At 65.5% G+C, this 44884-nt stretch carries 49 protein-coding genes; 24 read left to right on the top strand and 25 right to left on the bottom strand.

Features of this window, described 5'->3' with window-relative positions; translation table 11 throughout:
* Both BKY26_RS09605 and gatC read right to left on the bottom strand, forming a co-directional pair.
* The coding region (locus tag BKY26_RS09605; RefSeq protein ID WP_245764443.1) for an amidase family protein at positions 1-545 on the bottom strand (545 nt) is incomplete at its 3' end.
* Complete coding sequence (gatC, locus tag BKY26_RS09600; protein WP_071690174.1) at positions 545-832, bottom strand: Asp-tRNA(Asn)/Glu-tRNA(Gln) amidotransferase subunit GatC; 288 nt, start codon at positions 830-832, stop codon at positions 545-547. The genes gatC and BKY26_RS09605, both read right to left, overlap by 1 nt.
* A 171-nt stretch (positions 833-1003) precedes the next feature.
* Here gatC and BKY26_RS09595 point away from each other — a divergent pair, with 171 nt between their 5' ends.
* Complete coding sequence (locus BKY26_RS09595; protein ID WP_071690173.1) at positions 1004-1696, top strand: metal-dependent hydrolase; 693 nt, start codon at positions 1004-1006, stop codon at positions 1694-1696.
* Between the two features lie 87 nt (positions 1697-1783).
* Here the strand turns inward: BKY26_RS09595 and BKY26_RS09590 are convergent, their stop codons facing one another.
* Positions 1784-2236 (bottom strand): nucleoside deaminase, encoded by a 453-nt coding sequence (locus BKY26_RS09590; protein ID WP_071690172.1) that lies wholly within the window; start codon positions 2234-2236, stop codon positions 1784-1786.
* A 51-nt stretch (positions 2237-2287) separates the two neighbouring features.
* On the opposite strand from BKY26_RS09590, the gene BKY26_RS09585 reads away from it, so the two are divergent.
* Positions 2288-3103: a pseudouridine synthase gene (locus BKY26_RS09585; protein ID WP_083431392.1), complete on the top strand. Its 816-nt coding sequence runs from the start codon at positions 2288-2290 to the stop codon at positions 3101-3103.
* A 20-nt stretch (positions 3104-3123) separates the two neighbouring features.
* On the opposite strand, the gene BKY26_RS09580 is transcribed toward BKY26_RS09585, so the two are convergent.
* Positions 3124-3540 carry a universal stress protein gene (locus BKY26_RS09580; RefSeq protein ID WP_071690171.1) on the bottom strand — a complete coding sequence of 139 codons (417 nt, stop codon included), beginning with the start codon at positions 3538-3540 and terminating at the stop codon, positions 3124-3126.
* 214 nt (positions 3541-3754) lie between these two features.
* Here BKY26_RS09580 and BKY26_RS09575 point away from each other — a divergent pair, with 214 nt between their 5' ends.
* Entirely contained in the window at positions 3755-4474 is a 720-nt protein-coding gene (locus tag BKY26_RS09575) for an SDR family NAD(P)-dependent oxidoreductase (RefSeq protein WP_245764442.1), read from the top strand.
* A gap of 3 nt (positions 4475-4477) precedes the next feature.
* On the opposite strand, the gene BKY26_RS09570 is transcribed toward BKY26_RS09575, so the two are convergent.
* From BKY26_RS09570 to ftsY, 4 genes are all read right to left on the bottom strand, one after another.
* Complete coding sequence (locus BKY26_RS09570; protein WP_071690169.1) at positions 4478-5080, bottom strand: inner membrane-spanning protein YciB; 603 nt, start codon at positions 5078-5080, stop codon at positions 4478-4480.
* Positions 5081-5095: 15 nt separating this feature from the next.
* Complete coding sequence (locus BKY26_RS09565) at positions 5096-5998, bottom strand: EamA family transporter (protein WP_071690168.1); 903 nt, start codon at positions 5996-5998, stop codon at positions 5096-5098.
* Positions 5995-6891 (bottom strand): hypothetical protein, encoded by an 897-nt coding sequence (locus BKY26_RS09560; RefSeq protein WP_071690167.1) that lies wholly within the window; start codon positions 6889-6891, stop codon positions 5995-5997. The genes BKY26_RS09565 and BKY26_RS09560 overlap by 4 nt, the downstream gene beginning before the upstream one ends.
* Before the next feature lie 65 nt (positions 6892-6956).
* Entirely contained in the window at positions 6957-8108 is a 1152-nt protein-coding gene (gene ftsY, locus BKY26_RS09555) for a signal recognition particle-docking protein FtsY (protein ID WP_071690166.1), read from the bottom strand.
* Positions 8109-8213: 105 nt separating this feature from the next.
* On the opposite strand from ftsY, the gene BKY26_RS09550 reads away from it, so the two are divergent.
* Positions 8214-8447, top strand: a complete 234-nt coding sequence (locus tag BKY26_RS09550; RefSeq protein ID WP_071690179.1) for a YdeI/OmpD-associated family protein — start codon at positions 8214-8216, stop codon at positions 8445-8447.
* Here BKY26_RS09550 and BKY26_RS09545 read toward each other — a convergent pair.
* Entirely contained in the window at positions 8444-9094 is a 651-nt protein-coding gene (locus BKY26_RS09545) for a lysoplasmalogenase family protein (RefSeq protein ID WP_071690178.1), read from the bottom strand. The genes BKY26_RS09550 and BKY26_RS09545 overlap by 4 nt on opposite strands.
* Positions 9095-9219: 125 nt before the next feature.
* On the opposite strand from BKY26_RS09545, the gene BKY26_RS09540 reads away from it, so the two are divergent.
* The gene (locus BKY26_RS09540; RefSeq protein ID WP_071690165.1) at positions 9220-10266 is read left to right on the top strand and encodes an alkane 1-monooxygenase; all 1047 of its coding nucleotides are present in this window, start codon (positions 9220-9222) and stop codon (positions 10264-10266) included.
* A gap of 98 nt (positions 10267-10364) precedes the next feature.
* Here BKY26_RS09540 and xseA read toward each other — a convergent pair whose 3' ends face one another.
* Both xseA and BKY26_RS09530 read right to left on the bottom strand, forming a co-directional pair.
* The gene (gene xseA / locus BKY26_RS09535; protein ID WP_071690164.1) at positions 10365-11915 is read right to left on the bottom strand and encodes an exodeoxyribonuclease VII large subunit; all 1551 of its coding nucleotides are present in this window, start codon (positions 11913-11915) and stop codon (positions 10365-10367) included.
* Positions 11916-11952: 37 nt separating this feature from the next.
* The gene (locus BKY26_RS09530) at positions 11953-12570 is read right to left on the bottom strand and encodes a glycine-rich domain-containing protein (RefSeq protein WP_071690163.1); all 618 of its coding nucleotides are present in this window, start codon (positions 12568-12570) and stop codon (positions 11953-11955) included.
* Positions 12571-12649: 79 nt separating this feature from the next.
* Between BKY26_RS09530 and purD the strand changes: the two genes are divergently transcribed.
* Entirely contained in the window at positions 12650-13918 is a 1269-nt protein-coding gene (gene purD, locus BKY26_RS09525; protein ID WP_071690162.1) for a phosphoribosylamine--glycine ligase, read from the top strand.
* A 313-nt stretch (positions 13919-14231) separates the two neighbouring features.
* Here the strand turns inward: purD and BKY26_RS09520 are convergent, their stop codons facing one another.
* The gene (locus tag BKY26_RS09520) at positions 14232-15017 is read right to left on the bottom strand and encodes an FG-GAP repeat domain-containing protein (protein WP_083431390.1); all 786 of its coding nucleotides are present in this window, start codon (positions 15015-15017) and stop codon (positions 14232-14234) included.
* Positions 15017-15337, bottom strand: coding sequence for a 2Fe-2S iron-sulfur cluster-binding protein (locus BKY26_RS09515; RefSeq protein WP_071690161.1), 321 nt, complete (start codon positions 15335-15337; stop codon positions 15017-15019). Before BKY26_RS09515 ends, BKY26_RS09520 begins: the two co-directional genes overlap by 1 nt.
* Before the next feature lie 135 nt (positions 15338-15472).
* Between BKY26_RS09515 and BKY26_RS09510 the strand changes: the two genes are divergently transcribed.
* From BKY26_RS09510 to BKY26_RS09490, 5 genes are all read left to right on the top strand, one after another.
* On the top strand, positions 15473-15841 hold the full coding sequence (locus tag BKY26_RS09510) for an OB-fold nucleic acid binding domain-containing protein (RefSeq protein ID WP_245764441.1): 369 nt from the start codon (positions 15473-15475) through the stop codon (positions 15839-15841).
* Between the two features lie 78 nt (positions 15842-15919).
* A complete protein-coding gene (locus BKY26_RS09505) occupies positions 15920-16468 on the top strand; it encodes a peptidoglycan-binding domain-containing protein (RefSeq protein WP_071690159.1) in 549 nt (182 codons plus the stop codon).
* Between the two features lie 59 nt (positions 16469-16527).
* Positions 16528-17193, top strand: a complete 666-nt coding sequence (locus tag BKY26_RS09500; RefSeq protein WP_158514322.1) for a TetR/AcrR family transcriptional regulator — start codon at positions 16528-16530, stop codon at positions 17191-17193.
* Entirely contained in the window at positions 17190-18485 is a 1296-nt protein-coding gene (locus tag BKY26_RS09495) for a phenylacetate--CoA ligase family protein (RefSeq protein WP_071690157.1), read from the top strand. Before BKY26_RS09500 ends, BKY26_RS09495 begins: the two co-directional genes overlap by 4 nt.
* A 1-nt stretch (position 18486) precedes the next feature.
* Positions 18487-19248 (top strand): enoyl-CoA hydratase/isomerase family protein, encoded by a 762-nt coding sequence (locus tag BKY26_RS09490; protein ID WP_071690156.1) that lies wholly within the window; start codon positions 18487-18489, stop codon positions 19246-19248.
* Here BKY26_RS09490 and BKY26_RS09485 read toward each other — a convergent pair.
* Positions 19245-19721, bottom strand: a complete 477-nt coding sequence (locus BKY26_RS09485; protein WP_071690155.1) for an MAPEG family protein — start codon at positions 19719-19721, stop codon at positions 19245-19247. The genes BKY26_RS09490 and BKY26_RS09485 overlap by 4 nt on opposite strands.
* An 87-nt stretch (positions 19722-19808) precedes the next feature.
* On the opposite strand from BKY26_RS09485, the gene BKY26_RS09480 reads away from it, so the two are divergent.
* Positions 19809-20390, top strand: a complete 582-nt coding sequence (locus tag BKY26_RS09480; RefSeq protein WP_071690154.1) for a TetR/AcrR family transcriptional regulator — start codon at positions 19809-19811, stop codon at positions 20388-20390.
* 21 nt (positions 20391-20411) lie between these two features.
* Here BKY26_RS09480 and BKY26_RS09475 read toward each other — a convergent pair whose 3' ends face one another.
* From BKY26_RS09475 to dksA, 4 genes are all read right to left on the bottom strand, one after another.
* The gene (locus BKY26_RS09475) at positions 20412-20801 is read right to left on the bottom strand and encodes a nuclear transport factor 2 family protein (RefSeq protein WP_071690153.1); all 390 of its coding nucleotides are present in this window, start codon (positions 20799-20801) and stop codon (positions 20412-20414) included.
* Positions 20802-20942: 141 nt separating this feature from the next.
* Positions 20943-22370: a Do family serine endopeptidase gene (locus BKY26_RS09470; protein ID WP_227434975.1), complete on the bottom strand. Its 1428-nt coding sequence runs from the start codon at positions 22368-22370 to the stop codon at positions 20943-20945.
* Positions 22371-22747: 377 nt separating this feature from the next.
* Positions 22748-23920, bottom strand: a complete 1173-nt coding sequence (locus BKY26_RS09465) for an FAD-dependent monooxygenase (RefSeq protein ID WP_071690151.1) — start codon at positions 23918-23920, stop codon at positions 22748-22750.
* Between the two features lie 103 nt (positions 23921-24023).
* A complete protein-coding gene (dksA, locus tag BKY26_RS09460) occupies positions 24024-24446 on the bottom strand; it encodes an RNA polymerase-binding protein DksA (protein ID WP_071690150.1) in 423 nt (140 codons plus the stop codon).
* Between the two features lie 183 nt (positions 24447-24629).
* Between dksA and BKY26_RS09455 the strand changes: the two genes are divergently transcribed.
* The 5 genes from BKY26_RS09455 (at position 24630) to BKY26_RS09440 (ending at position 28806) form a co-directional block, all read left to right on the top strand.
* Positions 24630-25472: an AAA family ATPase gene (locus BKY26_RS09455; RefSeq protein WP_071690149.1), complete on the top strand. Its 843-nt coding sequence runs from the start codon at positions 24630-24632 to the stop codon at positions 25470-25472.
* A gap of 119 nt (positions 25473-25591) precedes the next feature.
* Positions 25592-26047, top strand: coding sequence for a GNAT family N-acetyltransferase (locus tag BKY26_RS09450; protein WP_071690148.1), 456 nt, complete (start codon positions 25592-25594; stop codon positions 26045-26047).
* Positions 26048-26051: 4 nt separating this feature from the next.
* A complete protein-coding gene (locus BKY26_RS09445; RefSeq protein WP_071690176.1) occupies positions 26052-27431 on the top strand; it encodes a DUF2927 domain-containing protein in 1380 nt (459 codons plus the stop codon).
* Positions 27432-27441: 10 nt separating this feature from the next.
* A complete protein-coding gene (locus BKY26_RS20230; RefSeq protein WP_158514321.1) occupies positions 27442-27609 on the top strand; it encodes a hypothetical protein in 168 nt (55 codons plus the stop codon).
* Positions 27610-27621: 12 nt separating this feature from the next.
* A complete protein-coding gene (locus BKY26_RS09440; RefSeq protein WP_071690147.1) occupies positions 27622-28806 on the top strand; it encodes a vWA domain-containing protein in 1185 nt (394 codons plus the stop codon).
* Here the strand turns inward: BKY26_RS09440 and BKY26_RS09435 are convergent.
* Complete coding sequence (locus BKY26_RS09435; protein ID WP_321184866.1) at positions 28803-29672, bottom strand: LysR substrate-binding domain-containing protein; 870 nt, start codon at positions 29670-29672, stop codon at positions 28803-28805. The genes BKY26_RS09440 and BKY26_RS09435 overlap by 4 nt on opposite strands.
* 137 nt (positions 29673-29809) lie before the next feature.
* Between BKY26_RS09435 and BKY26_RS09430 the strand changes: the two genes are divergently transcribed.
* The 7 genes from BKY26_RS09430 (at position 29810) to BKY26_RS09400 (ending at position 39179) form a co-directional block, all read left to right on the top strand.
* Positions 29810-31330, top strand: coding sequence for a trimethylamine methyltransferase family protein (locus BKY26_RS09430; protein ID WP_071690145.1), 1521 nt, complete (start codon positions 29810-29812; stop codon positions 31328-31330).
* Between the two features lie 117 nt (positions 31331-31447).
* Positions 31448-33424 carry an oxidoreductase gene (locus BKY26_RS09425; RefSeq protein ID WP_071690144.1) on the top strand — a complete coding sequence of 659 codons (1977 nt, stop codon included), beginning with the start codon at positions 31448-31450 and terminating at the stop codon, positions 33422-33424.
* A gap of 15 nt (positions 33425-33439) precedes the next feature.
* Positions 33440-35905, top strand: a complete 2466-nt coding sequence (locus tag BKY26_RS09420; protein WP_071690143.1) for a GcvT family protein — start codon at positions 33440-33442, stop codon at positions 35903-35905.
* A gap of 110 nt (positions 35906-36015) precedes the next feature.
* Positions 36016-36378 (top strand): hypothetical protein, encoded by a 363-nt coding sequence (locus BKY26_RS09415; RefSeq protein WP_071690142.1) that lies wholly within the window; start codon positions 36016-36018, stop codon positions 36376-36378.
* Positions 36375-36989, top strand: a complete 615-nt coding sequence (locus BKY26_RS09410; protein WP_071690141.1) for a DedA family protein — start codon at positions 36375-36377, stop codon at positions 36987-36989. Before BKY26_RS09415 ends, BKY26_RS09410 begins: the two co-directional genes overlap by 4 nt.
* 24 nt (positions 36990-37013) lie before the next feature.
* Positions 37014-38444 (top strand): alkaline phosphatase D family protein, encoded by a 1431-nt coding sequence (locus tag BKY26_RS09405; RefSeq protein WP_071690140.1) that lies wholly within the window; start codon positions 37014-37016, stop codon positions 38442-38444.
* 42 nt (positions 38445-38486) lie between these two features.
* Positions 38487-39179 (top strand): M48 family metalloprotease, encoded by a 693-nt coding sequence (locus BKY26_RS09400; RefSeq protein ID WP_071690175.1) that lies wholly within the window; start codon positions 38487-38489, stop codon positions 39177-39179.
* A gap of 161 nt (positions 39180-39340) precedes the next feature.
* Here the strand turns inward: BKY26_RS09400 and BKY26_RS09395 are convergent, their stop codons facing one another.
* The 6 genes from BKY26_RS09395 to BKY26_RS09370 form a co-directional block, all read right to left on the bottom strand.
* Positions 39341-39889 carry an RSP_2648 family PIN domain-containing protein gene (locus BKY26_RS09395; RefSeq protein ID WP_071690139.1) on the bottom strand — a complete coding sequence of 183 codons (549 nt, stop codon included), beginning with the start codon at positions 39887-39889 and terminating at the stop codon, positions 39341-39343.
* The gene (locus tag BKY26_RS09390; RefSeq protein ID WP_071690138.1) at positions 39886-41088 is read right to left on the bottom strand and encodes an RSP_2647 family RNA methyltransferase; all 1203 of its coding nucleotides are present in this window, start codon (positions 41086-41088) and stop codon (positions 39886-39888) included. The genes BKY26_RS09395 and BKY26_RS09390 overlap by 4 nt, the downstream gene beginning before the upstream one ends.
* A gap of 38 nt (positions 41089-41126) precedes the next feature.
* The gene (locus BKY26_RS09385) at positions 41127-41750 is read right to left on the bottom strand and encodes a DUF6778 family protein (protein ID WP_071690137.1); all 624 of its coding nucleotides are present in this window, start codon (positions 41748-41750) and stop codon (positions 41127-41129) included.
* A 173-nt stretch (positions 41751-41923) separates the two neighbouring features.
* Positions 41924-42748 (bottom strand): fumarylacetoacetate hydrolase family protein, encoded by an 825-nt coding sequence (locus BKY26_RS09380; RefSeq protein WP_071690136.1) that lies wholly within the window; start codon positions 42746-42748, stop codon positions 41924-41926.
* A 56-nt stretch (positions 42749-42804) separates the two neighbouring features.
* Complete coding sequence (locus BKY26_RS09375) at positions 42805-43794, bottom strand: FliM/FliN family flagellar motor switch protein (protein ID WP_071690135.1); 990 nt, start codon at positions 43792-43794, stop codon at positions 42805-42807.
* Between the two features lie 63 nt (positions 43795-43857).
* On the bottom strand, positions 43858-44884 hold a 1027-nt coding region (locus BKY26_RS09370; protein WP_071690134.1), incomplete at its 5' end, for a sensor histidine kinase.

The following is a 44884-nucleotide window of genomic DNA, read 5'->3' as shown; positions in this document are numbered from 1 at the left end:
GAGCCGCCGGTATCGGTGCCCGTCGCGGCCAGGCAAAGGTCTGCGGCCACGGCGGAGGCCGACCCACCCGACGAGCCGCCGGGCGTCAGCAGGTCGTCGCCATTGCCGGCTTTCCAGGGGTTCACGGCGTTGCCGTAAACCGAGGTCTCGTTCGAGGACCCCATGGCGAACTCGTCCATGTTGAGCTTGCCCAGCATCACCGCGCCTGCGTCTTTCAGCTGGCCCGAAACGGTCGATTCATATTCCGGCTTGAACCCTTCGAGTATGCGTGAGGCGGCCTGCGACGGCACGCCCTCGGTGCAGAAGAGATCCTTGATGCCCACGGGGATGCCGCACATATCGGGCGCATCGCCCGCCGCGATCCGCGCGTCGGCGGCCTTGGCCCGCTCCAGCGCCAGATCCGGCGTTTTATGGGCGAAGGCACCGAGCGCGTCGGCGCTGTCAATGGCGGCAAGACAGGCCTCGGTCAGTGCGACGGAGGTGGTTTCGCCCTTGCGCAACGCGTCGCGCGCCTCGGCGATGGTCAGTTTGTTGAGATCGGACATTATTCCACCACCTTCGGAACCGCGAAAAACCCTTCCCGTGCATCGGGCGCATTGGCCAGAACCTTGGCCTGCTGATCGCCGTCGGTCACCACATCCTCACGCCGTTTCAGGCGCATCGGCGTGACCGATGTCATCGGCTCCACGTCGTCGACATTCAGTTCCTGCAACTGCTCGATGAAGCCGAGGATCGCGTTGAACTCACCTGCCAGCGCGGGCAGGTCCTCCTCTTCCACCTTGATCCGCGCGAGCTTGGCGACGCGGGCGGCGGTTTCGATGTCGATGGACATGGGGCGTTGCACCTTCGGACTTGAGCAATCTGGATCGGGCACGGGTTTACCGGGCATGGCGCAGGGCCGCAAGCGCCTGCATGAGTGAATTCCGGCGAAACCCGTTTGACGCAGGCCCGGCAGCGGCTAACCTTGCCCCCTGAATGATCCAAGAAATCGGGGAGAGGACAAATGAACATCATCTGGCTCGGGCATGGCAGTTTCCGGATCGAGATCGCAGGGCAGGTCCTGTTGGTCGATCCATGGTTCACCGGCAACCCGGTCTTTCCCGAGGAGCGCAAGGCGGACGCGATTGCCGGGGCCACCCATATCCTGCTGACCCACTGTCACTTCGACCATGTGGCCGATGTGCTGGATCTGGCAAAGGATCTGGGGGTGCCGGTCGTGGGCCAGTATGACCTGATGGGGCATTGGGCCGAAAACGAAGGCATCGAGACCGTCGGCTTCAACAAGGGCGGCACGGTTGCCCTGGGCGATGTGGCGGTGACGATGGTCAACGCGGTGCATTCGTCGAGCTTTGGCACGCCCGATGGCCCGAAATGGGGTGGCACCGAATGCGGCTTCATGATCGCGGGCGAAGGCCGGACCATCTATTTTTCCGGCGATACAGATGTGATGGCGGATATGGGTGTCTTCGCCGACCTGCATGCGCCCGACATAGGCATCCTGGCGGCTGGCGGCCATTTTACCATGGACATGAACCGCGCAGGTTACGCGGCGAAACGGTTCTTCGACTTCAAAACGGTGATCCCCTGCCACTACCGGACCTTCCCCATTCTGGAACAATCCGCCGAGGCACTGGCCGCCGCCCTGCCCGGTGTCGACGTGATCGAGCCGGAAGTGATGCAGGCGATTGCGCTGTAAGGGATTTCGAATGGCCTTCGGCCATCCGATCCGCGGGGGGATCCTCCCCCCGCACCCCCCTGAGGTATTTTAGCCAAGATGAAAGGATCAGCGGCGCGTTGCAAAGAAGGTCTTGAGCAGATCCGCCGCCTCTTGCTCGCCGATCCCGCAATAGACCTCCGGCTTGTGATGGGCCTGCGGGTGATCGAAGACGCGCGGGCCTTGCGCCACGCCGCCCGATTTGGGATCCGCCGCGCCGTAGTAGAGCCGCGCGATGCGGGCGACCGAAATGGCCCCCGCACAGGCGGGGCAAGGCTCCAGCGTCACGTAGAGATCGCAGCCGGTCAGCCGTTCCGACCCAAGCGCCGCGCAGGCCGCGCGGATGGCCAGCATCTCGGCATGGGCCGTAGGGTCCTTCAGCTCTCGCATCCGATTTCGGGTCTGCGCCAGAACCTTGCCATCGGGGCCGACGATCACGGCCCCCACGGGCACCTCGCCCGCTTCGGCGGCGCCGCGCGCCTCACAAAGCGCGGTCTGCATATGGCTGATGAAACCGGTCATGGCTTTCCTTTGCCGCTTTCCAAGCCGCTGTCAAACCGCTAGTCCAAAGCCATGAGCACCAACACCCCAGAGGGCGACCGCATCGCCAAGGTCCTGTCCCGCGCCGGCATTGCCAGCCGTCGGGAAGCGGAACGCATGATCGAGGCGGGCCGCGTCACCGTCAACGGCAAGCGCATCGACAGCCCGGCGCTGAATGTCACGGCGTCTGACAAGATCACCGTGGATGGCAAGGAGGTGGGTGCGCCCGATCGCCCGCGCCTGTGGCTCTATCACAAGCCGCAGGGCCTTGTGACGACAACAAGCGACGAGAAGGGCCGCGAGACGGTGTTCGACATGCTGCCCGAGGACATGCCGCGGGTAATGAGCGTGGGTCGGCTCGACCTCAATTCCGAGGGGCTGCTGCTGCTGACCAATGACGGCGGCATCAAGCGAAAGCTGGAGCTGCCCTCGACCGGCTGGCTGCGCAAGTATCGCGTACGGGTGAAGGGTGCGCCGAAGGATGAAGACCTCGCGCCGCTGCGCAAGGGCGTGACCATCGAGGGCGAGCGGTTTCAGCCGATGGATGTGACACTTGACCGGCAACAGGGCGCGAATGCCTGGCTGACCGTGGGTTTGCGCGAGGGCAAGAACCGCGAGATCCGACGCGCCATGGGGGAAATCGGTCTGGATGTGAACCGGCTGATCCGGGTGAGCTATGGCCCCTTCCGGCTGAACGAGCTGAAACCCGGCGAGGTGGAAGAGATCAAGCCCAAGGTGCTGCGCGACCAGTTGGGGATCGCCCTGCCCGACGGTCATGCCGAGGCGAAGAAGAAACCGGCGCGTCCCGGTGCGCGCAAACCGCGCAAGGCGCCCCCGCGCCACGGGTGACGCAGAATGCGGGGTGCGCCTTAGCGCACGACGTGAACCGAAACAGGGGCGTAGGTTGCCACGTAGCCTGCATTCGAGGTCAGGAAGTGGTCCTTGAAACCGGGCACATGGCTGGCCATCACGATCAGGTCGCAACTGGCATCTTCGGCGGCCCTTATGATCTCGCGGCCCACATGCAGATGCAGATCGCCGCGCAGGACCACATGATCATCCGTGCGGATCCCATGGGTGTTGGCCTGAGCATCGGCAAAGGCATCCAGCTTCTTTTGCGCTTCGTGCCCTTCCAGCCGTTTCGAGGCGGTTGGCACCGGGTCGATCACGCTGACATAGGTGACGGTGGCCCCATGCTCCTTCGCGGCTTTCCCGGCAATGTCGAGGGCCTTGTCGAGCTTGTCGATATGATCCAGATCGACCGGCACCAGAATGCGAGATGTCATGTTGGGTCCTCCTCTTTCCTGCTGCCAGTCTAACAGCAAGGTCAAGGACGGCCCCTGATCTGGGTCAATGGGTCAGGCAACTGTGCCACACATGATGTCGCTTTTTGCCTTTGCGGCAGCCGGAATATGTTCTGCGCTTCCGAATTTGCAGCGCTATGGCAGACTTGTATTGACGTGACAGCGACGCGGGGACGCCATGCGATTGAGGGGCAAAGTGGCACTGGTCACTGGTGGACGCACGGGGATCGGGCGCGCCATTGCAGAGCGTTTGAGGGATGAAGGCGCGCAAGTTTTTACCGCACAGCGCGGTGCGTCGGAAGGCTTTGCGACCATAGAGGTCGACTTCACCGACCCCGACAGCCCTTGCCAGGTTGTCGAAACCCTGATTTCGCACGCCGGGCAGCTCGATGTCCTGATCAACAATGCAGGTGTGATGCAGGAGGCCGGGATCGAGGAGACGTCTCTCGCAGATTGGCAGCGCTGTCTCTCCATCAATCTGACCGCGCCGTTCCTTATGATCCGCGCTGCTCTTCCGCATCTGCGTGCCACACGGGGCTGCATTGTCAATGTCGGCTCGATCGAAGGGATTGCAGCCAATCCGAACCACACTGCCTACTGCGCGTCAAAAGCCGGTCTGCACGGGCTGACACGGGCGGTCGCGGTGGACCATGGGGCCGAGGGTATCCGCTGCAATGCCGTGGCGCCGGGTTGGATCGAAACCGACTTGAACCGGGACCTCGTCGCTGCGCGCCCTGATCACACCGAATTCGCCGACCGAATTGCCGCAATTCACCCTCTTGCACGCACCGGCCAACCGCGCGAGGTTGCCGCACTTGTGGCGTACCTGGCCTCAGGGGATGCGGGCTTCGTTACCGGCCAAGTCTATCCAATCGAAGGCGGACGTCTTGCAAAGCTGAGCCTCCCGACAGGCTAGGCGCTAACCCTCGTCCTTCTCGATCATGTGGCGTTCAAACAGCTTCGCCTGGAACATGAAGACGGCGAAGAGGAAGCCGGGCAGGACGAAGGTTTCAAACGTCACCCAGAATTCGGTGGTCTGGGTGCGCCAGACGATCTCGTTGGCCAGCGCCATAAACGCGAAGGCCGCCACCAGACGTTTGGTCAGGATCATCCAGCCTTCTTTCTCCATGGGCATCATTTCCCCCATGACGAATTGCAGCCAGCTTTCGCCGCGCAACAGGCCAATGCCCAGAACGACCGCGAAGAAGGCATAGACGATGGAGGTCTTCATCTTGAAGAAGGCCTCGTTGTCGAACCACACCGTCAGGCCACCGAAGACGACGACCAGAATGGCGGTGAAAATCTGCATGCGGGAAAGCTTGCCCGTCAGCCACCAGAGCGCGGCGATGGAGGCCAGAAGCAGCGGGATGAACCCCGCCGTCGCAATGATGAAGCCCGAATACTCATGCCCGGCGAGAGTGAATGTCCGGTCCTTGATCCACAGGTAGACCACGAAGAACAGGATCGGTGGCCCAAGCTCCAGCGCGCTTTTCACGTAGGGGTTGATCTTGCGTTCTTCCATCAATCGCGCCTCAAATTATCCGCCCATCTCAACTATCACCGCGCCCGCTGCGATCAACCCCATAAGCGCCAAACGGCGGGGGCCGACCCGTTCGCCAAGCATCAGCCAGCCGATGAGGGCGGCAAAGACGGTCGAGGTTTCGCGCAGCACCGCCGCCTGCCCCACCTGATCGAGCCGCGTGGCCAGCAGGATCGACCCGAAACTCGCCATCGCCACCAGCCCGCCAATCAACCCGCGCAAGGCCAGTGGCCCGAAGGCGGGCGGATCGGGCATCCGCCGCCAGGCGTACCAGGCCACGGGTGGCATGGTCAGGCCGTCGAGGAAGAAGAACCAGGCGAGGAAGGTAAAGGGATCGTTCGCGGCGCGGATGCCGTAGGCGTCATAGGTGGTGTAGGCGGCGACGAAAAGCCCGGTCAGAACCGCCAGCCATAGGGCCGGCACCAGCGTTTCGCGGTCCACGGTGATCGTGCGCAGGTTGTAGAAGGCAAGGCCGTAGATGCCCGTCAGCAGGGTCAGAACGCCCGCCCACTGGGTCAGGGAAAAATGCTCGCCAAAGAAGATCGTGGCCCCGATCACGGTAAAAAGCGGCCCGGTGCCACGCATCACCGGGTAGACGACCGTATAAGCCCCGCGCTGATAGCTGGCCACTTGCGCGGCTTTGTAGCCCAGATGGATCAGCATCATGACCCCGAAAATGGGCCACATATGCGGCGCGGGCCACGGCACGACGAAAAAAGCGACAGGCGCAGCCATCAGCCCATAGCTTGCATCAATGATGCCGCGCGACAAAAGCGGCGAATGGCGGCCCTTTTGCAGCGCGCCGAAGACCGCGTGCAGGATCGCAGCCAGCAGCGCCAGAAAGGTTGCGAGTGTTGCCCCCTCCGGCGTGCCTGCCAGCGAAACGATCCAATCGCTCATTCCGCCCCGTATCTATAGTAACTGACTTGCAGATCAGCCCCGGCCAAAGTGGCCAGAGGGTCGGACGCGGGCAAGCGCCCCAGCAATCCGGCATCCTCGCTCAATTGGCTGATCGGCAATCCGTCATCGGCCTGCAGGGCGAAAATGACCCGGCCCGCCGGGTTGGGCATATCCTGAAACAGCATCGTCAGTGCGGCCCGCGTGGTGCGGTGGAACTGGGGCTCTGGCAATGCCTCAATGGCAGCGATGGCCTCGGCCTGAAGTCGGGCCACCTCGGCCTCGGGATCATCGGAAGACCCGATCAGCAGGTTGGCCAGCGGCATCAGCGCATAGGTTTCGAACAGCCCGCGCGTCAGCACCTCCAGCCGGAAGGCGCGGATCACGGTCTGATCGGGCGCGCGCGGGTCGACATCGGTCAGGTGCAGGGTGGCGTCGATGGCGTTCTCGCCCGGGAAGTCCACATGAAGGCGGTCCAGCATGACCTCACCGTCCGCATGGGTGGCCAGCAGATCGACCGAGATGCCCTCGCTCGCCCGTGCCTGCGCCTCCATCACATAGTCGAAATCAGGCATCCCGGTCGCGGCCAGCACATAGACCCCGCGCGCGGTCACCTCGACCCGGTCCAGCAGCGCCCCGCTGATCAACAGCGCCTCCAGCCCGTCCAGTTGCCAGCGCAGCTCATCGACCAGAACGCGGATGCGCCCGTTCACGATCTCCAGATCGCGGGCGATGCAGGCCTCGCCTTCCAACTGAGCGGTGGCCAGATCCGGCGGCAGGCCAAGCGGGGCGCTGACCATGCCCCAGCTGACGGCACAGCTGGACTCGGTCATCTGGGCATGGGCAGGGGCAGACAGGGCAAGCCCGGTCAGCGCGGCAAGGATGATGCGTTTCATGGTAAAGGCGGACTCCCTCAAAGGTTTGCTCAACCCTTGTGGGTCGCCTCGGGGCACGTCCCGGTTCACTCCGCCCCCGTCAGGGCCTTGGCGAACTCCTCCGGATCGAAGGGAGCCAGATCGTCGATCTGCTCGCCCACGCCGATGGCATGGATCGGCAGCCCGAACTTGTCGGCCAGCGCCACCAGAACACCGCCCTTGGCGGTGCCGTCGAGCTTGGTCATCACCAGGCCCGAGACATCGGCCATTTTCTGGAAGGTTTCCACCTGGCTTAGCGCGTTCTGGCCCGTCGTGGCATCGAGCACCAGCAGCGTGTTATGCGGCGCATCCGGGTCTTTCTTGCGGATCACGCGGACGATCTTGGCCAGTTCCTCCATCAGGTCGGCCCGGTTCTGCAAGCGGCCTGCGGTGTCGATCATCAGAAGGTCCGCGCCCTCGGCCTCGGCTTTGGTCATCGCGTCAAAGGCCAGCGCGGCAGGGTCTGACCCTTCCGGCGCCGTCAGCACCGGCACGCCAGCCCGGTCACCCCAGACCTGCAACTGTTCCACCGCCGCCGCGCGGAACGTATCGCCCGCCGCGATGACCACCGATTTGCCCGCCGCCTTGAACTGGCTAGCGAGCTTGCCGATGGTCGTGGTCTTGCCCGAGCCATTGACGCCTACCACCAGCACCACCTGCGGTTTTTTCGGATAGATCGGCATCGGCTTGGCGACCGGTTCCATGATCCGCCCGATTTCCTGCGCCAGAAGCGCCTTGATATCGGCGGCCGTCATCAGCTTGCCAAACCGCCCCTCGGCCATGTTGGCGGTGACGCGCATCGCGGTTTCCACGCCCATATCGGCGGTGATCAGAAGCTCCTCCAGCTCCTCCAGCATGTCGTCGTCAAGCGCCCGGCGCGGGGCGCTGCTGCGGCCCATGATGCGGCCCAGAAGACCGGGCTTCGCGGCGGCTGGCTGAGGCTGCGGGGCCGGTGCGGGCGTCGGCGTTTTCACAACCGGTTCCGGTTCGGGCATCGGCATGACGTCCGCCTGCCTCGGCGCAGGGTCTTCCGCGATTGGCGCAGGCGAAGGCTCTGGTTCTGCGACCGGCTCCGGGGTTGGCTCCTCGACTTGGTCCTCTTCCTCGACCGCACCTTCCTCGATGATCGCATCAAGCCCCTCATCGAGCTTCGACGAGGATTTGAACATCCGGTCCTTGAGTTTCTTGAAGAACGACATGAGGCCTCCCGGGGAATAGCGCTTAACAGTCACCTAATACGGGCGCGCGCCGGATGGAAGCGCCGCATGTCGACGCGGGGGGCGATTGAGCGTATCATTGGTTTCATGTCCCTCACCCGCCCGATCCATCCCATGCCCGGCGACATCGCGTCCCGACTGGACGCAGCCGGCCTTCGCGCCGCCTATGATGCGCGCCCGCCCTATCAGCGGAACGACTATCTGGGTTGGATCGCGCGGGCCAAGCGACCGGAAACGCGGGAAAAGCGCCTTGCCCAGATGCTGGATGAACTGCGCGCGGGCGATGTCTATATGAAGATGGCCTGGCGCGGCGGTCGTTAGGTCCAGGCAATCCCTACAAGGATCAACCCCTGCCCGACCCAATAGAGCGGCCAGACAAGGTGAGAGGCGACCCGCGTGGCGGGGCTGTCCTCTTCCATTCGAAAGAGCTCCACCGACAACACAAGGTCAGAGGCCACGAACAGCCCCGCCCCAAGCATCGCCACCCCCTGCGCGGCGGGCAAGTGCAGCGCCGCCAACCCCATGGCCGTGATGATCGCCACATAGGCCGCCACTGGACGCCGCAGCCCGCCGGTATGGGGCAGCAGCCAGAACACCGTCGATTGCGCCATGATGACCAGAGCCGCGAAGCCGATCCACCGCAGGGCCGTCAGGTCCAGGGGGGCAAGCCGCCCCTCGACGGTCACGAAGACCACCGCATAGGCCAGATGCGCTAAAGCAAAGCTGCCAAGCCCAACCATGAAGGCGGCCTCCCCCTTGCGCGACAGCGCGAAATCCCCGACTGCGCCCAAAGCCAGCCCGAGCGCCAGCAGCCAGGGTGCGCCCGACAGAAGCGCCGCCAGCGAAAACAGCGCCACGGGGGCGGTTTTCATCACCGAGCGCAGGGTGCTTACATCGTCGTTCACGCGGGCCTGATAGATCAGGGCGATAACCGCCCCGGCCCCGGCCACAAGCATCGCCGCTGTCATCATCGTTCCTCCGTCAACCTGATCTCAACCTGCACGCGGCACACTGGGCGCGGCAAGAGGCGCATTGCCTTCCGACGCCCGCTTGACCATTGGTAATCTTGGTAAACCAGTCACGAGGACCCCGAATGCCGATCTGGCGCTACGCCATGGCCACGCTTCCCCCGCTTGCGCTGTTGCTGGCGGGCGCGCTTTGGGGCGGATGGTGGGCGGCGCTGGCGCTTTTGTGGTTGACGCTGATTGCGGCGGGGCTGGACCAGCTTCTGACCCCGCCACGACAGACAACTCGGCATTCGGACGCTGCCGATCCCCTTTCCGTGGTTCTTGCCGTCGGACACCTGTCCCTGCTGGTGCTTGCCACCCGCGCCTTCGGCGACCCCACGCGCAGCACGGGCGAGACCATCACGCTACTGCTGGCCAGTGGTTCATTCCTGGGCCAGATCAGCCACCCAAACGCCCATGAGCTCATTCACCGCGCCCCCCGCGCCCTGCGGCGGCTCGGGGCCACGGTCTATGTGTCGATGCTGTTCGGCCACCATGTCTCGGCGCACCGGCTGGTGCATCACGCCCATGTGGGCACGCCCGAGGATCCCAATACCCCGCGCCCCGGCGAAAGCTTCTGGGCCTTCCTGCCGCGCGCCTGGATTGGATCGTTCCGCGCGGGTCTTGCCGCCGAACGCCGTCGGGATGCACGCAGGCGCGGGGTGAACCCGTATGTCTGGTACGTCTCGGGATCGGTGTTCACCACGGCGCTTGCCCTATGGATCGGTGGTCTGGCCGGGCTGGCGGACTTCCTTGCCCTCGCAGCCCTCGCCCATCTGCAAAGCCTGCTGTCGGACTATATCCAGCACTACGGCCTGTCCCGCCGCCGGCTGCCCGATGGCAGATGGGAACCGGTCGCGCCCCATCACAGCTGGAACGCGCCGCAGGGCTTTACCTCCTATCTGATGGTCAATGCCCCGGCCCATTCCGACCATCACATGCATCCCGACACGCCCTATGATGCGCTGACCGTGCCCGGTGGCGCGCCGGTCCTGCCCTGGTCGATGCCGATCATGGCGATGCTGGCAACCACGCCCCGACACTGGCGCCGGATCATGGACAAGCGCGCCGCCCGAGCGATGGAGCACGCCGCCCCTCTCAACCCGCGCCCGGCGAACGACCCACAGACCTGACCTGGCAACCTGTCCGTGGCAACACGGCCTGACGAAGGCCCCAGAGGGGCCTGAGGAGGGGCGTTCCCCGGGCGATGCCGAAGGCAGCGCAATCCCGGTCAGAACAGGCTCCCCTGCTCCGGCTCATCCTTGCCGCCGCCGCGCTTGCCACGCGCGGGCCCGCTTTCGGTCATCACGCCGAGCCTGCCATCAGAGAATTCCACCTCCAGCCGCGCATGGCCCTTCGCGGCCTCGCGCGTCGTGACCACCCCGGCCCCGGCCCGCAGCACCGCATAGCCGCGTTTCAGCGTCTCGGTATAGCCTAGCGTCTGGCGCAGCCGTTCCAGCGCCGCCAGACGCTCCTGCCGCTGCGCCACACCCTGCGCTGCCACGCGGGCAAACCGGGCGGAAAGCTCGTCGAACCTTTGCCGGTCGCGGGCCGTGCGGTCCGCCAACCGCTCCGGCGACATCCGCGCCGCCAGCCGGTCCAGGGCCTCGCGCCGCTGCCGCACCCCTGCCCCGAGCCGCGCGGGCGACAGCCCCGCCTCCGCCCGTCCCAGCACCACCCGCCGCGCCGCCACCCCACGCTCCAGCGCCGGGGTCAGCCGTGCGGACTGTGCCTCGAACCGCATCCGCTTTTCACGGGTCAGCGCCCTCAGCGCCGGATCGAGCCCTGCGCCCAGATAATCGAGCCGCTGCCGTGCCGCGTCGAGCAGCGTCTCGGGTCGTGGCAATCCGCGCGCCAGATCGCCAAGCCGCTGCCGCCTAAGCGCCACGGCCTGCGCAGCGCCTCTCGTCAGCCGTGCCCCCTGATCGCCGACCCAGTTCAGCAGGTCGAGCCGCACAGGCACCGCTATTTCCGCCGCCGCCGTCGGCGTCGGCGCGCGTCGGTCGGAGGCGTAGTCGATCAGCGTCGTGTCGGTTTCGTGACCGACGGCAGAAATCAGCGGGATCGCGCTCTCCGCTGCCGCCCGCACCACCGCTTCCTCGTTGAAGCCCCACAGATCCTCCAGCGAGCCACCACCGCGCGCCACGATCAACAGATCGGGCCGTGGCAGACGCCCCACCGGAAAGGCGTTGAACCCCCGGATCGCGGCCGCCACTTCCGGCGCGCATTTCGCGCCCTGCACGGCCACGGGCCAGATCAGCACCTTGCGCGGAAACCGGTCGCGCAAACGGTGCAGGATATCGCGGATCACCGCGCCGGAAGGTGACGTCACGACCCCGATCACCTCTGGCAGGAAGGGCAGCTTCTGCTTGCGCTCCTCGGCAAAGAGACCCTCCGCCGCCAGCGCCGCCTTACGCTTTTCCAGCATCGCCATCAGCGCGCCCATGCCGGCCGGCCGGATATCCTCGATCACCAGCTGGTATTTGGATTGCCCCGGAAACGTGGTGAGCCGTCCGGTGGCGATGACCTCCATCCCCTCCTCGGGCTGCGTGGCCAGCCGCGCCGAGACGCCCTTCCAGATGACGCTGGCCAGAACGCTGCGGTCATCCTTGAGATCCAGATAGATATGCCCCGACCGGGGCCGCGACAGCCGCCCGACCTCGCCGCGCACCCGCACATGGGCGAAACTGCCCTCGATGGTGCGTTTGACCGCCCCCGAGATCTCGGAAACCGTGAATTCCGGCGCATTGCCCGGGGTGTCATCTTCCAGCAAATCAGTCATGGCGCGACACTAGCGGCCCCGGCGCGGGCACACCAGATCAATCCCCGCCTCCACCGCCATCTCCCCCATCACCGCCCCCGCCATCGAAGCCGATGTCGTTGGGGGGAAGATACCACCAGTGATCGCCCGCCTCCACGCTGCCGCGATTGCCGAGCCAGAGGATCAGAACGGCCAGCGCAGCCCCGGCGACCATCGGCAGGACGGACACCGCGGCCAGAGACCCCGCCGCGCCCGCCACCACGGCACCGCCCGCGATGCCAAACCGCAGCCTTCGGTTCGGGTCGGGCCAGATCCGCGCCGGAGCGGTCTCGCCAAACTCCCGCGCATAGGCCTTCAACGTCAGCTCCATGTCCCGGCCGCTGCGTCGGGGAAAGGGACCATCGGGCAAATGCCAGTCCCGCCCGAGCGCCTCGCCACAGAACCGGGCATAGGCGGCGCGGTCTTCCCCATGCAACCGCCAGACCTGTTCCACCGGTTTCGACGGCACCCGGCGCGCGGTTTTGACACGCGCGACCAGGTAGGCCAAGCGCCGGTATTCGGCAACCGCCGCCTCGGCCCGGTCGCGGGGCCATCCGGTGCGTGCCACAAGCAGTTCGACGAAGCCCTCCGGCATTGGATGGGCCTCGATCCGTTCCCAAAGCGCCTGATCCTTCATGCTGCGGCATCCCCTCTGCTTGTGCCCATGGCCGGGCTTGGGTATTCCCCGCCCAAACCTATCAGGCAGGGGGTGCCACGTGAATATTCTGATCCTTGGCAGCGGCGGGCGGGAACATGCGCTGGCCTGGGCGGTTCTGCAGAACCCCAAATGCGACAAGCTGATCGTGGCCCCCGGAAATGGCGGCATCAGCCAGATCGCAGATTGCGCCGCCATTGACCCCGAGGATGCAAGCGCGGTTCTGGACCTGTGCGCCGAGGAAGCGGTGGATTTCGTCATCATCGGCCCGGAAGCGCCGCTCGCGGCAGGCGTGGCAGACGCGCTGCGCGAGGCGGGGATCCTGACCTTCGGACCATCCAAGGCGGCGGCGGCGCTGGAGGCCTCCAAGGCGTTTACCAAGGAAATCTGCGACGCCTCCGGCGCGCCGACGGCAGCCTATGCACGGTTCACCGAGGCCGGACCGGCAAAGGACTATATCCGCGCGCAGGGCGCGCCTATCGTGGTCAAGGCCGACGGGCTGGCCGCGGGCAAAGGCGTGATCGTGGCGATGACCGAGGACGAGGCGCTGGCCGCCATCGATGACATGTTCAGCGGCAGCTTCGGCGCGGCAGGCGCGGAGGTTGTGATCGAGGAGTTCCTTGAGGGCGAGGAAGCCTCGTTCTTCGTGCTCTCGGATGGCAAGACGGTGCTGCCCGTGGGCACTGCGCAGGATCACAAGCGGGTGGGCGATGGCGATACCGGACCCAATACCGGCGGCATGGGTGCCTATAGTCCGGCACCGGTCATGTCGGCTTCCATCGTACTGAAAACGATGGAAGACATCATCAAGCCGTCAATGGCGGAAATGGAGCGGCGGGGGATGCCGTTCCAGGGCGTGCTGTTCGCAGGGTTGATGATCAAGGACGGGCAGCCGAAGCTTATCGAATACAACGTGCGCTTTGGCGATCCCGAATGTCAGTGCCTGATGCTGCGCCTTGGCGCGCAGGCGCTGGACCTGATGCTGGCGGCCTCCGAGGGGCGGCTGGACGAGATGGCCGTCAACTGGGCCGACGACCATGCGATGACCGTGGTGATGGCCGCAGAAGGCTATCCCGGAAGCTATGAGAAAGGCAGTGTGATCCGAGGGCTGGAGGCGCTTCCCGAAACCAGTTTCGAGATGTGTTTCCATGCCGGAACCAGGCGGGAAGCCGGGGTCGTGACCGCTGTTGGCGGCCGGGTTCTGGCACTGACGGCACGCGGCGAGAGCCTGCAAGAGGCGCGCGACAGGGCCTATGCGCTGGTCGAGCGCGTCGACTGGCCCGAAGGGTTCAACCGCGCCGATATCGGATGGCGGGCGCTTTCAGACTAAGGGATGTCTCCATGGCTTCGCCACGCCGACCCGCGCGCCCGCAAGCGGGCCGTTGTCGCGTTTTGAGCCTGTCGCCATGTGTACACCCCCCGTACACCCCCCATACACCCCCTGTACGGACGAAAGCGCGGTTTCGCCGCCTGCCGGCGTCGACCCGGAAGCGCCCCGTCTCACCCCCCCGCTGACGCGGGGAGCTTCGACATGCCGCGTTGCCACGGAATTGTGGCGAGCGCAGGAGACCATCCCCGGCGTAAGGTGACGTGGCACGGGCAGGATGCCTCCGGCGGAGGTATTTGTTGCCAAGATGAAAGGGTCAGGAGCAGGTCAGCGCCGCGTCGAGCGCCTGTGGTGACCAGGGGCCGAGATCGCGGGCGGTGAGGCCCTGGCCGTTGAAGCGGGTGGCGATGAGGCGGGTCCAGTTGGTGTCTGCGGTCAGGATTTCCGGGCCGCCATCGCACGCGCGGATGCCGGAGGATATGTGGCCCTCGCCGATGCGGTGATTGGTGAGACCGGTTGCCGCCGCCACTTCGGTGAGGGTTCCATCCGCGTAGCGCCAGACGCGCAGGGTGCGGGCCAGATGCGGGCGGTCGATATAGGCGATCTCCATCGCACCGTCGCCATCGAGATCGGCGGCGCCGACGATGGCCAGCCAGCGATTGCTGCGGCCGATATAGGGGCTGGTGGCCGCGAGGGTCAGGTCCGTGCCGGTCCAGCGGTAGACGGCAAGCTGCGCGCCCTGGCGCAGATGGCTACGGGCGACGATGACCTCATTGGTGCCGTCACCGTCGAGATCGGCAAGATGCGGGGCCACATCCTCGAAGACATGATTGGCATCGAGCGTCAGTGCATGGCCGCAGAGCCCCTGGTTGCCGATGGCATCCACCCACAGCGTTTCAGGCTCATGACGTCGCCCCAGCACGAAATGGCGATAGCGCGTGACCGGGTCATCGAACCAGGCGCGCGCGATGGCGCCTTGCGTCGTGCCGTCAACGGTCACGCTGCCGGGATAGGCCATGGTGCTGGCGGGATCGACCGTGCAGGCCCCTGCCCCGCCAGCCCAAAGCAGAAGGGCCAGCCCATATGCCAGCCCCCGGATCATCAGATCTGCTTTTCGGGCATCCGCACGATCAGCCCGTCGAGATCATCCGTCACCTTCAGCTGGCAGGTCAGGCGCGAATTCTCATCGGGTTCATAGGCAAACTCCAGCATGTCCTCCTCCATCGCATCCATGGCGGGCAGCCGGTCTTTCCAACTGGCATCCACATGCACGTGGCAGGTGGAGCAGGCGCAGGCGCCACCGCAATCGGCCTCGATGCCGGGGATATTGTTGTCGCGCGCGCCTTCCATCACGGTCAGCCCGTTGGGAACATCGACGACATGCTCGGTGCCGCCGAACTCGATATAGGTGATCTTAGCCATGGTCAGCCTGTCCTCATTCACTTGTCGGGCCATTACGTAGCGATCCCATCCCGGCTTTGCCAGTCTGAATGCGTCACTTTTACGAGGGGAATCCGTCAGCTTGCCCCGACGCGCAAATGTTCTATGTTTGTTCCTATGGAGCCCAATATCCGCCCCCCTGACTGGCCACGCCCGCCCGTGGCCCTGCCGCATGCCTGGCTGACCCGGCCGCCGTCCGATGCCCGCGTGACGGTGGCGGGGCTGGTCTTGATCCGCCAGCGGCCCGGCACCGCGAACGGGGTGATCTTCCTGACGCTGGAGGATGAGACCGGCACCTGCAACGTCGTGGTCTGGCGCAAGATCTATGAGCGGTTCCGCCGCGCGGTGATCTCGGGCCGGCTGTTGCGGGTCACCGGACGGGTGCAGCACGGGCATGGGGTGGTCAATGTGATCGCCGAGGAGGTGGAGGATATATCGCCCATGCTGGATGCGCTGTTGGAGCGGCCCGAGATGCGCGACGCCTGAGCGCTTTGCCTGCGCGCCAAAACCCTGTATCCTGACGCGAACAAGGCCCGAAACGGGGCCAGCAGAACAGGCAATTCGATGAAACCGACCTTTCCCTTGATCGCGGGCGTCCTGAGCCTTGCCGCCTGCGGACCGATGCCGGGGGCCGAAGTGGCCCGCCTGCTGGAACGCGACGGCACCATCGTGACGCGGGGCGAAGGGCCGGAGGATGCCCGCCCGGATGCCTGTTACGCGCAGGATGTAACGCCCGCCGTGATCGAGACGGTGACCGAACAGGTGATCGTCCAGCCGCCGGAGATTGCGACCGACGGCACCGTGCGGGCGCCCGCCATCTTCCGCACGGATACCCGCCAGCGCATCGTGCAGGAACGGCAGGAGATCTGGTTCGAAACCCCGTGTGAGGCGCAAACCAACCCCGACTTCATCGCCACGCTGCAACGGGCGCTGGCTGCACGGGGGCATTACAGCGGGCCGGTGACAGGCGTGATGGACCGGCGCACCGAACGGGCGATCCGGGAATTCCAGGAACCGCAGGGGCTGAATTCGGGGGTTCTGTCGCTTGCAGGCGCGCGGCTGTTGGGGCTGGCGGTCTGGGATCCGGTGGCGGCGGAACGGCCTGAAATCTAGGCCACCCAAGATAGGTGAAATCGCTTGACTCATTTTTGATTATGACATCAATTTCAGAAATGAACCAGACAGCCCCCACCCTCGACAAGCCGTCCGGCAGCACCAACTTCGGTGATGCCCTGATCCGTGACACCCGGTCCGCCCCAAAGGCGGACCGCACCCGCGCTAGGCTGCAATCCGCGATTTGCGTGCTTCTGGACGACACCGCGCCCGCCGATCTGAAAGTGGCCGACATCGCCCGCGCGGCGGGCAGCGCCCATGGCACGTTCTACACCTATTTCCCCGATATCCGGGCCGCCCTGGCCGAGACGCTGATCGGCTTCGTGGGCTTCCTTCAGGCCCGGATGCGCGATGCGGCGCGCGATGGTGCAACCCCGCAGGACCGGGCGCGGCAGGCGACAGCGGCCTATGTCCAGCTGTTCGAGGACAACCGGGGCCTCATGCGTTGCCTTGTGACGCGGATGGAGCCCTTCCCCGAGGCCAGCGTGGCCTTCGAGCGGTTGAACCGCGAATGGACCGAGACCGTGGTCGCCGCATGGGTCCGCCGCAGCGACACCCCACGAGATGAGCTGCTGCGCCGCGCCCATGCGCTTGGCGGGATGGTCGATCAATACCTGATCATGCTGCATTTCGGATCGGACCCCGATCTGGCCCGCATCAGCCGGGACCGGGCAGCTGTGATTGAGACCCTTTCCCATATCTGGCAACAAGGAATGAGCGGATGAGCCTGATCGACGGGGCCGAATTCCAACCGGCAGAGGCATTGCTGCCTGCACAGCAGGAGGCGTGGGCCGCGCAGCGCGCCCATGTGGCGGAGAATTCCGCCTTCTACAGAGCGCTATGGCAGGGGGCCGCGCCGCCCGCCGACCTGCGCGACCTGTCCGCCCTGCCCCTGTCAGACAAGGCCGGGCTGCGCTTGTCACAGGCCGCGCACCCGCCCTTCGGCGACTACCTCGCCGCGCCGCGCAGCGCCGCCAATCGGCTGCACCGGACATCGGGCACCACTGGGCAGGCAATGAACCTTGCCATGTCGGCGCGCGATTCTTCCATCACTGGCACCGTGGGCGGGCGCTGCCAGTCCTCTGCCGGGCTGACGCCCGATCACACCGTTGTGCATTGCCTGAACTACCAGATGTGGATGGGCGGCGTGACCGATCACATGACGCTGGAGGCGACGGGCGCTTTGGTCGTGCCCTTCGGCGTGGGATCAACCGACCTGCTGATCCGCACCATCCAGGAGGTCGGCATCAACGCGATTTCCTGCACGCCCTCCTACCCCGCCGTTCTGGAACGGGTGCTGGAGGGGATGGGAATGCGTCCGCGCGACCTTCGGCTGAAGCTGGGGCTTTTCGGTGGCGAACCGGGGCTGGATGATCCGGCGTTGCGCGACCGCATCCGCGAGACATGGGGGATGGAGCCGCGCAACGCCAATTATGGCGTGTCAGACGTGTTTTCCAATTTTGCCGCGCAATGCGAACATGACACGCGGCTGCACTACATGGCGGCCGATGTGCTGTGGCCCGAACTCATCGACCCCGAGACCGAGGAACCGCTGGCCATCGCGGCGGGCGTCGAGGGCGAGTTGGTGCTGACCCATCTGGCCCGCGACTGCCAGCCGCTGGTGCGCTTCCGCACCGGCGACATCATCGCCATCGACGCGACTGACCCTTGCACCTGCGGCCGCTGCGGCTTCCGCTTCCGCGTGGTGGGACGCAGCGATGACATGGTGGTGGTGCGGGGGCTGAACCTTTTCCCCACCATGGTCGCGGCGGTGCTGAGCGGGATCGGCGAGCTGTCCGGCGACTACCGCATCGTGCTGGACGCCCCGCCGCCCTATGACGCCCTGCCGATCACGGTGGAACTGGCGAAGGGGCGGGAAGCGAGCGACGCGCTGCGGGCCGAGGTCGAGGCTGCCATGAAGCGCAACCTCGGGGCCACGGCGCGGGTCACGCTGGTGCCCCATGGCACCTTCCCGGTGACCGAGGGCAAGACCAAACGCGTGCTGAGGGAGTATTGAGATGATGGGTTTCACCTATGACACGGTGCGGAGTGATCTTGTAGAAGATGGCGTCCGGCGGATTGCCCTCAATCGTCCCGAGCGGCTGAACGCCATGAACCCCGCGCTGATCCGTGACGTGGCCCGCGCCTTCGACGATGCCAATGCCTGCCCTTTGACGCGGGCCATCATCTTCACCGGAGAGGGCCGCGCCTTCTGCGCGGGCGATGACAGGCAGGACCACAGCCACCCCGAAAGCGAGGCCGAGGCACGGGCGCTTGTCGAACTGATCCAGGCTGCAACACGGGCGATTTGCCTTGGGCCAAAACCCGTGGTGGGCGCGATCAACGGATGGGCCGTGGGCGGCGGGTTTGAGTGGGCGATCAACTGCGATTTCCCGATCTGGGGGGAAAGCGCGAAGGGGTTCTTCCCCGAGGTCTCGCTCAACCTCTTCGTCACCGGGGCGGTCACGACGCTGCTGCCTAATCTGGTGGGACTGAACAAGGCGCGCGAGATGCTGTTCTTCGGCGAGCGGTACGGCGCGGCGGAGTTGCGCGATTTGGGCGTCGCCTGGCGCGTGGTGGCCGATGCGGCGCTTGCGGGTGAGGCGTTGAGCGTCGCGCGCAAGCTTGCCGCGCTGCCCGTCCTGTCCACGCGGGCCATGAAACGCGTGCTCTACGCCGCCGCCGTGCCCGACTTGCACCGGGCGCTGGCGCTGGAAACCGAGGCGACGGTGGCGGGGTTCCTCGACCCCGAAACCACGCGACTGCTTAAGGATTTCTAAGTCAGCGCCACCCACAGCACCTGAACACCCATCCAGATCACGATGAGCGATCCGATGGTGTAGAAGGTGGCCCGGATTTCATGGGATTGCGCGGTGGCATAGGCCCAGAAATGCCCCGCTCGGGCGGCGAGGAAGCCATAGAAAAGCACCTGCGCCAATGCCAAAGCGGGGTCGATCAGGACGAACAGAAACCCCGCCACCCAGAAGGCGGGGATGTTTTCGAGGTCGTTCCTGTGCATCCGGCGCGAGCGGTCGACATAGTCGTCAAGATCCAGCTGGCCCGGGTCCGGCGCAGGGTTCAGCAGGCCCTTCGCCGCATCCTCGGGGCTGGCAAGGCCCCGGCCGGTGGTCTGAAACCGCCAAACCGTCATCCAGCCCTGCCCCATCACCTTCAGCACCGTCACGGCAGCGGCAATCACATAGGCGGTGAAGACCGGGTTATCCCAGGTCAGAAGCTGCTGAATGCTGGTCATCTTCGGTAATCTCCCTGTCCTGGCTTGACGTGCCGCGTGGCGTCCCTCAGTTTACCTACCAATGGTAAGTTTGCAAGCAAGGCGCCAATGACCCGTTCCCGAACCGGCGACCAGATCCTGGAGATTGCCCGCGACCTGCTGGCCGAGGGCGGGCTTGGGGCGGTCTCGTTCGACTCGATTGCGGCGCGGCTCGGGCGATCAAAACAGGCGGTGCTCTACTGGTATCCGACCAAGCCGGATCTGCTGGCGGCCCTGTTTCTGCCATGGCTGGAGGAGGAAGCCGCGCTGGCCGAGAGCGCGCTGCGGGATGCGACGGACGCGACCGACGCGATTGCCCGGTTCGTGCGGGCCGTTGCGGGGTTTCACCTGTCCGACCTGACCCGGTTCCGCGCGATGTACCTGCTGCCCCAGACCCTGACGCGCGGCACAGAGGAGACGCGCGACCGGGCGGTTCTGGACAAGGTCCACGCGATCACGGACCGGCTTTATACCGCGCTGGCCGCCCATCTTGGCCCCGATGCCACAACCGCCCGCCAACAGGCTTTCGCCGTGCATTCGGCGGTGCTTGGGCTGGCCCTGATATCAGGGCTGGCCGAGGGGCTGGATGACCCGCTCAAACACCGGCAAAACGTGCTTGTTGACTCGTTGGTCGCCCGACTGACCCCCTAGAATGCATTTCGGAAGCGCGCCCTATCCCGCTGCTTGCCGGGCATAGTCATCCGCATCGAACCAACCCCGCGACGCCGCGACTTTCAGATCGTCGGTCAGCTCCCACTCTTCCCAGCCTCTCACGTGCAGAGCATTTCCCGTCCCTGCATCATGGCCGGTAAAGCTCCAGACAAAAATCGCGTGGTTTCCAGACACGCGCAGATCATCACAGGTCAGGGTCAGGTCCGGCACATCCGCGTAAAAGCCAGCCGCCATATCCTGCACCCGCGACCGCCCGGTCCAGGGATCGCCGCGATTGATGATGATCTCCCCATCTTCCGCGTAGAATGACGCCACCGCCTCTGCCGATTTGGAATTCCAGGCCGCCGTGTATTGCGCAGCCATCTCGGCCACAGCCTTTGGATCAATCATCGTCTCACTCCCCACTGGTAGACTATCAACCTATGGTGGCATGCGCGATGCCATCTGTCCAACTGCAAAGCCATCCACAAGAAAAGCCCCGCCGGATGCATTCCGACGGGGCCTGCCCTGGCATGACACAGGGTCTTTCGCTTACTTGTCGATCGGCAGCGCCACGAAACGCGGGGTGCCGTCGCGGCGGATGAGCAGCAGGATCGAGTTCTGCCCTGCTTCGTCGGCCTCATCCACGCGGGCCTGGAAACCAGCCACGTCGCTGACCGGTTGCTGGCCCACCTCGGTGATCACGTCACCGGGTTCCAGCCCACGCTCCGCGGCCTCGGACTCCGGGTCCACCGCTTCGACCAGCAGGCCATCCTGAACGCCATTTGCCTCGCGGGCCTCGTCGGTCAGGGGGGCCAGCGTCAGGCCGAGGATCTCGGACGATGGCATCACTTCGGCACCGGGCGCATCCGGGAAAGCCTCGGATTCGGCGGTTTCCCGGCGGCCAAGCGTCACCAGCAGCGTCTGCGTCGCGCCATCGCGATAGACCACGACGCGCACGGTTTCACCGACGCCAGAGGCACCGACCACACGCACCAACTCGCGGGTGTCATCCACTTCGACGCCGTCGAAGGTGGTGATGACGTCACCCACTTCCATCCCGGCTGCGCGCGCGGGGCCTTCGGGCACATCCGTGACCAGCGCACCGGTCACAACGTCCAGCCCCAGGCCTTCTGCGATTTCTGCCGTGACGTCCTGAATGCGGACGCCAAGCCAGCCCCGGCGGGTTTCCCCGAATTCCTGCAACTGGTTCACGACTCCGGCCACGACATTCGACGCCATCGAGAAGCCGATCCCGATCGAGCCGCCATTGGGGCTGAGGATCGCGGTGTTAACGCCCACGACCTCACCGGCCATGTTAAAGAGCGGCCCGCCCGAGTTCCCCCGGTTGATCGCCGCATCGGTCTGGATGAAGTCGTCATAGGTGCCGGACAGCGCCCGTTCCCGCGCCGACACGATGCCGACGGAGACAGAGAAGCCCTGGCCAAGCGGGTTGCCCACGGCCATCACCCAATCGCCCACGCGCATCACGTCGCTGTCGCCGAAGGGCACGAAGGTCAGCGGGGTTTCGGGTTCGACCTTCAGCACCGCGATATCGGTGTTGGGGTCGGTGCCAATGACGGTGGCGGGCAGTTCGCTGCCATCGCGGAATTCCACCATGATCTCGTCCGCGCCTTCGATCACGTGGTTGTTGGTTACGATGAAGCCATCCTCGGAGATCACGAAGCCCGAGCCAAGCGCATTGGGGCGACGCGGCGCAGGGCCATTGGGCATGCCGGGCATCTGGCGATCGAGGAAGTCATTGAAGAAATCCTCCAGCGGCGACCCGGGGGGCACCTGCGGCCCCGGACCGGTGCCGGACGCGACAAGGCTGGTGGTGGTGATGTTGACCACCGCGTCGCCCACTTCGTCGACCAGATCGGCAAAGCTGGACGGACCCGCCACCTGGGCGCGGCCCGGCAGCGTGGACGAGGCAATGGCGGCCAGCGCCATGGCAATGATCAGTAGAAGGGTCGTCATGGGAAGTGCCGCGGAACGGCTTTGCGGTAGGGCCCGCGCGACGGCCTGGCGATGTGTGGTTTGCATGGTCACTCTCGATTTCCTCCGGTCAAACCAGTTTAGGCTGTCCCTGCCCTCTGATGACAGAAGATATTTGCCCGAAGCCGGAGTCAATCAACCAATGCCTCTGTATTTCCGGTCACATGGGCGTGAACTCGCGCAAATGGGAACAGATTTCGCGCCGAAGTCAGTGATTTACCTCTTCCCCCCCTATTGTGGTCTTTGGGCGGATGCGGCCGCGGCTGACAGGCCCTGCACGAACTGCGCAGACCGAAACCGCCGAGTCGCAGCGTCGGAATAGGCACAAGTGCCAAGATGAAGGCCGGGGGGGGGTGGCGTCAGCGCCGGGCGGTGACGTCGTGGCCGTAGAGCCAGTCGAAGCGGTTCGCCGCCAGTTTCGGGGCCAGCCGCGCGCCCAGTCTGAGCGCCAGATGGGCAGCGGCCCGATAGGGGCCCGGGCGCAGATGGTAGTTCTCGGCATTGCGCGATGCGGCATCGACGATCCGCGCACAGCGGGCCTTGCGCAGCGCCTGGTAGCGGGTGAAGGCGGTGGCGATACCGTCTTCCTGATCCAGCGCATCGGCCAGCACCCAGGCATCTTCCAGCGCCATGTTGGCCCCCTGCGCAAGGAAGGGCAGCGTCGGGTGGGCAGCATCGCCAAGCAGCGCCAGACGCCCCTGCCCCCAGGTCTTGGCCACCGGGTGGCGAAAGAGTCCCCAAAGATAGACCTGATCGGCGCGGAACAGCAGATCGCGGATCTCGGGCGCGAAATCGGCGAAGGCGGCGCGCAGGATCTCGGGGCGGTCCTTGTGGTTCCAGCCCTCGGCGGCCCATCCATCGCGTTCCTCGACCGCGACAACGTTCATCAGCTCGCCCCCGCGCAGAGGGTAGGTCACGATATGGCGGCCCGGCCCCATATGAACGGTGGCCTCTGGCGGCGTATCGGCCGCGTCGAGCGGGATCGTGCAACGCCAGGCGACCTGGCCGGTGAAGAAAGGCCGCGTCGCGGGGTTGAGCGCGGCACGGGCCTGCGACTGCAGCCCGTCGGCGCCGATGACCAGTGGCAGGCTCTCCTCTGCCCCGCCCGCGAAACGCAGGGTGGTGGCGCTGTCATCCGTGGTGACGGCTTCGACCTTGCGGCCAAGCTCCACCGCCACGCCGGCCTCGGTTGCAGCGTGACGCAGGATCTCGATCAGGTCAGCCCGATGGGTCAGGTGATAGGGCTGGTCGTCGCGGTCGAGCTCCATGCGGAAGACGGGGTCGCCCCGGCGGAAATCACGCAGGAGGACGGCGCGGGCGCGCGGGGCGGCGGCGGCAAGCGCATCTCCCAGCCCAAGCGCCTTCATCACCACGGCGCCATTGGGGCTGACTTGCAGTCCGGCACCAACTTCGCGGATCGCATCGGCCTGTTCCAGCACCCGCACCTGCGCGCCGCGCTGCGCCAGAGCCGTCGCCACGGCAAGCCCGCCGATGCCTGCCCCCAGAACCGTGATCTCCTGCCCGATCAGCATGAACTGCCCTTTCCAAGAAAAACACCGGGGCGATGCGGCCCCGGTGCTGGCGGCCCCAAAGGGCCGATCCATGACCGTCGCGCCCGAATGGGCGCGGCAGGTTTCAGTCGTCGCGATGGACCTTTTCGCGCCGCTCGTGGCGTTCCTGGGCCTCAAGGCTCAGGGTCGCAATCGGGCGGGCATCCAGACGCTTGAGCGAGATCGGTTCCCCGGTCTCTTCGCAATAGCCGTATTCACCCTCGTCGATCCGGCGCAGGGCCGAGTCGATCTTGGCAATCAGCTTGCGCTGACGATCGCGCGTGCGCAGTTCCAGCGCGCGGTCGGTCTCCTCGGATGCGCGGTCGGCCACGTCGGGAATGTTGCGGGTATCGTCCTGCAACACGGCAACGGTGCCACGGCTTTCGTCCAGCAGCTCGTTTTTCCAGGTCAGCAATTTGCGGCGGAAATATTCGAGCTGTCGCTCATTCATGAAGGGCTCGCCCTCGGCGGGACGATAATCTTCAGGCAGAAAGACTTCGGCTTTCATTGTGCTCCCCTAAAAGGGACCGGGGCGGGCGTGTCCGACTCACATGGGGCAAACCCCCCGGTCGCATTGCCGCCCGATTACTAGAACGCGCCCCCCTTGTCACCCCATGTAATGCCCGCTTGCCGCCCCGGAAGGGCGTGTTATGGTCGCGCCCGCATCCGGGCAAGCTATTGAGGCGTTTCAATGAAATTCGACGGAACGGCCACCTATGTGGCAACCGAAGACCTGACCGTAGCCGTGAACGCGGCGGTGACGCTGGAGCGTCCTTTGCTGGTAAAGGGCGAGCCCGGAACGGGAAAAACCGAATTGGCACGGCAGGTTGCGGGTGCGCTTGGCCTGCCGATCATCGAATGGCACGTGAAATCCACGACCCGCGCGCAGCAGGGCCTGTACGAATATGACGCCGTCAGCCGCTTGCGCGATTCTCAACTGGGGGATGAGCGTGTTCACGATGTTGCGAACTATATCCGCAAGGGCAAGCTGTGGCAGGCCTTTGAAACGGAAGGCAAATGCGTTCTGCTGATCGACGAGATCGACAAGGCCGATATCGAGTTCCCGAACGACCTTTTGCAGGAACTCGACCGGATGGAATTCTTCGTCTACGAAACCGGCGAAACGATCCGCGCGAAGACCCGCCCCATCGTCATCATCACCTCGAACAACGAAAAGGAACTGCCCGACGCGTTTCTGCGGCGCTGTTTCTTCCACTATATCCGCTTCCCAGATCTGGACACGCTGAAACAGATCGTCGAGGTCCACCACCCCGGCATCAAGCCGCGCCTGCTGACCGAGGCGCTGACCCAGTTCTATGAAATTCGCGAGCAGCAGGGGTTGAAGAAAAAGCCCTCGACCTCTGAAGTTCTGGACTGGCTCAAGCTGCTGCTGGCCGAGGATCTGGACCCGGAGGATCTGAAGCGTGACGGGGCCAGTGCGCTGCCGAAACTGCACGGCGCGCTATTGAAGAATGAACAGGATGTGGCGCTGTTTGAACGGCTGGCCTTCATGGCAAGGCAGCAGCGGCGCTGATCCCGCGTCCGGGGATTGCCCGCAGCTTTCCCCGACTTCGCTTGCACCGCTCCCGATTTGTGCCACAATCGACCCCTAGCTCTGGTAAAAACAAAGAGACCGAAAAAGAGGCGTCGAGGGTGAGCACAAACCTGAAGATCCGCATGATCCAGAAAGAGGATCGTGCCCACTGGGCCCCGCTATGGCGGGACTACCTGGCCTTCTACAAGACCGAGCTTCCCGACAGCACCTACGACGCGACCTTTGCGCGCTATTCGGACCCCGCTGTAACCGATATGCGTGGCTGGATCGCTTGGTTGGGTGAGACACCTGTGGGCGTCGTCCATGCCATCGCCCATGCCCATGGCTGGCGGCCTGAACCGGTGACCTATCTGCAGGACCTGTTCACCACCCCTACTGCACGCGGACAGGGCGTGGCGCGGGCGCTGATCGAGACGGTCTATGCGGATGCGGATGCCGAAGGACGCCCCGCTGTCTACTGGCTGACGCAAAGCGGCAATAGCACGGCCCGCGCGCTTTATGACAAGATCGCAACGGCGACCGATTTCATGGTCTATCGGCGCGCGACGGGGTGAGATGATGTTCAAGAAAAGCGCTCTCCTCCTGTCCGCCGCCATCGTCCTCGCCGCCTGTGAACCGGGTGGCCTGTCGGATGTGCCGGGTCGGCTGGAAACCACGATCCCCAATGCCCTGCCGCCCATGTCGATGTTCGGCACGCCCAACCCCACACCGCCGACGCGATCGAACGCCGCGATTGCGCGCGATTTCCTCGATCTGAGTTTCCAGATGGAAAGCGGGCGGCTGATCCCGGTCCTGTCCCGCTTTGAAGGCCCGGTAACCGTGGCCGTCGCCCCTGGCGCCCCGCCCACCCTGTCGCGCGATCTGGACCGGCTGATTCAAAGACTGCGCAGCGAAGCGCGGATCGACATTTCCCGCGTGCCTCATGGCAACACCGCCGCCTCGATCACCATCGAGACCCTGCCGCGCGCCCGGATGCAGCGCGCCGTGCCGCAGGCTGCCTGTTTCGTGGTGCCGCGCGTGTCGTCATGGGATGAATTCCGCGCTGCGCGAGGCAATTCCCGCACGCTGGACTGGACGACGCTGACCACCCGCGAACATGCCACGGTCTTCATCCCCAACGATGTCAGCCCGCAAGAGGTGCGCGATTGCCTGCACGAGGAAATCGGTCAGGCGCTTGGTCCCTTGAACGATCTCTACCGGCTGCCGGACTCGATCTTCAACGACGACAATTTCAACGCGGTCCTGACCGGCTTCGACATGCTGATCCTGCGGGCCTATTACGACGGGTCGCTGCGGTCCGGCATGACGCGGGAAGAGGTCGCAGCACGCCTGCCCGCGATCCTGTCGCGGCTCAATCCCGCAGGCAACAGTGCCACGGCAATCGCCCCCCGCCCCATCGATCGGGACTGGATCCTGGCCATCGAAGAGGCACTTGGCGGACGGCAGCCGGTCCCCACCCGCATCGCCGCCGCGCAACGCGCCGTGGCCATCGCCACCAACCACGGCTGGACCGACACGCGGCTTGGCTTTTCCTATTTCGCGCTAGGGCGGCTGGCCCTGTCACGCGATGCCAACACGTCTGTCACGGCCTTCATCGCTGCGGGAAACAATTTCCGCAGCATCGACCCCGACAGCATCCAGACCGCGCATGTGAACATGCAGCTTGCCGCCTTTGCCCTGTCGGCGGGCGACGGGGCGCGGGCGCTGACGCTGGTCAACGAGGCCCTGCCCGCCGCCACGCGGGCCGAGAATGCCTCGCTTCTGGCCACCCTTTTGATGATCAAGGCCGAAGCGCTGGAGATCGAGGGCCGCATGTCGGAAGCGGCATCGGTGCGCCTCGACTCGCTTGGATGGGCGCGCTATGGCTTCGGGCGGGATCAGGATGTGCGCGCCCGGCTGACCGAGGTCGCCGCCCTGTCCCCGCAGAACCGAATCTGAGGAGAGCGACTTGGTAAATCTTCTGGGGCTCGTCATCGGGGCCGCGCTTGGCGCATTCCTGGCCTGGCGGCGCAAGGGCGACCGCATGGACATCCTGCATTACGCGGGCGTGCTTGGCCTGATCGGACTGATCGTCGGCACCTTCGTGGGTGTCTTCCTGCTGCGCGGCGGAAGCTGACGGGGGCGGCGCATGTTCCTGCCCTTCTTCGACACGCTTCGCGCGGCCCGCATCCCGGTTTCCGTCCGCGAATACCTGACCTTCCTGGAGGCCGTGGGCACCGGCATGGTGACCTATGACCTTGACGGGTTCTACTACCTCGCCCGCGCCGCGATGGTGAAGGATGAACGCCATCTGGACCGGTTCGACCGGGCCTTCGCCCATGCCTTTGGCGGGCTGGAACAGATCACCCCGGAACAGGTGATGGAAGCGGCCGAGATCCCCGCCGAATGGCTACAGAAGCTCGCTGAAAAGCACCTGAGCGCCGAGGAAATGGCCGAGATCGAGGCCCTTGGCGGGTTCGAAAAGCTGATGGACACGCTGCGCGAGCGGCTCAAGGAACAGGAAGGCCGCCACCAGGGTGGCAACAAGTGGATCGGCACCGCCGGAACCTCGCCCTTCGGGGCCTATGGCTACAACCCCGAGGGCGTGCGCATCGGCCAGAAGGAAAGCCGCCACCGCCGCGCGGTCAAGGTCTGGGACAAGCGCGAATTCAAGAACCTCGATGACAGCATTGAACTGGGCACCCGCAACATCAAGGTGGCCCTGAAACGCCTGCGCCAGTGGGCGCGCACCGGGGCCGAGGAAGAGCTGGACCTCGACGGCACCATCCGCGCCACGGCGGAACATGGCTATCTCGACGTGAAGACGCGCCCCGAACGGCATAATGCCGTCAAGGTTATCCTCTTCCTCGACGTGGGCGGCAGCATGGACCCCCATATCCGCGTGGTGGAGGAGCTGTTCAGCGCCGCCCGGTCCGAATTCAAGCATCTGGAACACTACTATTTCCACAACTGCCTCTATGAAGGCGTGTGGAAGGACAACGCCCGCCGATGGACCGAGCAGATCCCGACGCAGGAGATTTTGAACACCTACGGGTCTGATTACAAATGTATTTTCGTGGGTGACGCCGCCATGTCCCCCTATGAAATCGCCATGCCCGGCGGCGCGAATGAGCATTGGAACAAGGAAGCCGGACAGGTCTGGCTGGACCGCGCCCGCGCCCAATGGCCCAACCACATGTGGATCAACCCCACGCCGGAACCCCATTGGCGTTACACCCAATCCATCAAGATGATCCACGACATCTTCGAGGGCCGCATGGTGCCGATGACGCTGGAAGGCATCGACCGCGGCATGCGGGAGCTGGGGCGCTAAGCGGCGTCCTTTGTCTGCGCCAATATCCAGTCGCGGACCAGCTTTGCGTCGTCCGACAGGGGGCGCAGCCTGGACCACACCAGATAGAACCCGGCGCCCGAACGCCAGCTCCAGTCCGGGCGGGCGGCCAGAAGGCCCTGATCGACGAGCCCTTTGACCACATGATGCCATCCGAAGGCAAAACCCTCGCCCGCCATCGCCGCCTGAAGGACAAGGGCGTAGTCGTTCAGGCGCAACCCGCTGGACGGCACCTCCGCACGGATGCCGAAATGGGCGAACCAGTCGCTCCAGACCGGGCGTTCGCGGATCGGCTCTTCCAGGTGAATCAGGCGCTGATGCAGCAGGCCCGGAATGCCTTTCAGGTTGACCGCCGCCGCCATCACGCGGGGCGCGGCAACGGGGTAGATCCTTTCCCTGGCGATCAGCACGCTTTCACAATCGGGCCAGTTGCCATCCCCGCGACGCACGGCGAGGCTGATATTTTCGGCATAAAGATCTGGTTCGCGGTCGCTGGTCTGAAGACGCAGGTCGATCTGTGGATGGGCCGATTTCAGGGCCGCGAGGCGGGGCATTGTCCAGTGATTGTTGAAGGCGGTCGAGGCGTTAAGGGTCACGTAATCCCGGCGTGATAAATGTTGGATCGCCGTTGCCGAATGCGCAAGCTGTTCGAACGCGCGCGAAACATCCGAGAACAGCCGCTCCCCTGCCGCCGTCAAGGTGACCCTGCGATGCCCGCGCAGAAACAAGGCGACGCCAAGCCGATCCTCCAACGCCCGGATCGTGGCGCTGACGGCAGGTTGCTGAACGTTCAACTCCTCAGCCGCACGGGTGAATGACCCGCTGCGGGCGGCGGCTTCGAACACCATGAGATGGCGGGGGGAGCAGAGTTTTTCCCAAAGGCTTCGCATAATTTCAGATTATCCAAAACATCACCCTTTTCAAGCGTCACAAGGGACATTGTCATCGCTAGCCTATATCCGAAACGATTTCAGAGGGGCCCGCCATGGCCAGACGCTCTCGCCCGAACCGCAACCGAAGCGCCGGTTCCGGCAGCTCCCCCGCCTCGCCGCATATCCGGCGGGTGCTGCCGTTTTTCGATGTTCTGGACGAGGACCAGATCGAAAAGCTGGAGGCACAGGTCGACTGGATCCTGCAAGATGTAGGCATCGCGTTCCGTGACAATCCCGAGGCGATCGTGCTGTGGAAACGCGAAGGCGCGCAGGTCGAGGGCGACATTGTCCGCGCCCCGGCGGACTGGATTCGCAGCCTCTGCGCCAAGGCCCCCAGCCAGTTCACGCAACTGGCCCGCAACCCCGAAAGGTCCGTTATCATCGGCGGTGCAAATCAGGTCTTCGCGCCGATCTACGGTGCCCCTTTCGTGCGCGATCTGGAAGGCGGGCGGCGCTATGGCGACATGGCCGCATTCCGCGATCTCGTGCGGCTCACTTACATGCACCCGAACCTGCATCACGGCGGCTTCGTCACCTGCGAGCCCTGCGACGTGCCGGTCAGCAAGCGTCATCTCGACATGCTGCTGGCGCATATGACGCTGTCAGACAAACCGCATCTTGGCGCGATCACGGAAATGAGCCGTGCACAGGACAGCGTCGACATGGCCGAGATCGTCTTCGGCGCCGATGTGATGGAGCAGAATTGCGTCATCATGGGCAACGTCAACACCAACTCCCCCCTGCTGGTCGACAAGGTGGTGACCGAGGCGATCCGCGTTTATTGCGCGCGAAATCAAGGGATTGTCGTGGTGCCGTTTATCCTGTCGGGGGCCATGGGACCGGTCAGCACCGCCGCCAGCGTCGCGCAGGCGATGGCCGAGGCAATGATGGTTTGCGCCTACGCGCAACTTGTCCGCCCCGGTGCGCCCTTCGTCCTGGGCAACTTCCTGTCGTCCATGTCGCTGAAGTCCGGCGCACCCACGTTCGGGATGCCGGAACCTGTCATGTCGAACTACGCCATTGGCCAGCTTGCGCGCCGCGCGGGTCTGCCGCTGCGCTGTGGCGGGTCGCTGACGGCGTCGAAAATCGAGGACGCGCAGGCCGCTTATGAAAGCGCCGATTCCATGCATTCCACCATGCTTGCCGGGGCCAATTTCGTGCTGCATTCCGCGGGCTGGCTGGAGGGCGGGTTGTGTACCGGGTTCGAGAAGCTGATCATGGATGCGGACCGGCTCGGCGGCTATCAGAAGCTTCTGTCACAGGGGCTGGATGTGTCCGACGAGGCCTTCGCCCGCGATGCCTACGCTGAGGTCGCGCCGGGCGGGCATTTCCTTGGCTGCGGCCACACGATGCGCAACTATCAGACCGCGTTCTACGAGCCGAAGCTGAGTGACAGCGAGAATGTGGAAAGCTGGGAGGAAGCCGGATCGAAGGACATGCGCGCCCGTGCTTACGAGCGCTGGACGGGGATGCTGGAAAGCTATGAGGCCCCGCCGATGGACGACGCGATGCGCGAGGAGCTGGAGACCTTCGTGGCCAGGCGCAAGGAGGAGCTGCCCGATGCGTGGTACTAGGTTAACCCTTTGTTTACGCATAAGTTCAACTGATTTGAACGCGCGGAAAACAGGGGGGTGCCCCCCGTACACCCCCTGTACACCCCCCGTACACCACCCGTGCAGACGGAACCGCCGATGACCGCCTTTCCCCGCCTCACCAGCCCGCTCGACCTGCGCCACAAGACCCTGCGCAACCGCATCACTTTTGGCGCGCATACGGCGAACATGTCGGTGAACGGACTGCCCGGCGATCAGTTCGGTGCCTACCTTCTGGAACGCGCCTTGGGCGGCGCGGGGATGATCGTGGCGGAGCCTGTGCCTGTGCATCGGACAGGGGTGCTGACGCGGGGCAATTTCCTGGCGGAGGATGACGCGGTGATCCCCGCCTTTCGCCGCATCCTGGAGCCGGTAAAGGACGCAGGCGCGGTGGTGTTGCAGCAGCTTTACCATGTGGGCCAGCACGGCGATTCCGACCTCAGTTATCAGCCGCATTGGGGGCCATCCGGGCGGCCCAGTTACCATGACAGCGACGGCAGCCACGCCATGACCGGGGCCGAGATCGAGGAGATGATTGCAGCCTTTGTGGCCGCCGCCCGGCGGTGCCAGCAGGCAGGCTTCGACGGGGTGGAGATCTGGGCCGCCTATCACTCGCTACTCGATCAGTTCTGGACACCGTGGAGCAACCGGCGGGATGATGACTGGGGTGGGTCGCTGGAAAACCGCACGCGGATGTCGATGCGGATTCTGGAGGGCATCCGGCGGGCCTGCGGGGAGGATTTCATCGTCGGCATGTCGGTCAGTTATTCCGACAGCTACGCGGTGAGCCTCGGGATTGACGCGTTGACCGAAATCCTCGCGCTGCATGACGCGACGGGGCATCTGGATTATGTCAGCTGCGGCTCTGGCGGGTATCTGGATTTCGAGAAGCTGATGCCGACATTTGTCCTGGGTGAGAAACTGACAATCCCGGCGACGGAGGTGTTCAAGCGGGAGCTGAAACACGCGAAGGTGCAGGCCGAAAGCGGGATCAGGACGCCCGACAATGCCGAGAGCGTCATCGGGTCAGGGCAGGCCGATCTCGTCTCCATCGTGCGCGGGCAGATCGCCGACCCGCATCTGGCGCGCAAGGTGACGGAGGGCAGGCCGGAGGACATTCGCGGCTGCATCTCCTGCAACCAGATGTGCTGGGGCCGCCGGTCACGCGATTACTGGATTTCCTGTCTCGTGAACCCCTCTGTCGGCCGCGAATACCAGTGGGGCGGCGACCGGTTCACGCCTGCCGAGACGCCGAAAAAGGTGCTGGTCGTGGGCGCAGGCCCTGCCGGGCTGGAGGCCGCGCGGGTGGCCGCCGAGCGGGGACATTCGGTTGAGATTCACGAGGCGGCGGCGGTCATTGGCGGCCAGTTCCGGCTGGCGGGCGAACAGCCGCGGCGGGGGCAGATCACGGAACTGCTCGACTGGTACGAACGGCAGTTCGCGCAATTGGGGGTGCGGCTGCATCTCAACAGCTTCCTCGATGCAGAGGACGTGCGGGCGATTGGCGCGGATGTGGTCGTTCTGGCCACCGGATCGCTGCCTGATGAGGAAGCCACACAACGCTGGCTGCCGCAGCTTGGCCCCCTGCCCGGCCTTGGCAATGGACAGGTCTATTCCGCCGAGGACGTGATGCGCCGGGATGCGCGCCTTAGCGATCATGTGATCGTGCTGGATGAAGGCGGCAATATGCGCGGTGTGGGCACCGCATGGCATCTGGCCGAGGCGGGCAAGCAAGTCACGCTGGTCACGCCCGATCCTTTCGTGGGCAAGGAGCTGGCGCGGACGAGCGCCGACATCCCGATCCGCGCGCGGCTGGCGCGGCTTGGGGTCGAGATGCTGACGGAGCACGGGGTTCTGGACTGGCGCGGCAACGGGGCGCTGCTGCGCAACCTGCTGGATGGGTCCGAGCGCGAGATCGCCAGTTCCGCCCTTGTCATGGCCACCACGAACCGTGCCTTCGACCCGCTGTCGGAGGAGCTGTCCGACCTCTCCCCCGTTCTCATCGGCGACGCACAGGCCCCGCGCCAGGCGCCTTGGGCTTTTTACGAGGGCCGCAAATGCGGTCTCGACATATGATAAAGGAGCACTGACATGCCCGAGATCCAGAAAGACGACACCGCGACCGGCAAGCCCCTGCCCTCTCACGCCAAGGTGGTGGTGATCGGGGGCGGCGTCGTCGGCTGCTCGATCCTGTTCCACCTTGCGAAATTCGGCTGGAGGGACGTGGTCCTGCTGGAACGCGACGAGCTGACATCCGGGTCCAGCTGGCATGCGGCGGGGCAGATCCACACCATCAGCTCGGACCCCAATATCAGCCGGCTTCAGGGCTATACCATTGATCTTTATAAAGAGATCGAGGAGACCAGCGGCCATTCCGTGGGCCTGCACATGACCGGCGGTTTCTACGCGGCCTCGACCAAGGAATGGTATGACTACCTTAAACGCGAACGGTCCAAGGCGCGGTATATGGGGCTGGATCAGGAATTCATCAGCCCCAAGGAACTGGCCGAGCGGCACCCGCTTATCGACACCAGCCAGTATTACGCGGCGCTTTGGGACGATCAGGATGGCGATCTCGACCCCTCGGGTGCGACCTATGCCTTTGCCAAGGCCGCCCGCGTGCATGGCGCGCAATATTTCACCCATTGCGGCGTGACCGCGACCACGCAGCGCCCCGACGGAAGCTGGGATGTGACCACGCCCAAGGGCGTCATCAACGCCGAGATCATCGTCAATTGCGGGGGTCTCTGGGCGCGGGAAGTGGGGCATATGCAGGGGCTGCACATCCCCGTGCAGCCGATGGAACACCACTACCTGATCACCGAGGCGATCCCCGAGATCGTCGAGCGGATGCAGCCCGGTGGCGCGGGTCGCCTGCCCTGCGGCATCGACTACGAGGCGAATATCTATTTCCGGCAGGAACGCCAGGGGATGCTGCTTGGCACCTATGAGCCCAAGGGCACCCCGTGGAAGGTGGAGGGCACGCCCTGGACCTTCGGGCATGAGCTGCTGCAACCCGATCTGGACCGCATTGCCGACCGGCTGGAACTGGGGTTCGAACGCATCCCGGCGCTGGCAAATGCCGGGATCAAGGACGCGATCAACGGCCCCTTCACCTTCGGCCCCGATGGCAACCCGATGATCGGCCCGGTGCCGGGCATGACCAATTACTGGTGCGCCGTGGGCGTGATGGCAGGGTTCTGTCAGGGCGGCGGCGTCGGGCTGACCATGGCCGAATGGATGATCGACGGGGAACCCTCGATCGACGTGTGGGCAATGGATGTGGCGCGCTTTGGCGATTGGGCGACGCCCGACTGGGGCACCGTGAAATCGACCGAGAATTACGAGCGCCGCTTCGTGATGACCTTCCCCAATGAAACCCTGCCCAAGGGCCGCTTGCAAAAGACCACCGCGCTTTATGACCGGCTGGTCGCCAAGGGCGCGCGGATGGGTCAGGGCTTTGGGCTGGAAAACGCGCTTTGGTTCGCGGATGGGCCGGACGATGCCTATGAAGAACCGACATTCGAGCGGAACCGGTCGCATGACTACGTGGCGCGCGAGGTGAAGGCGGTGCAGGAGGCCGTGGGCGGCATCGAGATCGCCAACTTTGCCAAGCATGAGGTCAAGGGCGCAGGCGCGCGGGCCTGGCTGGACCGCATTCTTGCGGGATATGTGCCGAAACCCGGTCGCCTGACGCTGACCCCGATGCTGACCCCCAAGGGGCGGCTATACGGCGATCTGACCGTCGCCTGTCTGGCCGAGGATCACTTCATGCTGTTCGGATCGGGCGCCATGCAGGACGCGCATCGCCGCTGGTTCGAAAAGGACCTGCCGGACGACGTGACCTATGCCAATGTCAGCGACGACTGGCACGGGATTGCGCTCTCTGGTCCCAAATCTCGGGAGCTTCTGGCACGGATCACCCGCGATGACGTCAGCGCCGAGGCGTTCAGGTTCCGCGATCTGCGCCAGACCTTCGTGGGCGGCGTGCCGGTGATCCTGAACCGGATCAGCTTCAGCGGCGAGTTGGGGTACGAGATCTATTGCAAACCGCAATACCTGCTGCGTCTGGCCGAGGCCATCGAAGAAGCGGGCGCCGATCTGGGCTATCGCTGGTACGGCGCGCGGGCGCTGATGTCCATGCGGCTGGAGAAAGGCTGGGGCGCGTGGTCTCTGGAATTCCGCCCCGATTTCGACGCGGTGGAAAGCGGCATGGAGGCCTTCATCAACTGGAAGAAGGATTTCGTCGGCAAGGAGGCGACGATCGCCGCGCGCGAGGCCGGGCCGAAACGGCGGCTGGTCACCATGGCGGTTGAGGCCGAGGGCATCGACGTCACCAATGACGAGGCGGTGCTGAAGGATGGCGCGGCCGTGGGCTATGTGTCGTCGGGGGGCTATGGCCACCGCACCGGCCAGTCGCTCGCCATGGGTTATGTCAGCGCCGAGCACGCGGTTCCGGGATCGGAGCTGGAGGTCGAGATCCTGGGCGAGATGTACAAGGCCCGCGTGCTGGACGGCCCCAGCTATGACGCGAACGGCGCGAATATGCGCGGCTGACAGACACCCCGCCCTGCCGAGGACGTGATCGGCGGGGCGTGCCCTTCCCCTTCGACGGAAATCGGGCCATGGTCCGTGTCATCCCCTGACGCCCCTTTAAAGGACCGCCCATGTTCGCCTCTCTCCGCCGTATCTGGCAGGCCGCGCCGGTTGCCACCGTGATCCTCGGGGGCGCGCTGGCGGTGAGTCTGTTCTTTGCCGTGCGGCTGGTGGCGTTTTGGATCTACTGGGCCGATCCCGCGCATCGTGATCAGGCGATCGAGCCGTGGATGACACCGGGCTACGTGGCCCATTCCTGGGGTCTGCCCAGGGAGATTGCCTTCGAGGCGCTGGACCTGCCGCCCGCCCCCGGCGGCCCGCGCAGCTTGCAGGAGCTTGCGGCACAGCGGGGCGTGTCGGTCGATGTGCTGGCGGCCGATTTGCAGGCGGCCATCGACGCCTTCCGGGCCGCACGGGGGGACGCGCGCCCATGACCGATACGATCTTTGCCCTCGTCACCAGCTGGGGCGCGCTGGTGATCTTCGCCTCGTCCTTCCTGTCCTGTCTGGCGCTGCCCATTCCCACCTCGCTGATGATGCTGTCGGGCGGAGCCTTCGTGGCGGCGGGCGATCTGGCGCTGTGGCAGGTCATCGCCGGGGCCTGGGGCGGGGCCGTTCTGGGCGATCAGACCGGCTATCTGATCGGTCGCCACGGCGGCGCACCGCTGGTCGAGCGCATCGCCCGCACCCCGGCCCGCCGCGCGGTGCTGAACAGGGCGCGGGGGCTGGTCGACAAGCGCGGCGGGCTTGGCGTCTTCCTGTCCACCTGGCTTTTCGCGCCGCTTGGGCCTTGGGTGAATTTCATTGCAGGCACCACCGGGCTAGGCTGGCTGCGCTTCACCCTCTGGGACGTGTTGGGCGAAACCATCTGGGTCACGATCTATGTGGGCCTGGGATATGGGTTTGCCAGCCAGATCGAGGCGGTGTCCGACATTCTGGGCAATGCGGTCGGGCTGCTGGCGGGCTTGGCGGTGGCGGCGGCAATGGCGATCTGGATTCGCGGGGCGCTGAAGGCCCAGAAGGCGCGGCGCGCGGTTGAACCCTGACGCGCCGGACTCTAAATCGGGACCATGACCAGCCCCGACCGGATTCTCGGCCCGATCCTCATCCTTGACGATATCCGCGACGGGCGGATGCATCTGGCCGCGCTGCTGATCGCGCCCGAGGGGCAGGACGTGCCCGCCCCGGAAACCGGGGACGGCCCGGCAGAGATGGTGCGACTTGCCGATCTGGCCGGTGTGACCGTGCACCGCGCGCGCTTCTCCGTGCCGCTTGACCGGCCGTCCTCCTATCACTGGAACGGCACCGACTATGCGCTGGCCGGTCTGCCGGAGGACGGCGGGCGGCTGGCCTTCGTGTCCTGTAATGGTGAGGAACATGGCGATCTGGACCGCGACGGGGCGGAGCGAAACGCCATGTGGGCGCGCCTGGGTGCGGAGCATGACGACCGGCCTTTTTCGCTGATCCTGCATGGCGGCGACCAGGTCTATGCGGATGAGGCCACCCATGGGCACCCGCTGTCCGAGGACTGGCCCGACCGCATCCCGCGCGATCCGGCCCGCGCCGATCTGGCCAGTTTGCGCGACCACCTGCGCGCGCGCTTCGCGGATCGCTACATCACGCTCTACAAGGCGCCGGAGTTCGCCTATCTGGCCGCGCGCGTCCCGGCGCTGATGCAGTGGGATGACCACGACATCTGCGATGGCTGGGGGTCGCTGCGCCGCTCGCGCACCTATTCGCCGGTAGGTCAGGCACTATTCGAGATGGCGCGCGAAGCGGCGCTGTTGTTCCAGCATGGCACCGTCGAGGGCGACCTGCCCGCCCGGTTCCGCGACCCAAGCGGCCTGCATCTGGGCTGGTCCGTCACCGCCCCCGGCCTGCGCCTCCTCGGCCCCGATCTGCGCAGCGAACGCACCCGGCGCGAGGTGATGGGCAAGGGCGGCTGGCAGATGATGGAGGACGAGACCCGCAGCCCCTGCCCCGGCCGCACGCTGGTGATGTCGAGCGTCCCGCTGCTTGGCCCGCGGCTGTCGCTGCTGGAACTGTTGATGGTTCTGACGCCGCGCATGCAGAAATACGAGGACGACCTGCGCGACCAGTGGCAAAGCCGCGCGCATCGCGAAAGCTGGACACATATGCTGGAGCTGATGGCCCGGATCGCCGATCACGCGGATCAGCAGGTCACGGTCCTGTCGGGAGAGATTCACCTGGCCGCGCGGGGCGAGATGAGCCTGCCGAGCGGCGACACGCTGCATCAGCTGGTGGCTTCGGGCATTTCGCACCGGGCGCCGCCCAAGGCCTGGGCCAAGGTGCTCGGCGCGCTGGCGGCCTTCGGGGAGTCGCCTCTGAAAGGCCACAAGATCCGCATGGCGCGCATTCCCGGACAGGCGCAGCGCTATATTGCCGAGCGCAATTACCTGGTGCTGGAGCGCAGCGGCGACAACTGGTCGGCAGAGTGGGAATTCGAAGCGGCGGGGCGCAGCCCGGCCCTGCCGCTCTGATCCCTTGCCCAATCGTACGCCACGCCCCATATCTGCCCCATGATCCTGCGCCTGACCCCCATCCTGCTTGCCATCGCCTACGGGCTGGTGATGTACCATTTCTCCGCCTGGCGCACCCGGCGCGAGCTGGATGAACGCTCGACCGAACTGGCCGATCCGGCGCTGAAAGGCGTCATGGACCGGCTGGCCGCGGCGCTGGAGCTGCCGCGCATTCGGGTCAATCTGTACGAGGTGGAGCCGGTGAACGGGCTTGCCGCGCCGGATGGGCGGATCTTCCTGACCCGTGGCTTCTATGACCGCTACCGGGCGGGCGAGGTGACCGGCGAGGAACTGGCCAGCGTGGTCGCCCATGAACTGGGACATGTGGCGCTTGGCCATACGCGGCGGCGGATGATCGACTTTTCCGGCCAGAACGCGGTGCGCACGATCCTGGCGTCGGTTCTGGGGCGGTTTCTGCCGGGGCTTGGCCCGTGGCTGGCGGGAGTGCTGACCTCGCTTGTCGTGGCACGGATTTCGCGCGGCGATGAATACGAGGCCGATGCCTATGCCGCCGCGCTGATGGTCAAGGCGGGCTTCGGCACCGGGCCGCAAAAGGCGTTGCTGTCGAAGCTGGAAAACCTGACCGGTATGGCCGGGCGCGGGACACCGGCCTGGCTGATGAGCCACCCCAAGACGCCGGACCGGATCGCCGCCATCGAGGCGCTGGAAGCCCGATGGGATGAGGCGCGGGGGTAACAGGGTTTCGCCGCCTTCGGCGTCGACCCGGGAGCGCGCCTCGTCAAGCCCCTTCGGGGCCCTCCTCGGCCCGCATTGCCACGGATGCGTGGGAAGGTCTGTGCGTTGCCCGCCGGATGGTCTGGTTGCAGCGGCTGGACCGCCTTCGGCGAGAGTATTTGTCACCAAGAAGAAGAGAGCGCCTTGCCAAGACGGGGCAGCCGCGCGCGTTTCATCAGCTTGCGCAGGTCCAGCGGCTCACCTGCCAGGGATTGGGCGGTGGCGTGGACGCGTGTCACGGTCTGCGAGACGGGATCGGGATGGTCCTGCCAGAGCTTGTAGAGCAGCGCATCGGGATGGTGGGCTTGCAGCTTGTAGGGCTGAAGCTCCCGCGCCGGGAAATCGCGCAGATTAAGGGTGACGATGCCCTGTGCCTGCCCTTTGATCGCCGTGGCGAGCACATGGATATCAGCGGGGTCGGGCAACCAAAGCTGCTGTTCGAGATCGGGATCGGCGGGGATCTGCGCCTCGGGCCAGCGGGCATTTAGGAGCGCGATCTCGCACTCTGCAATGACGCCGTCGCCGGGGCTTTGACGGTCCGCCGTGCGGCGCCATTCCTCGGCGATGCGGGCCGACCAGAGCGGCGTGAAGAGCCCTTCCCCCGCCACGCCCATGAGGATTTCGCGCAGCACCGTGGGGTAGAGCACGCAGGCGTCGAGGCAGAGCCTCATGGCAGCAGGCGGAAGGCCAGCGCCTTGAGATAGCCGGTGTCGCTGAGCGCCGGGTGCTGCGGATGGTCCGGCCCGGCAAAGCCGGTGTGCAGAAGGCGCGGGTCGCGCCCGGCCCGGCCGATGCCGCGCAGGCAGGCCTGTCGGAACTTGCCCAGATCGGCGGCGTGGGAACAGCTGCACAGGATGAGCGTGCCACCGGGGGCCACGAGCGGCGCGGCGAGGCGTGCGACCCGTTCATAAGCGCGCAGCCCTTGCGTCAGCGCCTGTTTCGAGGGGGCGAAGGCGGGCGGGTCGGCGATGACGATGTCGAAGCGCTCATCCGCTGCTGCCAGATCCTCCATCACCGCGAATGCATCGCCCTGACGTGTGCTGAAACGGTCGGCGCAGCCCATCCGGGTCGCGCCCTCGGTGGCCAGGTCCAGCGCCGGGGCGGAGGCATCGACGGAGAGCGCTTGTGTTGCGCCGCCTGCCAGTGCCGCCAATGCGAAGCCGCCCACATGGGAGAAGACATCGAGCACGCGCGCGCCCTTGGCCATCGACCGGGCGAAGGCGTGGTTGGGGCGCTGGTCGTAGAACAGGCCAGTCTTCTGACCGCCCATTACATCGGCCAGATAGGTGGCGCCGTTCATCTGGACAGGCAGGGAAGCGGCCGGCGCAGACCCGAGCAGCAGGCCGCTGTCCTCCTCCAGCCCCTCCTGCGCGCGGGCGCGGCCCGATCCGTTCTTGATGATGGTCGTGGCTCCGGTCAGATCGGCCAGGATCGCGGTCAGGTCCTCCAGCCTCTCCTCGATCCAGATCGCATTGGGCTGGACGACCAGAACGTCGCCGAACCGGTCCACGATCAGGCCCGGCAGCGCGTCGCCCTCGGCATGGATCAGCCGGTAGTAGGGCGCATCGAAAAGCCGGTCACGCAGGTCGAGCGCGGCGGCCACCTTTGCCTGCAGCCAGGCGGCGTCGATCACGGTGGAGGGGTCGCGGTCCAGCACGCGAAAGGCGATCTTGGCCCCCGGAGTGGCGATGCCCATGGCCAGCGGTTGCCGGTCGCCATCTTCCAGCAGGCACAGCGCGCCCGCAGGCACGGCGCGGGAGCGGCGGTCGAGAACGATCTCATCGGCCCAGGCCCAGGGGTGGCCATGGCGGATGCGGCGGGCGTCGGCCTTGGGTTTCAGGCGCAAAACGGAAATGGGGGGCGTGTTCATACGCCCCCCATATCGGGATTCTCTGGCCTTGGGAACGGTCAGAACACGTATTCAGTGCCGTGTACGTCGAGGCCGAATTCCTGCCGCGCCCACCCGATGATCTGGCTCTGGATGCGGTCGCGCTGATAGATGCCTTCACGCTCTGCCGCGATGGCACGGCTGCCACCAAGGGCGCGGAAGGTCAGGTCCACCGGGATCGGGCCGGTCAGGGCCGCACCGGTTTCGGCATCGCGCACGGTGAACAGAAACTCGATCTCATGCTCACCGCCGATGGTGTAGCGAGCGCGTTCGGTCAGGGCGTGGAAACGGATGACCTCCAGCTCGACCGTGACGGGCGTGCTGCCCTCTTCGGCAAGCGGGCGCAGGGCGAATTCCATGGCCTCGAAGATCAGTTCCTGCACCTGCTGATGACGGTCACCGTCGATGGGGCCTTCGCGCCAGACGATGTCGGACCGCGGCTTGATCGTGTTGGCTTCCGATACCGTCAGGCTGTCGGGGACCAGAATATTGATGGCCTCAACCTGCCAGTCGGCGGCCTCTGCCTGCGCGGCGAGACCCGTCGGCACGGTGATGTTTTGCGTCACGTCCACATGGGGGACGGTGGAGCAGGCCGAAACGCCCATTGCGGCGAGGCCCAGAAATGCGAGTACAATACGTTTCATGCGTCTTCTCCTGCCAGGATCTCCGGGACTGATTCCCGTGCCCTTCTTTTGGTCATGGCCAGAAGATGGCGTCGAATCTGGGCAGAAACGTGATGCCCTTGCATCTTTGCAAAGGCATTTTTTCATTTATCGACAGGTTTTCGTCAAATTGGTTCTAGCAGGCTGTCCGCGTCTCAGCCCTGCACCACCTGCATGCGTTGCTGCCCAAGCCCTGCGACCTCCAGCACAACCTCATCGCCCGCACGCAGGTAGCGTGGTGGTTTCATTCCCATGCCGACGCCAGCGGGGGTGCCGGTGGCGATGATATCGCCGGGCTGGAAGCTCATGAACTGGCTCAGATGCGCGATGGCCTCGGCAATGGGGAAGATCATGTCGCGCGTGTTGCCGTTCTGCATGAGCTCGCCGTTTACGCTCAGGCGCAGGGCGACATTCTGCGGATCGGCTATCTCGTCCGGGGTGACCAACCATGGGCCGACCGGGCCGAACGTGTCGCAGCTTTTGCCCTTGGTGAACTGGCCCGACCGGCGGATCTGGAAATCGCGTTCTGAAACGTCATTCACGGCCACGAAGCCCGCCACATGGTCCATCACCTGATCGGCGGTGATGTATTTGGCGGGCTTGCCGATGACGACGCCCAGTTCGACCTCCCAATCGGTGCTGACCGAGCCGCGCGGCAGCTCGATCGGGTCATAGGGGCCCGAAATCGCGGAAGTCGCCTTCATGAAGATCATCGGCTCGTCCGGCGGGGTCATGTTGGCCTCTGCCGCGTGGTCGGAATAGTTCAGCCCGATGCAGACCATCTTGCCCACGCCCGCAACGGGGGTGCCGATCCGGGGGGAGCCTTCGACCAGCGGGCCATCGGCGGTCAGGTCCGACAGGCGGCCAAGCACGTCACCCGACAGATCGTCGATCTGGCCGGACAGGTCGCGCAGATTGCCCTCGGCGTCCAGCACGCCCGGTTTCTCTTGTCCCTTGTCCCCGTAGCGCAGGAATTTCATCGCCCGTCCCCCTTTGGTTCTTGTCGCGCCCAGAAAGGCGCAAGCGGCGGGCGAGGTCAAGCCGGAGGTGGGGGTTGTGCCGGGGGCGGATCGGTCTGCGCAGGCGGACTTGCCGAGGCATCCTCTGGCGAGGGGGGCTTTGGCACCAGGGCCGGGCGCAGCCCCTCGCCCGCGGTCAGGTTGATCGCGCGCCTTGACCCGGCGCGGCCAAGCCGCGCGGTGAACAGCCGCCGCCCCGCGACGTCACAGATGGCAACCGACGCCAGATCGGAGCGGTCGAAGGGCAGCACATCGCCGACCTGCAACGCCTCGACCCGCGACAGGGGCAGGGCCTGGCGCAGCAAGACCGCTTCCAGCGTGGCGGGGGCGGCAAGGACGATCTCCTGCCAGTCTGTCCCCCATCCCGGCGCCTCGGCCTTGTCCTCGGGCATGGCAACATCCGGGCCGGTGACGGGGGCGGCCAGAAGGATTCTGCCCGTCTTGGCCCCCTCCCCCAGATCGAGCGTGGCACTGAACAGGTGGCAGGGGTGATCGGGCAACAACAGCTCCAGCCCGCGCGGATCAGGCAGATGGGTGCCGTAGGTCAGGCCAAGCGGCCAGTCGACACCGGCCACACCCGCCATCTCGCCCGCAAAGGCACTGAGGAACAGGCCGATGAAGTCCCGCGTCAGCGCGGCGTCGATCCGGGTGGGCGCGCGGGGCAGGCCCGGCCCCTTGTCGACACGGCCCGTGGTCTGCACCTCGATCAGCGCATCCACGGCCCCGTGATCCAGCGCACAGATCGCGCGGCGGTCCTGCTCGGCCTCCAGCAGGCAGACCAGCCCACCCTCCGGCAGAGCGGCGATCACATCGGCAAGGGGTTGATCCCATTTCGGGGCGTCGGGCGTGGCGGCCAGCGACAGCCCCTCATAGGGCGCGCCCGCCTTGCCCAAGGCGCGGATCAGGGCCGGGTTCACACCCTCTGGACGCGCATGCTGACCGGGACCGCCGCCTTTGAGCGACCGGATTTTCAGCCTGAGGCCCGGATTGAACCCGTCTGATGGCATGACACTCCCTCTGGCGGGCAGAATGGCCCGCATCTTTCTCCCATGAAACAGGTTAAGAAAGCGTCAAGCGGCGCGCAGGGCCCGGCCCGGCAGGCGCACACGGAAGGCCGCCCCGCCCTGCCCCGGCACATAGCTCAGCCGCCCGCCAAGGCGCTGCATGATCTCGCGGCTGATCGCCAGCCCCAGCCCCGCCCCCTGCGCGTCGCGGGTGGTTTCCAGCCGGGTGAATTTCTCGAAGATCAGCGATTGCTGACGCTCCGGGATGCCCGAGCCATTGTCGGAAAATTCCACATCCACGCGCCCCGGCTGGCGCTGGACGCGTATGCGCAGCTGCGGCTCCCCGGCATCGCAGTATTTCTGGGCGTTGGAAATGAGGTTGATAAAGACCTGCGCCAGCCGATCACCATCGGTCATGAGATCGATCTGCTCGGCGTCCCGGTCCCGCAGAATACGGATGCGCCCCCCCGATTCCATCACGCCGGTCGCCGCCTCGGCCTTGTCCAGCACCTCGGCCAGGGTCACGGGGCTTTCATTCAGAGTCACCCGACCATGTTCCAGCACCGACAGGTCCAGCAGATCATCCAGCAGACGCGTCAGGCGCATGCTTTCGGTGTGGATGATGCGGGAGAATTTCTGCCGCGTTTCCTCTTCCAGATCTTCTCCTTGCATCAGCAATTCCGAAAACGCCCTGATCGAGGTCATCGGCGTGCGCAGCTCGTGGCTGATCTGACTCAGGAACGTGTCCTTCTGCTCGGCCAGTTCCGTCAGTTTCTGGTTCGCCTCGCGCAGCCGCGCGGCGGTGCGGGTCAGTTCCGAGGATTGCCGTTCCAGCTGGCTGGAATACTCCATCATCTGCGCGGTTTCATCGGCCACCGCCAGCAGATCCCGCACAGACACGGTCGCGCCCCCCGTGATCTGGTAGACCATCGCATGGGCCGTTGCGGCCCCCACGGACCCCGCCAGTTCGCGTTCCAGCATCTTCAGGAAATCGGGGTTTGGGTCCGGCAGGCTCGCCGCCCTGCCCTGCGCCGCCGCCGCCTGTTGGAAAAGCCGCCCGGCCCGGCCCGTGCCCAAAATCCGCTGCGCCATG

Source organism: Nioella sediminis (assembly GCF_001879695.1).
GTDB lineage: Bacteria > Pseudomonadota > Alphaproteobacteria > Rhodobacterales > Rhodobacteraceae > Nioella > Nioella sediminis.
This window is presented reverse-complemented; position numbering and strand designations above follow the sequence as displayed.

What these genes read in the sequence shown, in the direction of transcription:
- BKY26_RS09385 (WP_071690137.1), bottom strand. Translation starts at nt 41,750, where the DNA reads ATGAAACGTATTGTACTCGCATTTCTGGGCCTCGCCGCAATGGGCGTT.
- BKY26_RS09435 (WP_321184866.1), bottom strand. Translation starts at nt 29,672, where the DNA reads ATGGTGTTCGAAGCCGCCGCCCGCAGCGGGTCATTCACCCGTGCGGCT.
- BKY26_RS09490 (WP_071690156.1), top strand. Translation starts at nt 18,487, where the DNA reads ATGATGGGTTTCACCTATGACACGGTGCGGAGTGATCTTGTAGAAGAT.
- BKY26_RS09580 (WP_071690171.1), bottom strand. Translation starts at nt 3,540, where the DNA reads ATGACATCTCGCATTCTGGTGCCGGTCGATCTGGATCATATCGACAAG.
- BKY26_RS09480 (WP_071690154.1), top strand. Translation starts at nt 19,809, where the DNA reads ATGACCCGTTCCCGAACCGGCGACCAGATCCTGGAGATTGCCCGCGAC.
- BKY26_RS09410 (WP_071690141.1), top strand. Translation starts at nt 36,375, where the DNA reads ATGACCGATACGATCTTTGCCCTCGTCACCAGCTGGGGCGCGCTGGTG.
- BKY26_RS09565 (WP_071690168.1), bottom strand. Translation starts at nt 5,998, where the DNA reads ATGAGCGATTGGATCGTTTCGCTGGCAGGCACGCCGGAGGGGGCAACA.
- BKY26_RS09475 (WP_071690153.1), bottom strand. Translation starts at nt 20,801, where the DNA reads ATGATTGATCCAAAGGCTGTGGCCGAGATGGCTGCGCAATACACGGCG.
- BKY26_RS09455 (WP_071690149.1), top strand. Translation starts at nt 24,630, where the DNA reads ATGAAATTCGACGGAACGGCCACCTATGTGGCAACCGAAGACCTGACC.
- BKY26_RS09590 (WP_071690172.1), bottom strand. Translation starts at nt 2,236, where the DNA reads ATGACCGGTTTCATCAGCCATATGCAGACCGCGCTTTGTGAGGCGCGC.
- BKY26_RS09520 (WP_083431390.1), bottom strand. Translation starts at nt 15,017, where the DNA reads ATGATCCGGGGGCTGGCATATGGGCTGGCCCTTCTGCTTTGGGCTGGC.
- BKY26_RS09420 (WP_071690143.1), top strand. Translation starts at nt 33,440, where the DNA reads ATGCCCGAGATCCAGAAAGACGACACCGCGACCGGCAAGCCCCTGCCC.
- BKY26_RS09415 (WP_071690142.1), top strand. Translation starts at nt 36,016, where the DNA reads ATGTTCGCCTCTCTCCGCCGTATCTGGCAGGCCGCGCCGGTTGCCACC.
- BKY26_RS09445 (WP_071690176.1), top strand. Translation starts at nt 26,052, where the DNA reads ATGTTCAAGAAAAGCGCTCTCCTCCTGTCCGCCGCCATCGTCCTCGCC.
- BKY26_RS09470 (WP_227434975.1), bottom strand. Translation starts at nt 22,370, where the DNA reads ATGACGACCCTTCTACTGATCATTGCCATGGCGCTGGCCGCCATTGCC.
- BKY26_RS09425 (WP_071690144.1), top strand. Translation starts at nt 31,448, where the DNA reads ATGACCGCCTTTCCCCGCCTCACCAGCCCGCTCGACCTGCGCCACAAG.
- BKY26_RS09545 (WP_071690178.1), bottom strand. Translation starts at nt 9,094, where the DNA reads ATGACAGCGGCGATGCTTGTGGCCGGGGCCGGGGCGGTTATCGCCCTG.
- BKY26_RS09430 (WP_071690145.1), top strand. Translation starts at nt 29,810, where the DNA reads ATGGCCAGACGCTCTCGCCCGAACCGCAACCGAAGCGCCGGTTCCGGC.
- ftsY (WP_071690166.1), bottom strand. Translation starts at nt 8,108, where the DNA reads ATGTCGTTCTTCAAGAAACTCAAGGACCGGATGTTCAAATCCTCGTCG.
- dksA (WP_071690150.1), bottom strand. Translation starts at nt 24,446, where the DNA reads ATGAAAGCCGAAGTCTTTCTGCCTGAAGATTATCGTCCCGCCGAGGGC.
- BKY26_RS09465 (WP_071690151.1), bottom strand. Translation starts at nt 23,920, where the DNA reads ATGCTGATCGGGCAGGAGATCACGGTTCTGGGGGCAGGCATCGGCGGG.
- BKY26_RS09495 (WP_071690157.1), top strand. Translation starts at nt 17,190, where the DNA reads ATGAGCCTGATCGACGGGGCCGAATTCCAACCGGCAGAGGCATTGCTG.
- BKY26_RS09530 (WP_071690163.1), bottom strand. Translation starts at nt 12,570, where the DNA reads ATGAAGGATCAGGCGCTTTGGGAACGGATCGAGGCCCATCCAATGCCG.
- BKY26_RS09595 (WP_071690173.1), top strand. Translation starts at nt 1,004, where the DNA reads ATGAACATCATCTGGCTCGGGCATGGCAGTTTCCGGATCGAGATCGCA.
- BKY26_RS09515 (WP_071690161.1), bottom strand. Translation starts at nt 15,337, where the DNA reads ATGGCTAAGATCACCTATATCGAGTTCGGCGGCACCGAGCATGTCGTC.
- gatC (WP_071690174.1), bottom strand. Translation starts at nt 832, where the DNA reads ATGTCCATCGACATCGAAACCGCCGCCCGCGTCGCCAAGCTCGCGCGG.
- BKY26_RS09540 (WP_071690165.1), top strand. Translation starts at nt 9,220, where the DNA reads ATGCCGATCTGGCGCTACGCCATGGCCACGCTTCCCCCGCTTGCGCTG.
- BKY26_RS09570 (WP_071690169.1), bottom strand. Translation starts at nt 5,080, where the DNA reads ATGGAAGAACGCAAGATCAACCCCTACGTGAAAAGCGCGCTGGAGCTT.
- BKY26_RS09510 (WP_245764441.1), top strand. Translation starts at nt 15,473, where the DNA reads ATGGAGCCCAATATCCGCCCCCCTGACTGGCCACGCCCGCCCGTGGCC.
- BKY26_RS09550 (WP_071690179.1), top strand. Translation starts at nt 8,214, where the DNA reads ATGTCCCTCACCCGCCCGATCCATCCCATGCCCGGCGACATCGCGTCC.
- BKY26_RS09440 (WP_071690147.1), top strand. Translation starts at nt 27,622, where the DNA reads ATGTTCCTGCCCTTCTTCGACACGCTTCGCGCGGCCCGCATCCCGGTT.
- BKY26_RS09390 (WP_071690138.1), bottom strand. Translation starts at nt 41,088, where the DNA reads ATGAACACGCCCCCCATTTCCGTTTTGCGCCTGAAACCCAAGGCCGAC.
- BKY26_RS09585 (WP_083431392.1), top strand. Translation starts at nt 2,288, where the DNA reads ATGAGCACCAACACCCCAGAGGGCGACCGCATCGCCAAGGTCCTGTCC.
- xseA (WP_071690164.1), bottom strand. Translation starts at nt 11,915, where the DNA reads ATGACTGATTTGCTGGAAGATGACACCCCGGGCAATGCGCCGGAATTC.
- BKY26_RS09395 (WP_071690139.1), bottom strand. Translation starts at nt 39,889, where the DNA reads ATGAGGCTCTGCCTCGACGCCTGCGTGCTCTACCCCACGGTGCTGCGC.
- BKY26_RS09380 (WP_071690136.1), bottom strand. Translation starts at nt 42,748, where the DNA reads ATGAAATTCCTGCGCTACGGGGACAAGGGACAAGAGAAACCGGGCGTG.
- BKY26_RS09405 (WP_071690140.1), top strand. Translation starts at nt 37,014, where the DNA reads ATGACCAGCCCCGACCGGATTCTCGGCCCGATCCTCATCCTTGACGAT.
- BKY26_RS09485 (WP_071690155.1), bottom strand. Translation starts at nt 19,721, where the DNA reads ATGACCAGCATTCAGCAGCTTCTGACCTGGGATAACCCGGTCTTCACC.
- BKY26_RS09560 (WP_071690167.1), bottom strand. Translation starts at nt 6,891, where the DNA reads ATGAAACGCATCATCCTTGCCGCGCTGACCGGGCTTGCCCTGTCTGCC.
- BKY26_RS09500 (WP_158514322.1), top strand. Translation starts at nt 16,528, where the DNA reads ATGAACCAGACAGCCCCCACCCTCGACAAGCCGTCCGGCAGCACCAAC.
- BKY26_RS09505 (WP_071690159.1), top strand. Translation starts at nt 15,920, where the DNA reads ATGAAACCGACCTTTCCCTTGATCGCGGGCGTCCTGAGCCTTGCCGCC.
- BKY26_RS09375 (WP_071690135.1), bottom strand. Translation starts at nt 43,794, where the DNA reads ATGCCATCAGACGGGTTCAATCCGGGCCTCAGGCTGAAAATCCGGTCG.